Genomic DNA, 57671 nt, shown 5'->3' on the forward strand with positions numbered 1-57671 from the left:
CTGTCGAACGCGGTGGTGCCGGGCGCCGGCGGGCGGTCCGACTCGGTGAGCAGTGCGGCCAGTTCGGTGTCGTCGAGCTCGGCGGTCAGCACGCTGTGGCAGTGCTGGTCGATCAGCCGGACCTCCTCCGGGGCCCCGGCCCCGGCCGCCATCTCAGTACCGCCAGCGGGTCGCCGCGATGATCTCCTCGGGCTCCCGGCCGGCGAAGAGCTCCTGCTCGGCCCGCCGGACGGCGAGCACCGCCTCGTACAACGGCTCGCCGAGCGCCTCGCGCAGGACGGCCGACCGCTCGAAGGCGGCGATCGCCTGCGGCAGATCCGTGGGCAGGCGCGGCACGCTCCCCGGGGGGAGCGCGGCCGGATCGACGGTGGTCTCCGGGGGTAGCCGCAGCCCTTGGTCGATGCCGGCCAGGCCGGCCGCGATCACACCGCCGACGACCAGATACGGATTCGCGGTCGCGTCGAAGCACTTGATCTCGGCGTTGGCCGCGCTGCTCCGCTCGCCGGCCGAGCCGGTGACCAGGCGGAGCGCGGCCTCCCGGTTCTCCAGGCCCCAGCACTGGTAGGCACCGGCCCAGCGCGAGGGGACCAGGCGCAGGTACCCGGCCGGGCTGGGGGTGCCGAGGACGAGCAGCTCCGGCAGGGCGGCGAGCACCCCGGCGAAGAAGGCCTGCGCCTCCTCGGTGAGCCCGTGCGGACCGGGGCCGCCGTGGCCGAGGTTGCGCTCGCCGCGCCAGAGGCTGAGGTGCAGGTGGGCGCCGTTGCCGACGCCGTCGGGCTCGACGGCCGGGGCGAAGGAGGCTCGCAGGCCGTGCCGGATCGAGACGGCCCGGACGGTGTGCCGGACGAGCACGGCGGTGTCGGCGGCGGCGACCGGGCCCTCGGCCGCGACCGAGACCTCGAACTGGCCGGGCGCGTACTCGGGGTGGATCTGCAACACGGTCAGGCCCTGGTGCTCCAGCGCCCGCAGGACGTCGCGGAGATAGTCGGACAGGTCGGCCAACCGCTGGAGCCCGTACGCCGGGCCGTGGGTCGGGTAGCGCGGCGGCTCCTCCGGCGGACCGGCCAGGGCGACGACCCACTCGACCTCGACACCGGCCAGCAGGGTGAGCCCGCGCTCGCGGGCGGCGCTCTCCATCCGGCGGGCGAACCGGCGCTGGCAGCCCGGGTGCGGGGTGTCGTCCTGGGTGTGGCGGTCGGCGGGGGCCCAGGCCCAGCCGGGCTGGGCGGCGAGCGGCACCAGCCGGTCGAGGTCGGGGCGCAGCCGGAGATCCCCGACCGGTCCGCTGCCGACCCGGCTCTCGGTGATCGAGTCGTCGACCAGGAAGACGTCGAAGCAGGGTGCGGCGCCGACTCCCCGGGCGGCCGCGTGCTCCAGGCCGCCCACCGGGACGGCCTTGACCCGGGCGATACCGGCGTTGTCCACCCAGCCGAGGGCCACCACGTCCACGGCGGCGGTGCGCAGCCGGTCCGCGACGAGCCGTGCCCGGGCGGCGCGCTCGGCCATGGCGAGCTCGGCCATGGCGAGCTCGGCGACGGCCTGCTCGGGTGCGGGGCTCTCCGGTGCGGGGCGCTCGGCCGGGGGACGGCCGGGGGTGGGGGCGGCGCTCATGGCGATCATGCTTCCGTGCCCGCCCGGCGGGCGCCATTCCCCGTACGAGTGGTTTGCCGGTCCGGTGCGCTCAGGTCCCGTCCGGTGCGCTCCGGGGCGGATCGTGACCGTCCCCGGTCGGTGGTGATCGGCGTGCCCGCGCGCCCTCCCCCGGCCCGCACGCCCTGGCCGGCCCACTGCGGCCGACCGGGCGGCCGACCGTTCACCGGCCCGGAGGACGCCGGCGGATTTCTCCGTCCACCCTCTTCCTACTTGTCGGTAACTTCGCTACAGTGACCGGCACGCACCACCGCCGGGCTTCGGGAGCCGCACCGGCGGGGTCGCCGCCGGCCGCGCCAACGCGCTCTGCCGGGCGGCGGCACGGGTGCCCTTCACCCGCCCTGCGCCGCACCGGCGCACGACGGGGTTCCTCGTATCAGCGTCGCTTCCTTCTCTTGAGCGCCTGAGCAGCACGGCGTACCCGTGGCACGGCCGGAGCGGACCGGTCGCCGACGCGTACGCCGCCACCGTCATCTCCCTCCCCCCGTGCGCGACCCTCCTCCGGCGGCTGCCGGCCCCGACGACGGGGCGCAGCCGCGCCGCCGGAGCGCGCCCGGGTTCACATGACAAAGGAGTCAGGATCCAATGGAGCGTCCCTTTCCCACTGTCGCCGTGGTCGGCCTGGGCACCATGGGTGCCGGCGTGGCGGTGACGGTCGCCAGGAGCGGCCGCCGGGTGATCGGCGTCGAGGCGAACGACGACAGCGCCGCACGGGCCCTGTCCCGGATCGAGGAGAGCACCGCGCACGACGTGGAGCGCGGGCGGATCACCGCCGAGGAGCGCACCGCGCTGCTGGCGCTGATCTCGGTCGGCGCCCGGCTGGACGCGGCCGCCGCCGCCGACCTCGTGATCGAGGAGGTCCCCGAGCAGCTGGAGCTGAAGCGGGAGATCTTCGCCGAGCTGGACCGCCTCTGCCCCGCGGAAACGGTGCTGGCGACCGGTACCACCGCGCTGTCGGTGACCCGGATCGCCGCCGCCACCGCGCGGCCCGAGCGGGTGCTCGGCCTGCACTTCTTCAACCCGGTGCCGGTGATGAAGCTGGTCGAGGTGGTCCGCACGGTGCTGACCGCTCCGCAGGTGGCCGAGGCCGCCGCCGGGTTCGCCCGCGAGCTCGGCAAGGAGCCGGTCGCGGCCGGCGACCGGGCGGGCTTCGTGGTCAACGGTCTGCTCTTCGCGTACCTGAACCAGGCCGCGTCGATGTTCGAGTCCAAGTACGCGACGCGGGAGGACATCGACGCGGCGATGCGGCTCGGCTGCGGCCTGCCGATGGGGCCGCTGGCCCTGCTGGACCTGATCGGCGTGGACACCGCCCGCACCGTGCTGGAGGCGATGTACGAGCAGTCCAGGGACCGCCTGCACGCCCCGGCCCCGATCCTCGGCCAGCTGGTCTCGGCCGGGCTGCTGGGCCGCAAGTCCGGCCGCGGCTTCTACACGTACGAGGCACCGGGATCGTCCAGGACGGTGCCGGGCGCGGGCGGCGCGGAGTCGGTCCGCGCGGCCGGCCGGGAGGTGCGTACGGTCGGCGTCTGCGGCTCGGGCACGATGGCGACCGGCATCGTCGAGGTCTTCGCCAAGGCCGGGTACACGGTGCTGCTGGCCGCCCGCAGCCGCGAGAAGGCGGACCGGGCCAAGGCGCAGCTGGCGAAGTCGCTGGAGCGGTCGGTCGCCAAGGGCCGGCTGACCGGCGACCAGCGGGACACCGCGCTCGCCCTGGTCACCCCGACCGGCCTCTACACCGACCTGGCCGAGGCCGACCTGGTGGTCGAGGCGGTCGCCGAGGACCTCGCGGTCAAGCGGGAGCTGTTCGCCGCGCTGGACAAGATCTGCCGCCCCGGCGCGGTGCTGGCGACCACCACCTCCAGCCTGCCGGTGATCAGCTGCGCGACCGCGACCTCGCGGCCGCAGGACGTGGTCGGCATGCACTTCTTCAACCCGGCCCCGGCGATGAAGCTGGTCGAGGTCGTGTCGACCGTGCTGACCGCGCCGGACGTCACCGCGACCGTGCTGGAGATCTGCGCCAAGGTCCGCAAGCACCCGGTGGAGTGCGGGGACCGCGCCGGCTTCATCGTGAACGCCCTGCTCTTCCCCTACCTGAACGACGCGGTGCGGATGCTGCAGGAGCACTACGCGACGGTGGACGACATCGACACCGCGATGAAGCTCGGCTGCGGTTACCCGATGGGCCCGTTCGAACTGCTGGACGTGGTCGGCCTGGACGTCTCGCTGACCATCGAGCAGGTGCTGCACCAGGAGTTCCGCGAGCCGGGCCTGGCGGCCGCGCCGCTGCTGGAGCACCTGGTCGCGGCGGGCTGCCTGGGCCGCAAGACCGGCCGCGGGTTCCGCGACCACGCACGCCGGTGACCGGCCCCTCCGCGGGCGGGACGCCGAGAGCCGGCTGGAGCCCCGGTGCGGGCTCCTCCCGCTGGCCCCGGCCCGCGGTGAGCGGACCGGTGACCCCGGTGCGCCGGGCCAGGCCCGATACCGCGTCGCCCGGGACGTGTAGCGTTCCGGGCATGGATCGGGTTCAGGCAGTCTCCGAGCAGCAGTCCGCCGCACGGCGGTCGGCCGTACGGCACGAGCCGGCGCGTCCGGCACCGGCGGGCGGCGCCGGGGATCCCGGCCCGGGCGGTCGCCGGGCCGCGGCGCAGCGCCTGCAGATGCGGCAGGACCTCGCCACCGCGGCGATGGAGCTGTTCGCCGGGCAGGGCTACGAGGAGACGACGGTCGACCAGATCGCCGCCGCCGCCGGGGTGGCCCGCCGGACCTTCTTCCGGTACTTCCGCTCCAAGGAGGAGGCGATCTTCCCGGACCACGACGACACCCTGGTCCGGGTGGCCGACCTGCTGGCCAGCGCCGATCCCGAGGAGCATCCGCTGGACGTGGTCTGCCGGGGCATCAAGGAGGTGCTGCGGATGTACGCGTCCACGCCCTCCGTCTCGGTGGCGCGCTACCAGTTGATCCGTCAGGTGCCGGCCCTGCGCGAGCGTGAGATCGCCGTGGTGGCCCGGTACGAGCGGCTGTTCACCCGGTACCTGCTGGGCCGGTTCGACGCGGCCTCGCAGATCCCGCCCGGCTGGCAGCGCGGCGGGGACGACGACTCGATGCTGGCCGAGGTCTCGGCGGCGGCCGTGGTCGCCGCGCACAACCACGTGCTGCGGCGCTGGCTGCGGGCGGGCGGGCACGGCGACGTGGAGGCCCAGCTGGACCACTCGTTCGAGGTGATCCGCGGCACCTTCTGGGCGACCGAGCCCTCGGGGGTGCGGCGGCGTGGGGCGCAGGTGGCACCCGGTGCCAGCGGGGAGCCCGGGTCCGCCCTGGAGGCCGTGGTTTCGAGCGCACTCAGTGCCAGCCCGGGTGGTGAGGTCCTCATCACAGTGGCCCGGACCGACGCCCCGCTGGACGTCGTCCTGGACAGTATCCGGACGGCGCTGGCGGGCCCGATAGCCCAGTAGATCGACCAGTTCACGCAGGTCAGAGGCGTAACGAAGGCCCGTCCCGGTCTGCCGGGGCGGGCCTTCGCCGCGCCCGCGGACGGCCCTTCGAACGGCGATCCGATTCACCTGAATTGATGACACCCAGTGTCTTTACGAGTGGCACAGGGTGCCACTACCTTGTTACTCACCAGTCGCGGCGCCGCGGCTCCCCACCTCGGCGCGCCGTCGTCGGGCGCTCCCACACCCCGGGAGCCAGCCTCACCCAACCCACCCACCCTCAGCGAAGCCGGTGTCCGCTCCCGGCTCCCCCAGACGCCCTGTGCCCCTCACACAGGTACGCCTTCGGAGGCAGCCATGAAGGAAATCCTCGACGCGATCCTCAGCTCCGACAGCACCGCGGCGGACTTCGCCGCGATCAAGCTCCCGGAGTCCTACCGCGCGATCACGCTCCACAAGGACGAGGAGCAGATGTTCGCCGGCCTCGACAGCCGCGACAAGGACCCTCGCCAGTCCCTGCACCTGGACGACGTCGCCCTGCCCGAACTCGGTCCGGGCGAGGCCCTGGTCGCCGTCATGGCCAGCGCCGTCAACTACAACACCGTGTGGAGCTCGATCTTCGAGCCGGTCTCCACCTTCGGGTTCCTGGAGCGCTACGGGCGGCTGTCGCCGCTCACCAGGCGTCACGACCTGCCGTACCACGTGCTCGGCTCCGACCTCGCGGGCGTGGTGCTGCGCACCGGCGCCGGCGTCAACGCCTGGAAGCCGGGCGACGAGGTCGTCGCACACTGCCTCTCGGTCGAGCTGGAGTCCTCGGACGGCCACAACGACACGATGATGGACCCGGAGCAGCGCATCTGGGGCTTCGAGACCAACTTCGGCGGCCTGGCCCAGCTGGCCCTGGTGAAGACCAACCAGCTGATGCCCAAGCCGGCGCACCTGACCTGGGAGGAGGCCGCCTCCCCCGGCCTGGTCAACTCCACCGCCTACCGTCAGCTGGTCTCGCGCAACGGCGCCGGCATGAAGCAGGGCGACAACGTGCTGATCTGGGGCGCCAGCGGCGGCCTCGGCTCGTACGCCACGCAGTACGCGCTGGCCGGCGGCGCCACCCCGATCTGCGTGGTCTCCAACGACCAGAAGGCCGAGATCTGCCGGTCGATGGGCGCCGAGGCGATCATCGACCGCAGCGCCGAGGGCTACCGCTTCTGGAAGGACGAGAACACCCAGGACCCGCGCGAGTGGAAGCGGCTGGGCGGGCGGATCCGCGAGCTGACCGGTGGCGAGGACGTGGACATCGTCTTCGAGCACCCGGGCCGGGAGACCTTCGGCGCCTCGGTGTACGTCACCCGCAAGGGCGGCACCATCGTGACCTGCGCCTCGACCTCCGGCTTCATGCACCAGTATGACAACCGCTACCTGTGGATGTCCCTGAAGAAGATCGTCGGCTCGCACTTCGCCAACTACCGCGAGGCCTGGGAGGCCAACCGCCTGGTCGCGAAGGGCAAGATCCACCCGACGCTCTCCAAGGTCTACACCCTCGACCAGACCGGCCAGGCGTCGCTGGACGTCCACCGGAACAAGCACCAGGGCAAGGTCGGCGTGCTCTGCCTGGCCCCGTCCGAGGGCCTGGGCGTGCGCGACCACGAGCTGCGCGAGAAGCACCTGCCGGCCATCAACCGCTTCCGGGACATCTGATGACGGATCGGAGCGAGCGGATCGCGCGCGACCGGCCCTGGCTGATGCGCACGTACGCGGGCCACTCCACGGCGAGCGACTCCAACGCGCTGTACCGCAAGAACCTCGCCAAGGGCCAGACCGGGCTCTCGGTGGCGTTCGACCTGCCGACCCAGACGGGCTACGACTCGGACCACATCCTCGCCCGCGGCGAGGTCGGCCGGGTCGGCGTCCCGATCGGGCACGTCGGTGACATGCGCACCCTGTTCGACGGCATCCCGCTCGAACGGACCAACACCTCGATGACGATCAACGCCACCGCGATGTGGCTGCTGGCGCTCTACCAGGTGGTCGCCGAGGAGCAGGGCGCGGACGTCGCCGGGCTCACCGGCACCACCCAGAACGACATCGTCAAGGAGTACCTCTCGCGCGGGACGCACGTCTTCCCGCCCGGCCCGTCGGTACGCCTGATCACCGACATGATCGCCTACACGGTCGGCAACCTCCCCAAGTGGAACCCGATCAACATCTGCAGCTACCACCTCCAGGAGGCCGGGGCCACCCCGGTCCAGGAGATCGCGTACGCGATGTGCACCGCGATCTCCGTCCTGGACGCCGTCCGCGACTCGGGCCAGGTGCCGGCCGAGCGGATGGGCGAGGTGGTCGCCCGGATCTCCTTCTTCGTCAACGCCGGCGTGCGCTTCGTCGAGGAGATGTGCAAGATGCGGGCCTTCGCCCAGCTCTGGGAGAAGGTCACCCTGGAGCGCTACGGCATCCAGGACGCCAAGCAGCGCCGCTTCCGGTACGGCGTCCAGGTCAACTCGCTCGGGCTCACCGAGGCCCAGCCGGAGAACAACGTCCAGCGGATCGTCCTGGAGATGCTGGCCGTCACCCTCTCCAAGGACGCCCGTGCCCGCGCCGTCCAGCTGCCCGCCTGGAACGAGGCGCTCGGCCTGCCCCGCCCCTGGGACCAGCAGTGGTCGCTGCGGATCCAGCAGGTGCTGGCCTACGAGTCGGACCTCCTGGAGTACGGGGACATCTTCAACGGCTCCGAGGTCATCGAGACCAAGACGGCCGCGCTGCTGGCCGGCGCCGAGGCGGAGATCGCCAAGGTGCTGGAGATGGGCGGGGTCATCCCCGCGGTCGAGTCCGGCTACCTCAAGTCCAACCTGGTCTCCTCGCACGCCGCCCGGCGGGCCCGGATCGAGTCCGGCGAGGACAAGATCGTCGGGGTCAACTGCTTCGACACCACCGAGGAGAGCCCGCTCACGGCCGACCTCGACACCGCGATCATGGTGGTCGACCCGGCCTCCGAGCAGTCCGTACTGGCCGCGCTCGAGCAGTGGCGCGGCGAGCGGGACGACGACGCCGTCCAGCGCGCCCTGGAGCAGCTCAGGACCACCGCGACCACCAGCGACAACCTGATGCCCGCCACCCTCGCCTGCGCCCGGGCCGGCGTCACCACCGGCGAGTGGTCCTTCGCCCTGCGGGACGTCTTCGGCGAGTACCGCGCGCCCACCGGCGTCGGCGGCGCCCCGGTCGCGGTCGCGGCCGAGCCGGGCGGCGAGCTGGCCGCCGTCCGCGAGGCGGTGGCCGCCACGGCGGCCGAGCTGGGCGCCGGCAAGCTGCGCCTGCTGGTCGGCAAGCCCGGGCTGGACGGCCACTCCAACGGCGCCGAGCAGATCGCCGTCCGGGCCCGCGACGCCGGGTTCGAGGTGGTCTACCAGGGGATCCGGCTGACTCCCGAGCAGATCGTCTCCGCCGCCGTCGCGGAGGACGTGCACTGCGTGGGCCTGTCGATCCTCTCCGGGGCCCACCCCGAGCTGGTGCCCGATGTCCTGAACCGGCTGCGCCGCGCCGGGGTGGAGGATGTCCCCGTGATCGTGGGTGGCATCATCCCGGCAGCGGACGGTGAGGCCCTCAAGGCCGCCGGCATCGCCGCCGTCTTCACCCCGAAGGACTTCGGCATCACCACCATCATCGGCCGGATCGTGGACGAGATCCGGCTCGCCAACAGGCTCCAGCCCTGGACGCCGACCACCGCCGCGTCCACCAGCTGACCCCGGAAGGAACCGACCACCCTCATGACCACCGTGAACCGGCTTCGCCCCCGCCGCTCCTGCCTCGCCGTGCCGGGCAGCAACCCGCGCTTCCTGGAGAAGGCCCAGAGCCTGCCCGCCGACCAGGTCTTCCTGGACCTCGAGGACGCCTGCGCCCCGCTGGTCAAGGAGAGCGCCCGTCACAACATCGTCGACGCGCTGAACAACGGCGACTGGGGCAAGAAGACCAAGGTCGTCCGGGTCAACGACTGGACCACCCACTGGACGTACCGTGACGTGATCACGGTGGTCGAGGGCGCCGGCCCGAATCTCGACTGCATCATGCTGCCCAAGGTCCAGGACGCCACCCAGGTCAAGGCGCTCGACCTGCTGCTCACCCAGATCGAGAAGACGATGGGCTTCGAGGTCGGCAAGATCGGCATCGAGGCGCAGATCGAGAACGCCAAGGGCCTGGTCAACGTCGACGAGATCGCCGCCGCCTCGCCCCGGCTGGAGACCATCATCTTCGGCCCGGCCGACTTCATGGCCTCGATCAACATGAAGACCCTGGTGGTCGGCCAGCAGCCGCCCGGCTACCCGGCGGACGCCTACCACTACATCCTGATGCGCATCCTGATGGCCGCCCGCACGCACGACCTGCAGGCCATCGACGGCCCCTACCTGCAGATCCGCAACGCCGAGGGCTACCGCGAGGTCGCCGGCCGCGCCGCCGCCCTCGGCTTCGACGGCAAGTGGGTCCTGCACCCGGACCAGGTCGCCGCCGCGAACGAGATCTTCTCGCCCTCGCAGGAGGACTACGACCACGCCGAGCTGATCCTGGACGCCTACGACTGGTGCACCTCGGAGGCCGGCGGCGCCAAGGGCTCCGCGATGCTCGGCGACGAGATGATCGACGAGGCCAGCCGCAAGATGGCCCTGGTCATCGCGGGCAAGGGCCGGGCCGCCGGCTTCGAGCGCACCTCCAAGTTCGAGCCCCCGCAGGCCTGACCGCCGACCCCCTTCTTCTTCTAAGGACATCTCATGCAGTTCGGACGCACCTACGAGGAGTTCGAGGTCGGCGCGGTCTACAAGCACTGGCCGGGGAAGACCGTCACCGAGTACGACGACCACCTCTTCTGTCTGCTCACCATGAACCACCACCCGCTCCACATGGACGCGAACTACGCCGAGAAGACGACCGACTTCGGCAGGAACGTGGTGGTGGGCAACTACGTCTACTCGCTCCTGCTCGGTATGTCCGTCCCGGACGTCTCCGGCAAGGCGATCGCCAACCTGGAGGTCGAGTCGCTGCGGCACATCGCGCCGACCTTCCACGGAGACACCATCTACGGCGAGACCGTCGTGCTGGACAAGTGGCCGTCCAAGTCCAAGGACGACCGGGGCATCGTCCACGTCGAGACCAAGGGCTACAAGCAGGACGGCACGGTCGTGTGCGTCTTCCGCCGCAAGGTGATGGTGCCGACCGAGACGTACACCAAGGCCCGCGGCGGGGAGCAGCCCGGCCGTCCGGAGCCGCTCGCCTGACGGCCCCCGAAAGCCCCGGCAGGAGGAGCCGCCGTCATCGGCTCCTCCCCGGTCACGGGGGCTCCGCGGAAGTCACGCCCGCGGAGTCCCCGACCCCCACCCCGAGAGTCACCCGCACCACCCGCACCACCCGCAGTACCCGCAGTACGCACCCCCACCCTCACCTCTTCATCTGCATGACAGGAGCCGCACGATGGGACGCCTCGCACAGACCGACGGCCTCACCGAGATCCAGCGGGACATCCTCGCCACCGTGCGGGACTTTGTCGACAAGGAGATCATTCCGGTCGCCGGCGAGCTGGAGCACAAGGACGAGTACCCGACCGCCATCGTCGAGGGGATGAAGCAGTTGGGCCTCTTCGGCCTGACCATCCCCGAGGAGTACGGCGGCCTCGGCGAGTCCCTGCTCACCTACGCCCTGGTGGTGGAGGAGATCGCGCGGGGCTGGATGTCGGTGTCCGGCATCGTCAACACGCACTTCATCGTGGCGCACATGATCAACGCGCACGGCACCCAGGAGCAGAAGGACCACTTCCTGCCCAGGATGGCGGCCGGCGAGATCCGCGGCGCCTTCTCGATGTCCGAGCCGGGCCTCGGCTCCGACGTCGCGGCGATCTCCACCAAGGGCGTCAAGGACGGCGACTTCTACGTCCTCAACGGCCAGAAGATGTGGCTGACCAATGGCGGTACCTCCACCCTGGTCGCGGTGCTCTGCAAGACCGACGAGGGCGGTGACACGCCGTATCGCAACATGACCACCTTCCTGATCGAGAAGACGCCCGGTTTCGGCCAGAATCCGACCGTCCCCGGGCTCACCGTGCCCGGGAAGATCGAGAAGATGGGCTACAAGGGCGTCGACACCACGGAGCTGATCCTCCAGGACGTCCGGATCCCGGCGAACCGGGTCCTCGGCGGCGTCCCCGGCAAGGGCTTCTACCAGATGATGGACGGCGTCGAGGTCGGCCGCGTCAACGTGGCCGCGCGCGGCTGCGGCGTCGCCCGCCGCGCCTTCGAACTGGGCATCTCCTACGCCCAGCAGCGCTCCACCTTCGGCAAGAAGATCTCCGAGCACCAGGCCATCCAGTTCAAGCTGGCCGAGATGGCCACCAAGGTCGAGGCCGCGCACCAGATGATGGTGATGGCCGCCCGCAAGAAGGACAGCGGGGAGCGCAACGACCTGGAAGCCGGCATGGCCAAGTACCTCGCCTCCGAGTACTGCAAGGAGGTCGTCGAGGACTCCTTCCGGATCCACGGCGGCTACGGCTTCTCCAAGGAGTACGAGATCGAGCGCCTCTACCGGGAGGCCCCGATGCTGCTGATCGGTGAAGGTACGGCGGAGATCCAGAAGATGATCGTGGGACGCCGGCTGCTGGAGGAGTACCGACTCGCCGACTAGGCGACGCAATTCCGATTGACGGCCGGAGGGCGGGCGTGCGGGCCCGCCCCGGCACCGCCGTACCCCTGTACCCCGGCCTGGTCCGCCGCGGTTCGGTACGGCCTCCGGGGGCGGCCGCAAGGCGCGTATCAGCTGGTACGCGCCCTGCGGCCGCTTCCGTACGCCCTCGTGCGCCCCGCCATTGGGCTGAGACTTGAGTCACCCGACTCTCCGCACCCCTTGGGAACCGAACCGGGGCGAGCTACGGTCGTACACATAGCAGGCTCATCACGGCGCAGCCCAGGACAGACGCACGAGCAGGCGGGTTGCCCACCCACCGTGTGCTCCCGATAGCATCCACCGGGACAGCACAGCCGTCCCTTTATCACTCGATCCCCGCGGTGGCCCCCGTCCAGCGGCCATGATCCCCCGCGACAAAGGTCTTCGATGCCCATCAGCCCGTCCCCTCACACCTCCGTCACGGACAGCGATGCCCTCGCCGCTCCGACGGCCGGCCGGCGACCCCGCGTGACCATCGCGCGCGGAGCCACCCCCTGGTTCGTCCCCACCCTGGCCACGGCCGCCCTTACCACCGCCCTCACCAGGCGGAGCGGTAAGTGGGCCCTGGCGGCGGTGCCGACCTGCGCGCTCAGCGCGGGCATGCTGTGGTTCTTCCGCGACCCCGAGCGTGAGATCGGCACCGGCAGGGTCATCTCGCCCGCCGACGGCGTGGTCCAGAGCATCGACGCCTGGCCGGACGGCCGCACCCGGGTGGCGATCTTCATGAGCCCGCTGAACGTGCACGTGAACCGGGCCCCGCTGCCCGGCACGGTGACGTCCGTCGAACACGTCGCGGGCGGCTTCGTCCCGGCGTTCAACAAGGACAGCGACCAGAACGAACGTGTCGTGTGGCATTTCGACACCGAGCTCGGCGACATCGAGATGGTGCAGATCGCGGGGGCCGTGGCCCGCCGCATCGTGCCCTACGTGGATGCCGGCACCAAGGTCGAGCAGGGCGAGCGGATCGGCCTGATCCGTTTCGGCTCCCGCGTCGACACCTACCTGCCGGCCGGCGTCGAGGTCGGCGTCGAGGTCGGCCAGAAGACCACCGCCGGGGTGACACGCCTTGACCGTGACTGATCCTGAGACGATCGCGGGTCTGGACGACGAGGAGACGGAGCTGCGTCGCCGCCGCTGGGCGCGCGACCGCGAGCTGCGTGCCCCGCGTTCGCCCCAGCACCTGTCCACCGCCGACTTCCTGACCCTGGGCAACGCCGTCTGCGGCTTCCTGGCGATCTACTCGATCACCACCGGGGTCCTGGTCCCGCACATCACCAACCCGGACGCCGCGCCGGACCGGCACAGCGCCGCCACCACGGTGGTGCTGCTGCTGATCGGTTCGATGTGCGACCTGTTCGACGGCCTGGTGGCGCGTCGGCTGCGCTCCTCGGCGCTCGGCGCCGAACTCGACAACCTGGCCGACCTGATCAGCTTCGGCATCGCGCCGGCCTACTTCGTCGCGGTCTGGGGCATGGTCTCGCCCGGCTCGGACAGCCGGCTGTCGGCGCTGATCGCCCTGACGGTCCTGCTGTCGGTGGTCCTGCGGCTGGCCCGCTTCTCGGCCGTGAAGATGCGGCCGGGGGTCTTCCAGGGCATGCCGTGCCCGATGGGCGCGATGACGGTGATCGCCATCGTGCTGCTGGACCCGCCGTTCCTGCCGGGGCTGCTCGCCATCGCCGGTACCGCGTACCTGATGATGAGCCGGATCGAGTACCCCAAGCCGCAGGGCCTGCTGGCCACCGCGACGCTCTGCTGGATCGTCGTCAGCATCGGCTGCCTCGCCGCCTGGGCGACCGGCCTGCCGGGTGGCGACACCCTGCTGCACATCGGCGCGTTCGCCCAGATCGCGCTGGCCGCGATGGCCCCGCTGCTGGTCATCCGACGCAAGGTCGGCCAGAAGGTGGGCGACGTCCGCGCCCGCCGCGCGGAGTCCCGCATCGGCTGACCGAGAGCCACCGCAACGCCGAAGGGGCCCGGATCCGCCAGGATCCGGGCCCCTTCGGCGTTCGCCGGTGCCGACCGCGGGGTCGGCGTCGGCGGGCGCGGGCTACGCGCCGCCGTTGTGGACCGAGAAGGCCGAGCGGCGGGCCGCCCGGGCCACCGCCGGGTCGGGGTGCACCCCGGAGACGGCGGTGAGCACGGAGGCCGCCCGCGGGTGGCCGGACTGCCGGGCCCGCGCGAACAGCCGGACCGGATCCCCGGCCGAGGCGCCCTCCACATGGCCGACCAGCAGCCCCGTCTCGCCGTGGTCGAGCACGGCGGCGGCGGTGTCGACCCAGAGCCAGGCGGCGTCCTCGGCGCCCAGCACGTCGGCCGGGGAGACGCTCTCCTCGTCCGACTGCTCGGCCAGCCAGAGCAGTGCGTAGGGCCGCAGCACGGGCTCGTCGACGGCGGCCCGGACGGCCTGCTCGGCGGTGCCGCCGGCCACCCGCAGCGCCTCGAAGGCCAGGCCGCGCACCAGCGCGTCCTCGCCCTGCGCGGCGTCCAGCAGCTCGGCGACGGCGCGGTCCACCGGACGGGCCGCGACCCAGGCCCGGTACTCCGCGCGAGCCGGGCCCGGCGAGTAGTCGGCGCAGGCGTTGAGGAGCTCACGGGCGCTCTGCTCGATGTGCCCGGCGGCGGTCTGCGCGACGGTGCAGATCTCCTCCAGCTTGGCTCGCACGGCCCAGTGCCCGAGGCGGGAGAGTTCGGCCGCCTCGTCCCGGCGGACCACGGCGCCGACGGCGGCCAGGCCGTCGAGCATCCAGTCCAGCACGGCGGCGACGTCGGAGGGCGCGGACGGGGTGTCGACCTGCGGCTCACGGCAGGTGCCGCGCACGGCCGAGACGGCGGAGGCGGCGTGCGGCACCGGCGAGAGGGCGGTGGCGCCGCCGGCACCGAGCCGTCTCTCGTCCAGGCCCCGGCGCAGCAGCTCCATGAGCTCGCTCTCGGCCACCGGCCCGTCCACCAGGTGCAGGAAGGAGAGCAGCTGGGGGGCCTGGTCGACGGCCTGTCCCGCGAGCACGGCGAAGACCCCGCGCAGGGCGGCCGGCGGCACCGGGGCCAGCAGGGTCCAGGCGTCGAACAGCGCGGACCAGCCGCGGACGACGGCCTCGTCGTCGTGCTCCCAGGCGTGCAGGCGCCAGCCGGGCGCCGCGCCGCCGTCCCGGGGCTCGACCAGGCCGACCAGCAGGGCCTGCCCCCAGGCCTTGGCGGCGGCGCCGACGGTCATGGCCAGTGCCCGGCCCGCCGCGCGGGCGTCGTCGGGCAGCAGCTCGCCGCGCTTGTCGACCTGCTCCAGCTCGCCCGCCCAGCGGGCGATCCGGACGGCGTCGACGAGCATCCGGCGGGCCAGCGGGGCCAGCTCGGCCGGCGCCGGAAAGCCTTCGGGTACGGGGACGCGCCCGCGCCCGGGGGCCGGTGCGGGGCCACGGCGGCGGGGTGCGCCGGGAGCGCCCGGACGCGCACCGTCGGGACGGTGGGCCGTACCGGGCAGACGGGTCACCGTCGCGCCGGTACCGATCGTCGGCGGGAGCGGGGCATCACGGTCGCGCGGGTTCCGAGACGTCACGCCGTGCAGTCTTCCCCGTGCACGGGCGTTCTGTCACATCGAGTTCGGCGAGTCTGTGGGGAGCCGGGGCGCCGAAGGCCGCAAGAGCGGGCAACCACCCGCAAACCGGGCCGTCGGATGGTGAACATGGCATGTATGTGACATGACAGGAGTACGACGGCCGGGCTGCCCACCGACCGGCGCGGCCCGCCGTGGGGAGCGCCGGGCCGTGGCGAGTGCCGGGCCGTGGCAAGCGCCCGGGCCCTCGGGAGCCGTCTGCGGGGCTCGGCGGCCGGCCGCCGGGGCCGTTCAGAGCAGCGGCGTGAGAAAGCGGCGCAGGCTCTCCTCGTAGCCGGCCGGGTTCGCGTTCCACAGGGCGGCGTGTTCGGCCCCGGGCACCGGCCGCAGGGTGACCAGGTCCGCCCGCCGGTTCCCGAGGCGTTCGGCGGCGGCCCAGGGGGCGACCGCGTCCTCCGTGCCGTGCAGCAGCAGGGTGGGCACCTGGAGGTCGGTGCCCTGGGCCAGCCGGGCGAAGTCCGCGAGGTCCACCTTGGAGCGCCCTTCGGCGGCCAGCGCGCCCAGCCCGGCGAGCGGGGCGCTGACGCCCGCTCCGGTCGCCTCCCGGCGGATGGTGGCCGGCAGGTCCAGCACCGGCGAGTCCAGGATCAGCCCGCTGACCGCGGAGGCCCAGGCGGAGCGGGCCGCCGTCTGCAGGGCCATGGTGGCGCCCAGCGACCACCCGTAGAGGACGACCCGGCCCGCGCCGCTGTCGAGGGCGAGGCGGATCGCGGCCTCGACGTCGCGCCACTCCGTGTCGCCGAAGTGGCCGAGCCCGTCGGGCGAGGCCGGCGCGTCCTCGTCCCCCCGGTAGGTGACCGAGAGCACCGGCAGCGCGAGCCGGTGCAGCAGCGGTACCGCGCAGAGCGTCTGCTGCCGGTCGGCGCCCGGCCCGTGCACCAGCAGCACCCAGGTGCCCCGCCTGCCGTCCACGTACCAGGCGGGCAGCGGACCGGACTCGCCCTCGGACGCGGTCTCGATGAAGGGCAGCCCGAGCGCGCGCTCCGGGTCGCCCAGGTACACCCGGGGGGTGAGCCGGACGGCCGTGCCGATGTCCAGCGTGCCGTTGTCGGCGCGCTCCAGCCGACGGGTGACGCCCTGCCGGTCGCTCTGCAGGACCTCGCCGACGACCGCGTGCCCCCCGCCGCCCCACTCCAGGGCGTAGCGGCCGGGGCGGGTGGTCTGCGGGGTGGGGGTGAGCACGACGCGTCCGGCGGCCAGGCCCAGCACCCTCACCTGCGCCGCGCCCTTTGCGCCCTTCGCCGCGGCGGCGCGGGGATGTACCGCGCGCTCCGACACCCTGCGTCCGAGTGCCAGGACGGCGATGCCCGTCCCGGCCGCGGCGGCCGCCACGACGGCCGCGGTTCCCCAGCGCATATCCCACTCCCCGCTCTGCTGCCTGCTGCTGTGCCGCGGCGCCGGCCGAGGCCCGGATGCATACGCACACCAGTCCACGCGCCGCGCGGGCGGACGGCCACCGGTGCGGGGCCGTCCGGGGCACGCCGGGCGGCGCCCGAAGGGGGCCCGGGCCGGCCGGGCCGAGCGGGGCCGAGCCGAGCGGGCCCGCGGAGCAAGGGACCCGCGGAGCAAGGGCGCAGGGGACAGGGCGCAGGGGACAGGGGGCAGGGGCAGGGGGCAGGGGGCACGGGCAGGGGGCGGGGCGCAGGGCGCAGGGCGCGGGAGGACGGTCAGACCGGTATGTCGGTGGGGCGCAGTGCCATCAGCTCCCAGAACCGCTCGTCGAGCGGACGGCTCTGCGGGGCCGGCTCGGGCCCGCTCCGGGCACTGGAGCTCCAGCTGCCGGCGCCCCAGTGCCCGGTCACCCGGTACTCCTCCTGCAGTTGCGCCAGGACGGCGCCCAGAGTCTGCGCGGGCACCGGCACCATCCGCCCGATCGCCTTCACCTGCGCCTGCCACCGCCCGTCGACCCCGCGCCGCAGCCGCCGGTCGAGCTCCTCCCCGCGCCCGAGCACCGCCACCACGTCCCGCAGCGTCAGCCCCAGTACCTGGGCCAGGGCGTAGGTCCGGTCCTCGTCGCCGCCCCACTGGCCGCCGTCCTCGACCGCCTGGTAGGCCCGGGGCGCCACCCCGATCCGGCGGGCCGCCTCCTCCCGGCTCAGCTCGCGGGCCAGCCGGAAGTCGCGCAGACAGGCCGGGCGGGTGCCCATCAGCTGGACGGGCGGGCACCACAGCGCCCGGGCCAGGGCGATGAACTCGTCCTCCGACGGCCTGATCTCGCCGCTCTCCCAGCCCAGGACGTGGGCCGGGAGCAACCGCACGCCGTGCGCGGCCATGCCCTCGGCCACCTGAGCGGGGGTCAGGCCCAGGCCGGCCCGGTGCGCCCGGGCCGCCCTCGGCGAGAAGGGCAGCGGCGTCGCGGAGGGCTGTCTGGGTCGCATGGGAGTCGACCGTACGGGCCGTGCCCGGGCCGCCCCAGTCGCCGAACGCACGAAGCCGGGCGACCGGGCCCCCCGGCGCGACTGGTGAATCCTCCAGGGGCGCTCGGCCCGGCGGGCTCCCCGCTCGGAGGTAGTGACGGTTCCCCGGCCGAGGGGAACTACGCGGGTAGCGCCACCCCGGCCGGGGCGGCGGTGGCGCGGCCGTCGGTCCGTCAGGCGGCCGCCCGGGCGGCCGGTCCCGGCGGCGGGGCCGGTGCCGGCGACGCGCCCGGCGTGTGACCAAACCCTCCGTGGCCTCGGTTGACGCCCGGTCGAACAGCGTGATGGGATCCTTCAGCCAAACGGAGGCAAATGGAGAGGAAGCCGGTGCGAATCCGGCGCGGTCCCGCCACTGTCACCGGGGAGCACGTTCCCGCAGGCCCGCAGCCGCCCCTCGGGGCCCGCGACCGGCCCAGGGGGCGTGCCGTACCGGAAGCCAGGAGACTCTCGCCCCCGGTACGTCGATCCAGGGCGCGGACCCTGAGTGAGGACACGCACGCCATGCAGGCTGCCCGGGCCGCCCGTCGGCCGTCGTCGGACCGGACGCCCCCCGGCCGAGAGCGCCACCACACCACCACGCCCCCGCCGTGCGCGGGCTGAACCGCGGCGCGGCCTTCGCCCTCGGCGCCGTCGCCGGCTACCTCGCCGACGCCGGCTTCGCCGACCCCCGCCGCGGCCACCCGGTGGCCGCCTTCGGCACCGCGGCGGGCCGGCTGGAGCGGCTGCTCTGGCGCGACCGGCGAGCGGCCGGCGCCGCCTACACGGCGCTCTGCGTCGGCGCGGTCGCGGCCGGCGCCGCGCTGGCCCAGGGCGCGGTTCGGCACTCCCCCGCCGGGCGCGCCGCACTCACCGCCGCCGCGACCTGGACGGTGCTCGGGGGCACCTCGCTCACCCGGGAGGCCCGCACCATCGGACGCTCCCTCGACGCGGGCGATCTCGCGGCCGCCCGCGACCGGCTGCCGCACCTGTGCGGACGCGACCCGAGTTCGCTCGACGAGCGGCAGATCGCCCGCGCCGTGGTGGAGTCGGTGGCCGAGAACACCGCCGACGCGGTGGTCAACGCGCTGGTCTGGGGCTCCCTCGCGGGCGTGCCCGGCCTGCTCGCCTTCCGCGCGGTCAACACGCTGGACGCGATGGTCGGTCACCGCTCCCCGCGCCACGCCCGCTTCGGCTGGGCCTCCGCGCGGCTGGACGACCTCGCGGGCTGGCCGGGCGCCCGGCTCACCGCCCTGCTGACGGTCTGCGCCGCGCCGCGGCCGGCCACCGCCTGGCAGATCTGGCGGCGGGACGGCTCCGCCCATCCGAGCCCCAACGCCGGCCAGGCCGAGGCCGCCTTCGCGGGCGCGCTGGGCGTCCGGCTGGGCGGCACGCTGCGATACGGCGAGCGCACCGAGCACCGGCCGGTGCTGGGCGAGGGGCTGCGACCGGTCGGGGTGGACGACATCGAGCGGGCCTGCCTGCTGTCCCGCCGGGTCGGCCTGCTCGCCCTCGGCGTCACGGTGGCCGGGCACGTCCTGCTGCGCGGCGCCCGCCGCACGGCCGGCGGTCAACGAGTCGGCGGTCAACGCGTCGGCGGTCAACGAGAGGGTGGCCTGAATTGAGTGGCGCACTGCTGGTCGCCGGGACGACCTCGGACGCGGGCAAGAGCGTGGTCACCGCCGGGATCTGCCGGTGGCTGGCCCGGCAGGGTGTGAGCGTGGCGCCGTTCAAGGCGCAGAACATGTCGCTCAACTCCTTCGTCACGGCCGACGGCGCCGAGATCGGCCGCGCGCAGGCGATGCAGGCCCAGGCGGCCGGGGTCGAGCCGGAGGCGGCGATGAACCCGGTGCTGCTCAAGCCGGGCGCGGACGGCCGCAGCCAGGTGGTGCTGCTCGGACGGGCGGTCGCCGAGGTCGGCGCGCTGGACTACCGCGAGCGCAAGCCCGTCCTGCTGGAACGGTCCCTGGAGTGCCTGGCCGATCTGCGCGGCCGCTACGACGTGGTGGTCTGCGAGGGCGCGGGCTCGCCGGCCGAGATCAACCTGCGCGACCGCGACATCGCCAACATGGGCCTGGCCACCGCCGCCGGCCTGCCGGTGGTCGTGGTCGGCGACATCGACCGGGGCGGGGTGTTCGCGGCGATGTACGGCACGCTCGCGCTGCTCTCCGCCGAGGACCAGCGGCATGTGGCCGGCTGGTTCGTCAACAAGTTCCGCGGCGACGCCCGGCTGCTGCGGCCCGGCCTGGAGATGCTGCACGGCCTGACCGGCCGTCCGGTGCTCGGCACCCTGCCGATGCTCAAGGGGCTGTGGCTGGACGCCGAGGACTCGCTCGACCTCTCGACCGTGGTGGACCGCGAGGACGCCCGCGGCCCGTACGGCGCGGACGTGCTGCGGGTGGCCGTGGTGCGCTTTCCCCGGCTGTCCAACTTCACCGACCTGGACGCGCTGGCCCAGGAGCCCGGGGTGCTGGTCCGCTGGGCCACCCGGCCCGAGGAGCTGGCCGACGCGGATCTGGTGATCCTGCCCGGCACCCGGGCGACGGTCGCGGACCTGGCCTGGCTGCGCGAGCGCGGCCTGGAGCCGGCGCTGCGGGCCCGGGCCGGCGCCGGCCTGCCGGTGCTCGGCGTCTGCGGCGGCTACCAGATGCTGGCCGGCGAGATCGTGGACGAGGTCGAGTCGGGGGCCGGCGCCGTCCAGGGCCTCGGGCTGCTGCCCGCCCGGGTGCGCTTCGGAGCCGAGAAGGTGCTCGCCCGCCCCGTCGGCGAGGCGTACGGGCAGCCGGTCGCGGGGTACGAGATCCACCACGGCGTGGTCGCCGTCGAGGGCGGCGAGCCGTTCGTCTCGGACGGCCGCGGCGGGGCCCTGGACGGCTGCCGGCACGGCGCGGTCTGGGGCACCACCTGGCACGGCGTGCTGGAGAACGACGGCTTCCGCCGCGAACTCCTGCGGGAGGTCGCGAAGCTGGCCGGCCGTGCGTTCGTGCCGGCGCCGGACACCTCGTTCGCCCTGGCGCGCGAGCAGCGCCTGGACCGGCTCGGCGACCTGATCGCGGAGCATGCCGACACCGACGCGCTGTGGCGGCTGATCGAGGGCGGCGTCCCGGCCGACGGGCTGCCGTTCGTGCCGCCGGGTGCGCCGTGAAGAGCTTGACGGGTACGGATGTTGAAGGACCGGCCGAGGAGAGGGACACCGATGAGTGACGTCCGATACCCGTTCACCGCGATCGTCGGCATGGCCGACCTGCGGCTCGGACTGCTGCTCAACGCGGTCTCCCCCGCGGTCGGCGGGGTGCTGGTGCGCGGCGAGAAGGGCACCGCCAAGTCGACCATGGTGCGGGCGCTGGCCGGCCTGCTGCCGTCGATCGCCACCGTGGCCGGCTGCCGTTTCGCCTGCGACCCGGCCGACCCCGACCCGCAGTGCCCGGACGGCCCGCACGACGGCGCCGCCGAGGCCGCCCGCGCCGCCCACCTGGTCGAACTGCCGGTCGGCGTCACCGAGGACCGGATCGTCGGCTCGCTCGACCTGGAACGCGCGCTGGCCGAGGGGGTGAAGGCCTACGAGCCCGGGCTGCTGGCCAGGGCCCACCGGGGCGTGCTCTACATCGACGAGGTCAACCTGCTCCAGGACCACGTCGTCGACCTGCTGCTGGACGCCGCCGCGATGGGCCGCTCGTACGTCGAGCGCGAGGGTGTCTCGGTGCGGCACGCCGCCCGCTTCCTGCTGGTCGGCACCATGAACCCGGAGGAGGGCGAGCTGCGCCCGCAGCTGCTCGACCGCTTCGGTCTGACGGTCGAGATCGCGGCCACCCGCGATCCGCGCGAGCGGGCCGAGGTGGTCCGCCGCCGCCTGGCCTACGACGCCGACCCGGCGGCCTTCGCCGACCGGTTCGCCGAGGACGAGCGCGACCTCGCCGCACGGATCGGCACGGCCCGCGCGCTGCTGCCCGAGGTGGTGCTGACCGATGCGGCGCTGCGCCAGATCACCGCCGTCTGCGCGGCGTTCGAGGTGGACGGGCTGCGCGCCGACATCGTGATGGCCCGCACCGCCGTCGCCCTGGCCGCCTGGGCCGGCCGGACCGCCGTACTGGAGGAGGACGTCCGCCGGGCCGCCAGGCTCGCCCTGCCGCACCGCCGCCGACGCAACCCCTTCGACGCGCCGGGGCTGGACGAGGAGAAGCTGGACCGGACGTTGGAGGAGCACGCCGAGCCGGAGCCCGAACCCGAGCCCGACGACCGTCCCGAGCCGCCCGAGGGCGGGCTGCCGGAGGGCGAAGGTCCCGAGGACGACCCGGACGGCGGCGGTGAGGGCCCCGGCGGCGGCGCCCCCGACCCCGCCGACCCGCCCGCACCGACCGACGCCCCCGCCCAGGACGGACCCGACCGGGAGACCCCGGCCGGCGACGTCCCGGCACCGGAGCTCCCCGCGCAGAGCCCCGCTCCCGCTCCCGCGCCCGGTCGTGAGAAGGCGCCGGTCGCGGCCGACGAGCCCTACCGCACCCGGCTGTTCAAGGTGCCCGGCACCGGCAAGGGCGCCCAGGGCCGCCGCTCCCCCGCCGAGACGGACGGCGGCCACACCGTCCGTGCCCGCCGTCCGGCCGGCGTGCTGAGCCGGCTGCACCTTTCCGCCACCCTGCAGGCCGCCGCCCCGCACCAGCACGCCCGCGGGCGGGCGGGCGTGGCGCTGGAGCTGCGCCGGGACGACTTCCGCGAGCAGGTGCGCCAGGGCCGGGAGTCCAACCTGGTGCTCTTCCTGGTCGACGCGTCCGGCTCGATGGCCGCCCGGCAGCGGATGACCGCCGTCAAGGGCGCCGTGCTGTCCCTCCTGATGGACGCCTACCAGCGGCGGGACAAGGTCGGCCTGATCACCTTCCGGGGCACCACCGCCGAGCTGGCGCTGCCGCCGACCTCCTCCGTGGAGGTCGGCGCCGCCCGGCTGGAGTCGCTGCCGACGGGTGGCCGTACGCCGCTGGCGGCCGGGCTGCTGCGGGCCCACGAGACGCTGCGGGTGGAGCGGATGCGCGACCCGCACCGCCGTCCGCTGCTGGTGGTCGTCACCGACGGCCGGGCCACCGGCGGGCCGGGCGCGCTGGCCGAGGCCGGCCGGGCCGCCGCGCTGCTGGCCGCCCGGGGGCCGGCGAGTGTCGTGTTGGACTGCGAGGCCGGCCCGGTGCGGCTGGGCCTGGCCCGCAGGCTGGCCGGGCAGCTCGGCGCGGACGCCGTCACCCTGGACGAACTGCGGGCCGAGGGCGTGGCCGCCCTCGTGCACGCCCACCGCCCCTCCCACTCCAACCGAAAGGCGGCCTGACCATGCCGCAGGGCAAGCCGGAGACCGTCCCCGACGACGGTCTGACCACACGTCAGCGCCGGACGCTGCCGATCACCGCCGTGCACACCGGCCCCGGCAAGGGCAAGTCCACGGCCGCGTTCGGCATGGCGCTGCGGGCCTGGAACCAGGGCTGGCCGATCGGGGTGTTCCAGTTCGTGAAGTCCGCCAAGTGGAAGGTCGGGGAGGAGAACGCGCTGCGCGTGCTCGGCGCCTCCGGCGAGGGCGGCACGGTGGCCTGGCACAAGATGGGGGAGGGCTGGTCCTGGGTCCAGCGCAACGCCGACATGGTCGAGTCCAGCGAGGAGGCGGCCAGGGAGGGCTGGGAGCAGGTCAAGCGCGATCTGGCCGCCGAGACCTACCGCTTCTACGTGCTGGACGAGTTCACCTACCCGATGTACTGGGGGTGGGTCGACGTGGACGAGGTGGTCGCGGTGCTCAGGGACCGCCCGGGCAGCCAGCACGTGGTGATCACCGGCCGCTACGCCAAGGAGCCGCTGACCGCTCTCGCGGACCTGGTCACCGAGATGACCAAGGTCAAGCACCCCATGGACGCGGGCCGCAAGGGCCAGCGCGGCATCGAGTGGTAGAGCGGCGACCCCTGTGAACATCCCCCGCCTCGTCGTCGCCGCACCGGCCTCCGGCACGGGCAAGACCACCGTCGCCACCGGGCTGATGGCCGCGCTCGCCGCCCGGGGCCTGGCGGTCTCCCCGCACAAGGTCGGCCCGGACTACATCGACCCCGGCTACCACTCGCTGGCCGCCGGGCGGCCGGGCCGCAACCTGGACGCCTACATGTGCGGCCCCGGGCGGGTGGCACCGCTGTTCCTGCACGGCGCGGCCGGGGCGGACGTCGCGGTGGTCGAGGGTGTCATGGGGCTGTTCGACGGCGCCTCCGGCCAGGGCGAGCTGGCCTCCACCGCGCACGTGGCCAAGCTCCTGCGCGCGCCGGTGGTGCTGGTGGTGGACGCCTCCTCGCAGTCCCGCTCGGTGGCCGCGCTGGTGCACGGCTTCGCCTCCTGGGACCCGGAGGTCCGGCTCGCCGGGGTGATCCTCAACCGGGTCGCCTCCGACCGGCACGAACACCTGCTGCGCGAGGCCCTGGAGGAGGGTTCGGGCGTGCCCGTCCTCGGCTCGGTGCGCCGCTCCGCCGCGGTGGCCACGCCCTCCCGGCACCTGGGCCTGATCCCGGCCGCGGAGCGCTCCGCCGAAGCCCTGCGCGCGGTACGGGACATGGGCGCCCTGATCGCCGCCTCGGTCGACCTGGACGCCGTGCTGGCCCTCGCCCGGACGGCTCCCCCGCTCGCCGAGACCCCTTGGGATCCGGCCGCCGAGGTCACCCCGGTGGCGGGCCCGCGCCCCCGGATCGCCCTCGCCTCGGGCGCGGCGTTCTCCTTCTCGTACGCCGAGAACGCCGAACTGCTCGCGGCCGCCGGCGCCGAGGTGCTGCCCTTCGACCCGTTGCACGCCGACGGCCTGCCCGAGGGCACGGCCGCACTGGTGATCGGCGGCGGATTCCCCGAGATGTACGTCTCGGAGCTGAGTGCCAACACCGCGTTGCGCGGGGCGATCCGCGCACTCGCCGACGCGGGGGCGCCGGTGGCCGCCGAGTGCGCCGGACTGCTCTACCTGGGCGAGGAGTTGGACGGCCTGCCGATGTGCGGCGTGCTGGACACCCGGGCCCGGATGACCGAACGGCTCACCCTCGGCTACCGCGAGGCGGTCGCCCTGAACGACTCCCCGCTGGCCCGGGTCGGTACCCGGGTACGCGGCCACGAGTTCCACCGCACGGTCTGCGAGCCCGGCGCGGGCGAGCTGCCGGCCTGGGGCTGGCGCACCCCCGCCGGTCCCCGGACCGAGGGCTTCGCGGGCGCCACCGTGCACGCCTCCTACCTGCACCTGCACTGGGCCGGGGCGCCGCAGCTCGCGGAGCACCTGGTCGCCGGGGCGGCGCTGTTCGCGGCGGGCGGGCGCTCCGGGGGATGACGCTCCGGGAGCGTGGGGCCCCGCCGCACGGCCCGCACCGGAGCCCCGAGCAGTGCTGCCGGCGCCGGCCCGTGGGGCGGATCGCGGAGCCGGCCGGCCGGGCGCCGGACGTCAGCCCAGGTACGCCGGGGCCACCGCCGCGCTCAGCAGCCTGGTCGCCGCCCCGCTGCCGTCGGCCGGCACCGTCCACAGGTCGGAGCCGAAGTCACCGGGCAGCGAGTAGACCAGCGTGGAGGCGTCCGACCACAGCGCCTGGTCGTCGATGTTGCGCTGCTCCGCGGTCGCCCTCTCGGTCATGGTCGCCAGATCCAGCACGTACAGCCGCCAGGGCGCGTCGGGCGAGGCCCCGGGAACGCGCTTCTTGTACGCGATCCTGGTGCCGTCCGGCGACAGGGAGGGGCACTCCACGTTCTGGTGCAGCGTGGTGAGGGTGCGGGCGCCGAGATCGCCGTGGACCAGGTACGTCTGACCGCCGCTCGCCAGGGTGGCGTAGAAGGTGCTGTCGTCGGCGAAGGTGACGCCCCAGATGTTGACGTCGTGCGCCTGGTAGGGGCGGCCGTCCTTGACGACGGCGAAGGTTTCGAGGTTCTCCTGCAGGCTCCAGTCCCGGGTGTCGACGACGGAGGTGCGGGTGGAGAAGTCGGTTCCGGCGTAGGAGTCCCCGCTGACGAAGACCGTCCAGGCGGCGAGGTGGCCCGAGGGCGATACCCGGGCCCGGGTGGGGATGCCGTCCACCGGGAAGTGCCGCAGCTCGTGCAGCTGGTCGTCCAGGATCACGGCCCGGTAGGTGTCCTGCAGGGCGCCGCGCTCGGCCTGCAGGCAGACGCCGGTGCCCGCCGCCGCGTGGAAGCGCAGGCACTGCACGCCGGAGGCGGTCCGGGCGCCGTCGGGCCGGTCGGCCGGGACGGTGGCGAGCTCGTCGTGGTGCGGGCCCCAGGCCATGTTGCGGAACACCAGCTCCCGTCCCCCGGTGGGCGTCCGCAGCGAGACGGCGCCCGCCTCGACGACCGGGCCGCCCGGCTGCGCCTGCTCGTGGCGGGCCGAGCGGTCGGCCGCGTACAGCACCGCGCCGGCGCCGACGGAGCCCAGCAACAGGACGGCCACCAGCAGGGTCAGCAGCCGGGCACGGAAACTCACAGGGCCATCTCCGAGGGGTCGGGTGCGCGGTCCCCGGCGGGCTCGCGCAGGACGAGAAAGGCGCCCGCCACACAGAGGGCGAGGGCGCCGGCGAACCAGCCGAGCGCGCTCGGGCCGCCGACCGCGCTCCAGAGCGCGCCGAAGACGAGCGAGCAGGCGAACCGGGCCAGTGCCTGCCCGGTGCCGACCAGCGCGAGGCCGGCGCCGCGCTGCTCCGCGGGTGCCGCGTCGGCGGCGGCCGCCGCCAGCACACCGTCGGTGCAGGCGTAGAACGCGCCGTGCAGCAGCAGGACGCAGAGCGCCACCGCGCCACCGGAGGCCGGGCCGAGCAGCAGCCCGTACGCCAGCAGCAGGACGCCGTGGCCGGCCAGGAACAGCAGGCGGCGGCCGATCCGGTCCGCCAGGGCGCCGAGCGGCACGGCCAGCAGCAGGAAGGCGGCGGCGGTACCGAGCGCAAGCAGCGGGAACAGGTGGGTGGACAGTCCCAGCCGGCGCTGCAGCAGCAGGTAGAGGAACGAGTCGCTGACGGTGGTGAGCCCGAGCAGCACCGCGCAGAGCGTGAGCCGGCGCAGCCTGGGCAGCCGCAGCAGCGCGAAGGCGTCCCGCAGGGACACCGCCGCGGTGGCCGGGGCGGTCGCGCGCGCCCGGCCCGGCACGAAGAGCAGCAGCACCAGCACGCCGAGCGCCGCGACGCAGCCGCTGACCGCGAACACCGCGTCGTAGCCGTCCACCGCCAGGCGCAGCACCCCGAACGCGACCAGCGGCCCGATCAGGGCGCCGGCGGTGTCCATCGCACGGTGCACGCCGAACGCCCGGCCCCGGTGCTCGGGCTCGGTGGCGAGCGAGATCATCGCGTCCCGGGGGGCGGTGCGCAGGCCCTTGCCGGTACGGTCGACGGCCAGCACGGCGCCGATCACCGGCACCGTGTGGGCGAGCAGGAGCAGCGGCTTGCAGAGGGCGGAGAGCCCGTAGCCGACGGCGGCGACCGTCTTGTGCCCGCCGCGGCCCCGGTCGGCGAGGTGGCCGCCGACCAGCCGGACGAGGGCGCCGACGCCGTTGTTGATGCCGTCCAGCACCCCGAAGCCGAGCGGTGAGAGACCGAGCCCGGTGAGCAGGTAGAGCGGCAGCACGGCGCTGACCATCTCGGACGACACGTCGGTGATCAGGCTGACGGCGCCCAGGGCGAGCACGGTGGCGGGCACGGCGGCCGCCCGCCGCCCCGGGCCGGTGCCCGGGGCGGAGGCGGCGGAGGCCGGCGCGGTGGTGCCGCGGCGATCCGCGAGGTACACGGCCGTCAGTTCCAGATGCCGGTGATGTCGGCGGCGGTGGCGGCGTTGCCCGCGTGGCTGGTGAGCCCGGCGAGGTCCTCCAGGGTGCGCAGCACGTTGTAGTGGTTGTAGGTGGTGCCCGAGCTGCTGCCCGCCGTCACGTGCTGGCCGTACAGCACGGTCGGGATCTTGTTGCCGGAGAGCTTGTTGTCCTCGTCGAAGGTGACGACCAGGAGGCTGTTGTGGGTCTGCGCCCAGGTCGCGTACGCGCCGAGGTTGTTCTTGATCCAGGTGTCGCCGGTCGAGACCGAGCAGTCGTGCATGTCGCTGCACAGGTTCGGCACCACGAAGGAGACCTTCGGCAGCTTGGTGTAGTCGGTCGGGAACTGCGCGAAGGTGTACGCGGTGTTGGTCGGCACGTTGCCGAAACCGAACCAGGGGTTGTGCTTCTGCGCGTAGTTGCCGCTGGAGCAGACCGTCGAGCCCTGGCTCGGCAGGGTCTCGTTGTAGCTGCCCCAGGTCTTGCCGGCCGCGATCAGCTCGGAGCCGAGGTTGGGCGCGGAGATCGAGCCGACGCCGACACAGCTGTCGTCGGTGCGGCCCTGGGCGCTGCCGGAGAACAGCATGTAGTAGTTGGGCTCGCTGGGGTGGGTGAGCCCGTAGGAGGCGGTGAGGTTGGCGCCGCCAGCCTTCAGGGTGTTGTTGATGTACGGCGCGCTGGAGCTGCCGATGACCTGCGAGTAGGCGTGGTTCTCCATCACCACGACGATCACGTGGTCGGGCGTGGGCAGGCCGGTCACGGCCTGGGCGGTGCTGCCGGTGGCAGCCCAGATGCCGAGCGAGCCGGCGACCAGGCCGAAGCCTGCCGCGAGTGCGGTGAGGGGACGACGGGGGCGCTTGCTGGAACGGGCGAAGGGCATGCGGTCCTCCGAGCACGGGGGCGGATGGGGAGCGGAGCGCCGTAACACTAGGGTCGGCACGGTGTCGTGTACCGCGCAAGCGAAGTGAAGAACAGACGAACAACGACCGCGCGACGCCGAGCCCCCGGCGTCACACGTCACAGGCGCCACGATTGACCCGCCCGGCCGCGCCGTGGTGGGATTTCGGGGCCGCCGAGCGGCGATCGGGCGGCGGGAGCGGGGAGCAGCGTGGACGGGCCGGGCTCTTCGCGCACCCTGGTCATCGGGATCGGCGCCCGCAGCGGCGTCCGGGCTGAGGAGTTGCTCCGGCTGATCGGTGAGAGCCTCGCGCAGGCCGGGCTGGAGCCGTCCGCGATCCTGCGTCTGGCCACCCTGGACGAGCGGGCCCGGGAGCCGGGCCTGCGGCAGGCCGCCGAGACGCTCGGGGTGCCGCTGGCCGCGCATCCGGCCGCGGCGCTGGCCGCCGTCGCCGTGCCCCACCCGTCCGACGCGGTCCTCGCCCGGGTCGGTACGCCCAGCGTCGCCGAGGCGGCCGCGCTGATCGGCCTGCCGGGCGGCGAACTCCTCGTCCCCAAGCGGCGGTCGGCGACGGCCACGGTCGCCGTGGCGGCGGGCCGCCGCGCAGAGCCGTCCGTCCGTCCGAACCCCGCAGGAGCAGCGCCGTGACCAGCACCGAAGCCGCCGTCGAACCCGATCTGCGCCATCACGGCGACGCGGAGGTCCGCACGCCGGGGCTGGTCGATCTGGCGGTGAACGTCCGCACCGGCACGCCGCCGGCCTGGCTGCGGGACCACCTCGCCGCGACGATCACCGGCCTCGCCGCCTACCCCGACCAGGCGGCGGCCCACGCCGCCGTGGCCGCCCGGCACGGCCGGCCGACGGACGAGGTGCTGCTCACGGCCGGCGCCGCGGAGGCCTTCGTCCTGCTGGCGCGCGTCCTGGCCACCCGTCGTGTGGTGGTCGTCCACCCGCAGTTCACCGAGCCCGAGGCGGCCCTGCGGGACGCCGGGCACGCGGTCGAACGGGTCCTGCTGACGCCCGGGGACGGCTTCCGGCTGGACCCGGACGCGGTGCCCGAGGAGGCCGATCTGGTCGTGGTCGGCAATCCCACCAACCCCACCTCCGTCCTGCACCCCGCCGCCGCGCTGGCCGCGCTGGCCCGGCCGGGCCGCACCCTGGTGGTGGACGAGGCGTTCATCGACACCGTCCCCGGCGAGCGGCACTCGCTGGCCTCCGTCCGGGATCTTCCGGGACGGCTGGTGGTGCTGCGCAGCCTCACCAAGACCTGGGGGCTCGCCGGTCTGCGGATCGGGTACGTGCTCGGCCCCGCTCCGCTGATCGCCGCGCTCGGCGCCGCGCAGCCGCTCTGGCCGGTCTCCACCCCCGCGCTGGCGGCGGCCGAGGCGTGCAGCGCCCCTGCCGCCCTGGCCGAGGCCGAGCGCGCGGCGGACGAACTGGCCGGCCGACGCGCCCACCTGCTCGCCGGCCTGGCCGCCGTCCCGGGTGTCCGGGTGCACGGTGAGTCGGCCGCGTCGTTCGTCCTGGTGGAGCTGCCCGGCGCGGCGCAGGTCCGGCTGCGGCTGCGGGAGGCGGGCTACGCGGTGCGGCGCGGCGACACCTTCCCGGGCCTCGGCCCGGACTGGCTGCGGATCGCCGTCCGCGACGAGGAGACCACCGACGCCTTCCTGGCTGCGCTGGCCGGCGTCCTGGCCTGAGCCGCGTCACACCGGCCGGACGGCGGCCCCGGCCTGCGCAGCCCTCCCGCGGCCGCGGGAGGGCTGCGTCCTCGCGTTCCCGGCCCGGGCTGGGCCGACTGCCTCCCGGTGGGCGGGCAGCGCGTCGCCGCACGCCACGAAGACGCCCGCCGGCCCCCTGTGCGGGGCCGGCGGGCGTCGAGGCATTTCAGGGAGCCGTCAGGCTCAGACCTGGCCGGCCTTCTCCAGCGCGGAGCAGCAGGTGTTGACCATGAGGCGGGTCACCACGTACGGGTCGACGTTGGCGTTCGGGCGACGGTCCTCGATGTAGCCCTTCTGCTCCACCTCGACCTGCCACGGGATGCGGACCGAGGCGCCGCGGTTGGAGACGCCGTAGCTGTAGACGTTCCACGGGGCGGTCTCGTGCAGGCCGGTCAGGCGCGACTCGATGCCGAAGCCGTACTGCTTGACGTGCTCCAGGACCTTCTCCTGGGAGGCGCCGAGCGACTCGCAGGCGGTGATGATGGCGTCGTAGCCCTCACGCATGGCCTTGGTGGAGAAGTTGGTGTGCGCGCCGGCGCCGTTCCAGTCGCCGCGCACGGGCTTGGCGTCCAGGGTGGCGTCGATGCCGAACTCCTCCGCGGTGCGGTAGAGCAGGTAGCGGGCGACCCAGAGGTCGTCGGAGACGGTCAGCGCGTCGACCGGGCCGATCTGGAACTCCCACTGGCCGGGCATGACCTCGGCGTTGATGCCGCAGATCGCGAGACCGGCGGCGAGGCAGCGGTCGAGGTGCAGCTCGACGATCTCGCGACCGAAGACCTCCTCGGCGCCGATGCCGCAGTAGTAGCCGCCCTGCGGGGCCGGGAAGCCGCCCTCGGGGAAGCCGAGCGGGCGCGAGCCCTTGAAGAAGGTGTACTCCTGCTCGATGCCGAAGATCGCCTCCTGAGCGGCGAACTGCTCGGCGATCGGGCGCAGCAGGGCGCGGGTGTTCGAGACGTGCGGGGTGCCGTCGATCTCGTTGACCTCGCACAGGACGAGGATGTTGTCGCCGCCGCGGATCGGGTCCGGGAGGGTCCGGACCGGAGCCAGAACGCGGTCCGACGCGTGACCCTCGGCCTGGTTGGTCGACGAACCGTCGAAGCCCCAGGTCGGAATCTTGTCCGCGTTGGCCAGGATCCGAGTCTTGGAGCGGAGCTTGGCGGTCGGCTGCGTGCCGTCGATCCAGATGTACTCGGCCTTGATTGCCACGGCGGTGAACCTCGCAAACTGAGTGGTGGGTGCCCGCGTAGCGTCGCAAGTCACCGTTTCCCGGTTGTTCCTCCTATGTGTCGCCCATGTAAACCAACTGTCCGCAGCGGCCCCGTCACGCTTCGGGAGTGCCTCCGGTGTCACTCCGGGATGCGCGCAGGCGCACCCCGGAGCGGCTCGCGCGCCCGGCTCGCTCAGTGCCTGCGTACGTGCGCCCTGCGCCGGCGGGTCGCCCGGAGCGCGCCGGCGCCGGCGGCCAGCAGGACGGCGGCGCCCGCGGCCAGCGGGAGGCTGCCACCGGCGCCGGTGGCGGCGAGGTGCTCACCGGCGGCGGTGCTCGGAGCGGCGCTCGCCGGCCTGCCGGCGACGTCCACGACGGGACGGGCGGCCGGGGTGCCGCTCGCGGCCGCCGGGGCGGCGGGGGTCGCGGTGGCGACCGGCTTCTCGCAGCTGACCGAGGCGATCGTGATCCGCCCGGTCACCTTGGCGACGTTCAGATTGAGCGGGTTCACCTCCACCTGCACCTCCAGGGCCGAGGCGGCGGCGGTGGCGGAGGTGGTCGTGCGCTTGGCGAACTCGACCGAGACGCTGCCGACCGCCGGTACGTCCACCTTGGTCGGCGCGTACAGGCCGACGGCGACCGGCCTCCCGAGCAGGGTCAGCTTGAGCGGGGAGGTGACGTCGGCGGTGGGCGGGCCGTCGACCGGGCAGGTGACCGAGGCGCTGAGCGCCTCCAGGCCGAGCAGACTGGTGAACGGCAGCCCGGGCGCGTGGACGTCGGCGTTGGCCAGGGTGACGCCGGCGGAGGCGCCCTTGGCGTCGACCGTGGTGGTGGACCGGCCGACGTCGGCCTTGACCAGGGTGACCGGCCCCTGCTGGTCCACGCCGTCGACCTTGGCCGTGAGCACCGAGCCGTCCCGGCGCGCCGGGCTCTCCACCTTGTTCAACGAGATGTTCACGGGGACGTCCACGGCGTTGTTCAACAGGCGGACGTCCAGGTCGACCTCGGCCGTGACGGCGCGGGCCGAGCCCCCGGCCGGGGCCCCGGCCGGGGAAGCAGGCGGGGAAGCAGGCGGGGAGGCGCCGTCGGCGTGGGCGACCGAGGCGGGCAGAGCGGCGGCCGCGACGACCAGGGCGGCGGCGACACGCAGGAAAGAGGACGACAACGGAGGAACCCCCACACGGATGGCGATCGGGAGAGAGCGCGCCACCGATGTCACCCCGCGCGCGGGAATGCTCCGCGCCGAACCGGGGGAAGGCTGCCGCTCTCGACTGCTGCCATCCTCTTCGAACAATCCGTCACATGAGCAACACGGAGCGTCAGTTCACCCATTCGAGTGAGGTTGACGCCGATCATTGCCGGAGGTGCTCTCGGGCGGGGCCGCCGATCCGGGCCGGGGAGTCCGATCCTGGCGGCCACCCCGGGCCGGGGAGGCCGACCCGGGCTAGGGAAGCCGCCAGTCGACCGGCTGGGCGCCCTGTTCGACCAGCAGCTGGTTGGCCCGGCTGAACGGACGCGAGCCGAAGAAGCCGCCGCTCGCCGACATCGGGCTCGGGTGCGCCGACTCCACCGCCGGCACCGGCCCCAACAACGGGCGCAGGTTACGGGCGTCGCGTCCCCAGAGGATCGCCACCAGCGGGCCCCCGCGCGCCACCAGCGCCGTGATCGCCTGCTCGGTGACCTCCTCCCACCCCTTGCCGCGGTGCGCGGCCGGCTTGCCGGGGGCGGTGGTCAGCGCGCGGTTCAGCAGCAGCACCCCCTGCTGCGTCCAGGGTGTGAGGTCGCCGTTGGCGGGCCGGGGCAGGCCGAGATCCTGGCCGTACTCCTGGAAGATGTTGATCAGACTGCCCGGGATCGGCCGGACCTCCGGCGCCACCGAGAAGCTCAGCCCCACCGCGTGGCCGGGGGTCGGGTACGGGTCCTGCCCGACGATCAGCACCCGTACCGAGGCGAACGGCTGTTGGAAGGCCCGCAGTACGTTGGCCCCGGAGGGCAGGTAGGTGCGGCCCGCGGTGATCTCTGCGCGCAGGAAGTCGCCCATGGCGGCCACCCGCCCCGCGACCGGCTCCAGCGCGGTGGCCCAGCCGGGCTCGACGATCTCGTTCAGTGGACGGGGTGCCATGCCGTCACCCTATCGGCCCAGCTCCGGCGGACCGGACGGGCCCTCAGCCGACGGGACGGCCCCTCAGCACGACCAACCGCGGGTCAGCCAGCACCCGGACGTCCGCGCGCGGGTCGTGCGCGTAGACCACCAGATCGGCGGCGGCCCCCTCGGTCAGGCCCTCCCGTCCCAGCCAGGCGCGGGCGCCCCAGCTGGCCGCCGAGAGTGCCTCGGCCGGGGAGAGACCGGCCTTCACCAGCTCCGCGACCTCGTCGGCGACCAGGCCGTGGGCGAGCGAGCCGCCCGCGTCCGTCCCGACGAAGACCGGGATGCCCGCGTCGTGCGCCGCCCCGACCGTGTCGTACCGGCGCTCGTGCAGCCGCCGCATGTGCGCGGCCCAGGCCGGGAACCTCGCCTCGCCGCCCCGGGCCAGCGTGGGGAAGGTCGCGATGTTGACCAGGGTCGGGACGATCGCCACGCCGCGCTCCGCGAACCGCGGGATCAGCTCCTCGGTCAGCCCGGTGGCGTGCTCCACGCAGTCGATGCCGGCGGCCAGCAGATCCGGCAGCGAGGCGGCCGCGAAGCAGTGCGCGGTGACCCGCGCACCCTCCTCGTGCGCCGCGGCGATCGCCTCGGCCAGCGCGTCCCCGGGCCAGCAGGCCGTGAGGTCGCCGTGCTCGCGGTCGATCCAGTCCCCGACCAGCTTCACCCAGCCGTCCCCGCGCCGTGCCTCGGCCCGGACGTACGCGGGCAGGTCGCCCGGCTCGATCTCGTGGGCGTAGTTGCGGATGTAGCGGCGGGTGCGGGCGATGTGACGGCCGGCCCGGATGATCCGGGGCAGATCCTCGCGGTCGTCGATCCAACGGGTGTCGGCGGCCGACCCGGCGTCGCGGATCAGCAGGGTGCCGGCGTCCCGGTCGGTGAGCGCCTGCTTCTCGCTGGTCTCCGCGTCGACGGCGCCGTGCGCGTCCAGGCCGACGTGGCAGTGGGCGTCCACCAGCCCCGGCAGCACCCAGCCGGAGATCGTCCGGACGTCCGTCGCGCCGGCCGGCCGCTCGAAGGTCACCCGGCCGTCGAGCACCCAGAGTTCGTCCCGGACGTCCTGCGGGCCGACCAGCACCCGGCCCCTGATGTGCAGCACCGCACTGTCGCTCATGCCCGCACTCTACCGACGGGCCCGACCGGGCCGCCGGGCCGGATGAGGCAGACTGGCCGAAGCCGTCCGTACACCGTGCACTGCGGTCCGCGGACGGCGGAACCCGTCGTGATCAGCGCCCAGCGAAAGGCCCGGCCCCGTGAGCCCCTTCCTCGACCTCCCCCCGCTCGGTGCCGCGCGGTTCGCCGCCATCGAGGACCGGGTCGCCGCGCTGCTGCACACCACCGCCGACGTGATCATCACCCAGGGCGAGGCGCTGCTGCCGCTGGAGGCGGCCATCCGCGGCGCCGCGCACCCGGGCGGCACCGCGCTGAACATCGTCACCGGCCCGTACGGGCAGACCTTCGGCAACTGGCTGCGCGACTGCGGCGCCGAGGTCGTCGACCTCGCCGTGCCGTTCGACTCCGCCGTCACCGCCGAACAGGTCGCGGACGCGCTGCGGGCCCACCCCGGGATCGGCTTCGTCTCCCTGGTGCACGCCGAGGCCGCCACCGGCAACACCAACCCGGTCGCGGCGATCGGCGCCGTGGTCCGCGAGCACGGCGCCCTGCTGATGCTGGACGCCGTCGCCTCGGTGGCCGCCGAACCGCTGCTCACCGACGCCTGGGGCGTCGACCTGTGCGTGATCGGCGGGCAGAAGGCGATGGGCGGCCCCGCCGGGGTCTCCGCCGTGTCGGTCAGCGACCGCGCCTGGGAGCGGATCGCCGCCAACCCGGCCGCGCCCCGCCGCTCCTACCTCTCCCTGCTGGACTGGAAGGAGCGCTGGACGGACGCCGGGCGCACCGTCCTGCCGCACGCCCCCGCCCAGTTGGAGATGCTCGCCCTGGAGGCCTGCCTGGACCGGATCGCGGCCGACGGCCTCGACGCGACCGTCGCCCGCCACCGCGCCGCGTCCGACGCCACCCGCGCCGGCGTGCGCGCCCTGGGCACACTGAGCCCGTTCGTGCACGCGGACGCCCACGCGGCCCCCGTCGCCACCACGCTGCGCACCCCGGCCGGCCTCGACGCCGCCGCACTGGTGGCGTCGCTCGACCCGGCCCTGCCCGTCCAGGCCGGTGGTGGCGCGCTGGCCGCCGAGATGCTGAGGGTCAACCACTACGGCCGGGCCGCGTCGCTGGAGGTCGTCCAGGACTGCCTGACCGCGCTGGGCACGGCGCTGGGCACGGCCCCGGCCGCGGTGGACGGCGCACGCGCCGCGGCGGCCGGCGCCTGGGAGGCCGCCGCCGCCCCGGCGAACTGACGGCCGGCCCCCGGGGCCGGGCAGGCCGGGGCAGAGCACCGGGCAGACCGGGCGCCGGGCACCGGGCCGCCCGTGCGCGGCCGAATCGATGGTGGACCGTCAGTACCGCGGCCTGCTGTCCGGGGTGACGCATCGGAAAGCGGCACCGGCCGAGGCTCCCTGACCGTCCGGTGGCCGCGGGGCCGCCGGGCTGCGAACCGGCCGGGCCTGTGCGAACCTACGAAGGTGTCAGACAAAACGGAGCAAACCGTACCCGACGAAGCAGCCGGACGCCCGGCGGGTGCGGCCCTGTTGGCCGCCACCTGCGTCTCGACCCTGGTCGTCAACGCCAACACCTCGGCGGTGAGCATCCTGCTGCCCGCGATCAGCGAGGACACCGGCACGTCGCTGGACACGCTGCAGTGGGCCATCACCGGCTATTCGCTGGTCGGCGCGGCCGTGATCGTCACCTCGGGCGCCCTCGGCGACGTCTTCGGGCGACGGCTGGTCTTCCTCTCCGGGCTGGCCCTGTTCATCGTCTCGTGCGCCCTGATCGCACTGTCCGGCAGCGGCGCCGGGGTGATCGCGGGCCGGGCGGTCCAGGGGGCGGCGGGGGCCACGATCCTGGCGTGCGGGATGAGCCTGCTGTCGGTCGCGACGTCAGGGCAGGGGCGGGTGCGCGCCGTGACCCTCTGGGGCGCCGCGTCGGCGGTGGGCGCGGCGGTCGGACCACTGATCGGCGGCGTGCTGGTGGACGGCGTCGGATGGCAGGGCCTGTTCTGGATCGACGCGGCGATCGCGGTGGCGTGCGTCCCGGTCACCCTGGCCGGCATCGCCGAGTCCCGTGACCCCGGCCGCAGCCGGTCGATCGACTTCGCGGGGACGGTGCTGATCGCCGCCGTGCTGGCCCCGGCGCTGCTCGCGCTGAGCGAGGGCGCGGACTGGGGCTGGGCCTCGGCGGCGGTACTGGGCTGCCTCGCCCTGGCGGTGCTCGCGGCGGTGGCCTTCGTGATGGTGGAGCGGCGGGTCCAGGAGCCGCTGGTGGACCTGCGGCTGCTGCGCGACCGGGTGCTGATCGGCAGCACGGTGGCGATCCTGCTGAGCGCGGGCGTGATCAACGGTCTGATGTACCTGGTCAGCCTCTACTTCCAGAACCCCGCCACGCTCGCACTGAGCCCGTTCCAGGCCGGCCTGGCGACGCTGCCGGCGACCGTGGGCCTGATCGCCGTCACCCCGCTGGTGCCCAGGGCCGTCAAGCGCCTCGGCGTCGGGCCGGTGATCGGGGCGGGGTTCGCGGCGGCCACGGCCGGCTGCGCACTGCTGGTCCTGGTCCAGGGCGACTGGCGGTACGGCGCGTTCGCGCTGCCGCTGGTGCTGATGGCCGCCGGGCTGGGGCTCGTCAACGGTCCGGCGAGTTCGGCCTCCACCTCCTCGGTGTCCGCCGAGGACGTCGGTGCGGCGTCCGGGATCTCGAACATGGCCCGGTACATCGGCGCCGCCGCCTTCACCGCGGCCGTGGCCACGGTGAACACGTCCGTCGGCGAGTCGCACCTCTCCAGTGGCGCCGGGGCGGCGGACGCGCTGGCGGCCGGCCTCTCCCGGTCCTGCCTGCTGCTCGCGATCACGTGCGGGGTGGGCGTCCTGCTCTCCGTCCTGGCGGCCCGCAGCCGTCGCCGCCGGATCAGGCCCGGGGCGTACGGTGCCGCCGCGGCCTCGCACGCCCACACCGTCCGGACCGAGGGCGCCGCCTGACGCGAGGGGCCGCCGCCGACCGGCCCGATCCGGTCCGCCCGCCCGCCCGCCCGCCGGTGACACGCCGCCACCGGGGGGCGGGCCCACTGTTCCCGCGCCGTTCACCTGGTCGGCATCCGGGGCTCACCCGCAACCGGGAAGGTCGTCGGAACGGCAAAGTTGGCTATACAACTTTGCCGGCCGGAGAACCGTCGAACCGTACCGGGAAGTCCCGGACTAGGAGAGCCCCATGTCGCTCCCGCCGTACTGGCTGCGTGACAACTGCCCCTGCGCCGAGTGCCGCGACCCGCGCAACGGGCAGAAGCTGTTCCAGATCACCGACCTGCCCGACGATCTCACGATCACCCGGGAGGAGGAGGCCGACGGCCTGCTCCACGTGCTCTGGTCCGACGGACACCGCTCACGCTACCCGCTCGACTGGCCGGCGCAGGAGCACGTCGGCGACGGCCGCAGCGAGGCCGGCAAGCGGCTCTGGACGGCCGCCGACTTCGCCGCCGGGATCCCCGAGGCCGACTGGGCGGCCTATCTGGCGGACCCGGTCGAGCGGGCCGCGGTGCTCGGCGCGGTGCTGCGCTCCGGATTCGCCGTGCTGCGCGAGGTCCCGGTCGTCGAACGCCAGGTGCTCGCGGTGGCGCGGACCTTCGGGTACGTCCGGGAGACCAACTACGGCGAGCTGTTCGACGTCCGGGTGGAGGCCGACCCCAACAACCTGGCGTTCACCAGCGCGGCCATCGCACCGCACTCCGACAACCCGTACCGCGACCCGGTGCCGACCCTCCAACTGCTGCACTGCCTGGACAACTCGGCCGTCGGCGGCGACTCCGGGCTGGTCGACGGCTTCCGGGCGGCGGCGATCCTGCGCGAGGAGGCGCCCGCCGACTTCGCGGTACTGACCCGCACGCCCGTCCCGTTCGTCTTCCGCGACCGGGCCACCGAACTGCGCGCCGACCGCCCGTTGATCGAACTGGACCCGCTCGGGCGGATCCGGGAGGTGCGGTTCAACAACCGCTCGATCGGCACGCTGCGGCTGCCCGCCCCCGAGCTGGAAGCCTTCTACGCGGCGTACCGCCGGTTCGCGGCCGTCACCCTGCGCCCGGAGCTGCGGCTGGAGTTCCGGCTCGGGCCGGGCGACTGCCTGATCTTCGACAACGTCCGGCTGCTGCACGCGAGGACGGCCTTCGAGCGGAACGGCGGCCGCCACCTCCAGGGCTGCTACGCCGACCTGGACTCGCTCTCCTCCACCGTGGCGGTGCTGCACCGCCGCACCGCCGCGCTCGACGCCGTCGCCGACCACTTCGAGGGCGAGGGGGCCGCCGAGTACCTGGGCGAGGCCGTCACGCTGGCCGAGCACATGCTGCAGGCCGGCGCGCTGGCCGAGGCCGCCGGGGCACCCGCCCACCTGGTGGCGGCCGCGCTGCTGCACGACGTCGGCCACTTCGACGGCGCCGGGCTGGAGCTGATGCAGGGCCGGGACAACCGGCACAGCGACGCCGGGGCCGACTGGCTGGCCCAGTGGTTCGGCCCCGAGGTCACCGAGCCCGTCCGACTGCACGTCGCGGCCAAGCGCTACCTGTGCACCGTCGAACCCGGCTACCGGGCCCGGCTCTCCGACGCCTCCGAGTACACGCTGCAGGTACAGGGCGGCCCGATGTCCGAGGAGCAGGCCGCCGCCTTCGCCGCCCACCCGGGCGCCGCCGACGCGGTGGCGGTCCGGCGCTGGGACGAGGAGGCCAAGTACACCGACACCGCCACCCCGGGCTTCGACCACTTCCGCCCGCTGCTGGCCGCCCTGATGCGCTGACCCGGCGCGCCGTCCCGGGACGGACGGCAGGCCCGGGACGGACGGCCTACTTCCCGGACGCCCGCCCGGCCGGGGCTGCCGGGGCTGCCGGGGCTGCCGGGGCTGCCGGGCCTGCCGGGCCTGCCGCATCGCGCTCCGCCGTCAGCCGGGCCGCCTGACCACGCCCTACCTCGGCGACGCGGCGGAAGTACTCCATGATGACGTGCAGTTCGGCGTCGTCGAAGCCGGCGATCGCCGCCCCGAACGCCTCCCCGGGCTCGTCCCAGGCCTCACCCAGCGACTCCAGCGCGCCCGGCACCAGCGCCACCAGGGCGCGGCGGCGGTCGGCCGGATCGGCACGCCGCTCGACCAGGCCGGACCTGGCCAGCCGGTCGACCAGCCGGGTGGCGGACCCCGGGGTGAGCCCGGTGAGACGGGCGATCTCGCCGGAGCCCAGCGGGCCGCGCTCCATGTCCAGCAGCGCCAGCGCCTGGACGTCGGTCGGGTGCAGGCCGAGCCGGTCCGCCATGGTCTGGTTGAACAGCGACCAGGCGGCGTAGTGCCGCCGGCTCTCGTCCGCGACCTGCTGGAGCAGGTCCGCGCGCTCTGTCATCCGCTTGCCTCTCCGGATCACCGGCGTACCGGCCCCGGGCGGGCCGGGCCGGGAATTAACTTGCGCCGCACAATCATTGCGTCGCACAATATGTGAGTCGCGAGGCCCATTCTACGGGCCGCCTCCGGCGCGCCGCCCCGCGGCAGACCCTGCCACCGGCCCGTCACAGCCCCGGGCGACCGGCCCGACGGCGCCCGGAGCACCGGGCCGGCCCCGTGACCCCGGCGCCGGACCGGACCGCCTCCCGAACGCCCGAACGCCCGTCGCGACGGCACCAGCCACCTCTTCGAACGGAAACCCCGTGACCATCCTCGTCACCGGCGGCCGCGGCCGCATCGCCCGTACCCTCACCCGACTCCTGCACGCCCGCGGAGTCCCGGTCCGGGTCGGCACCGCCGCCGACCCGGCCGCCCTCGACGTTGCCGAGGGCGTCGGAGCCGTCCACTGCGACCTCGGCGACCCGGCCGGGTTCCCCGCCGCCCTGGACGGCTGCTCGGCGGTCTTCCTCTACGCCGCGCGCTCCCACGCCGAGGCCTTCGCCGACCGCGCCGCCGAGGCAGGCGTGCGGCACATCGTGCTGCTCTCCTCCTCCTCGGTGCTCGCCCCCGACGCCGAACAGGACGCACTGGGCGGACACCACGTACGGGCCGAGCGGGCCCTGCGGGCCTCCCCGGTCCTCTCGACGTTCCTGCGCCCCGGCGCCTTCGCCGCCAACGCCCTGCAGTGGGCCCGGCCGATCAGGTCCACGGGCGCCGTCGGCCTGCCCTACCCGGGCGCGCACTGCGATCCGATCCACGAGTCGGACGTCGCCGAGGCCGCCCTCGCCGCCCTCACCGATCCCGACCGCCTCGGCGGGCGTGCCCACCATCTCACCGGCCCGCAGTCACTGACGTTCCGCGGGCAGATCGAACAGATCGCGGACGTGCTCGGACGGCCGCTGGGCGTCGACACGGTCGGCCGTCAGGAGTGGGAGCGGCAGAACGCCGGGCACATGCCCGCCCACTTCGCGCAGGCGCTGCTCGACCTCTGGAAGTCGGCCGACGGCGTGCCCGTCCCCCTCACCCGGACGGTGGAGGAGCTCACCGGCCACCCTGCCCGCCCGTTCGCGCTCTGGGCGAAGGAGCACGCGGCCGACTTCAGCGCCTGACGACGCGCCGGACGGAGCCCGGGCGACCACCGGCGCAGGGAGCGGCCCAGGGAGCGGCCCAGGGAGCGGTCGTCCGGCCGGCCGGACGGAGCGCCGGCTCCCTCAGTCGCTCTCCCGCGCGTGCCGCGAAAGCGCGGACGCGGCCATCGAGTTGTGCACGCTGAAGGCCACCGTCCCCGGCAGGTAGCGGTCCTGGGACCACTCCACCGGTGTGCCGGTCGGGTCGGTGGTGCGGCGGCGCTCACGCAGCAGCGGGCTGCCGCGCCGGCAACCCAGCAGGCGGGCGTCCTCGGCGTTCGCGGCGACCACGTCGATGGTGTGATCAGCGTCCGTGAACAGGATGCCGTGCTCCCGCAGGTGCTCGGTGTGCGACACCACGTCGGCCGGCAATTGGGCCACCAACTCGCCCACCACCGGCGGGTAGACCGTCCGCTCGACCATCACCGGCACACCCGAGAGGGTGCGCAGTCGCACCGTCACGTACACCTCGGCGCCCGGTTCGAGGCGCAGCTGGTCGAGTTCGGCCGGGTCGGCCGGCCGGCGGACCAGTGAATCCAGGATGCCCCCGGGCTCCTCGCCCATCGAGCGGGCCCAGTGGGTGAAGCTGAGCAACTCCGAGAAGCTCTGCACCCGGGCGTTGCCGAGCACCACCCGGCGGGTGCCGCGGCGGGACGTGACCAGGCCGTCCGAACGCAGCACCGCCAGCGCCTGGCGCACCGTGCCCCGCGAGACGCCGTACTGCTCCGCGAGGGTGCCCTCGGCGGGCAGCCGACCGGCTTCGCCGTACGCACCGGTGGTGATGGCCTCGCGCAGGTCGGCGGCGACCTTGCGGTACAGCGCTGGGCCGCGCTCGGTCCCGGCCGGGCCGGGTGCGGGCTGGTCCGGCTGCAGTGCCACGTCAGTCAAAGTCCCTCCTGGGGCGGTGTCCTGCGCGGCCGTACCGGCGCGGACAGGCTGACCCTATCCGCTGCGCCCTGGAAGCATCGCACCGTCCTGATCCGTGGCAGACGACCGGATTCGACCGTTCCCGCAGCCGCCCCCCGTTCTCGGGCATCCGTTCACCTTCCCGTCACCGGGTTCCGGCGTACTTACCCACGTCGGCGAAGTTGGCTAGTCAACTCGGCGGCCCCAAGAGACGAAATCACACCCGCGCACCTTCCCCTTTCTCGCAGTACGCCCCTGATCAGGAGACTGACTCGTGACCGTGCACCGTGCCCGTGCCGCCGCTTTCGCGGCCGTACTGACCGCAGCCGCGCTCTCCCTCTCCGCCTGCGGCTCCGCGGGCTCGACCGCCGCGAAGTCCGGCGACGCCGCCCAGGCCGGCGCCAAGGCCGCCAAGGACGCGACCTCCGCCGCCGACCTCGGCGGGATGGACGCGCTGGTCGCCGCCGCCAAGAAGGAGGGCAAGCTGCACGTCATCACGCTGCCCCGGGACTGGGCGAACTACGGCAAGATCATGGACTCGTTCAAGGCCAAGTACGGCATCGAGATCGAGGACGAGAACCCGGACGGCTCCAGCCAGGACGAGATCAACGCGATCACCTCCCGCAAGGGCCAGGACCGCGCCCCCGACGTGGTGGACCTCGGCAGCGCCTTCGCCCAGTCCGGCATCAAGGACGGCCTGCTCGCGCCGTACAAGGTGGCCGGCTTCGACAAGGTCGCCGACACCATGAAGGACGCGAACGGCCAGGCCGTCAACGACTACGGCGGCTACGTCTCGATCGGCTGCGACGCCAAGAAGATCGCCACCTGCCCGAAGACCTTCGCGGACCTGCTCAAGCCCGAGTACAAGGGCCAGGTCGCGATGAACGGCAACCCGACCAAGTCGGGCTCGGCCTTCGGCGGCGTCTACGCGGCGGCGCTGGCCAACGGCGGTTCGCTGGACGACATCCAGCCCGGCATCGACTTCTTCGGCAAGCTGAAGCAGTCCGGCAACTTCAACCCGGTCGAGTCGACCCCGGCGACCGTCGAGAAGGGCGAGACCCCGATCAGCATCGACTGGTCGTACCTCAACGCCGGTTACACCGACGAGTTCAAGACCAAGGGCGTCGACTGGCAGGTCGCCGTCCCGGTCGACGGCAGCTACGCCCAGTACTACAACCAGGCGATCAACAAGTGGGCCCCGCACCCGGCGGCCGCCCGCCTGTGGCAGGAGTACCTCTTCAGTGCCGAGGGCCAGAACCTCTTCCTCGGCGGCTACGCCACCCCCGCCCTCTTCGACAGCATGAAGAAGGACGGCACCCTCGACGCCGCGGCCGCCGCCAAGCTGCCGACCGTCGAGAAGCCCTTCACCAGCTTCCCGACCCAGGACCAGATCGCCGCGGCCAAGAAGGTCGTGACCGAGAACTGGGCCAAGGCGATCGCGGGCTGATCGACACCATGACCACGGCTCCCACCCCGGTGCCGACCCCCGCCGCCACTGACCCCAGTGGCGGCGCGGGGGCCCCCGGCACCGCCCCAGCGTCCACCCCCACCGTCCCCGCTCAGCGCTGCACCGGCGCCCATGCCCCGGCCGGCCGCCGACGGCGACCGCGTGGCGGCTCCTGGCTCGCCGCCCTCCCGCTGCTGGTGTTCTTCGCGATCAGCTTCGGCCTGCCCGCCGTCGCCATCGCCACCGGCGCCTTCACCGCCTCCAGCGACTCGGAGACCGGCGCCGGCCAGCTGACCACCGACAACCTCACCGCCTCGGTGCAGGGCGCCTACTGGACGGCCCTGCTCAGCAGCGTCAAGCTGTCCGCCCTCACCGCACTGCTCGGCACCGTGATCGGCCTGCCCATCGCGCAGGCCGTGGTGACCTCCCGCTACAAGGCGGTGCGCGAGGCCGTGCTCTCCGCCTCCGGCGTGCTCGCCAACTTCGGCGGCCTGCCGCTCGCCTTCGCCTTCGTCGCCACCCTCGGCAACGCCGGCGAGCTCACCAAGCTGCTGCACCTGACCGAGCACGGCTGGAGCCTGTACTCCTTCACCGGGCTGACGGTCGTCTACCTGTACTTCCTCGTCCCGCTGATGGTGCTCAGCATCACCCCGGCGCTGGACGGCCTGCGGGTGCAGTGGCGGGAGGCGGCCCACAACAACCGGGCCACCACGCTGCAGTACTGGCGCCACGTCGCACTGCCGATCCTCTTCCCGTCCCTGCTCGGCGGCTTCGTGCTGCTGTTCGGCAGCGCCTTCGCCGCGTACGCCACCGCCGCCGCGATGGTGGGCGCCACGGTGCCGCTGATCAGCCGCTCGATCGCGGACGCGCTCTCCGGCAACGTACTGGTCGGCCAGGGCAATCTCGCGCTCGCCCTCAGCCTCGACATGATCGTGGTGGCCGCCCTCGTGATGGCCGTCTACCTGCCCCTCCAGCGCCGGAGTGCCCGATGGCTCAGCTGATCTCAAGGCTGCGCCTGTGGCGCGGCGCGGTGCTGCTGGTGGCCGGCCTCTACTTCGTGCTGCCGATGGCCGCCTCGGTGTACTTCAGCATCGACGACCCGAAGGGCTTCACCTTCGAGGCCTACACCGGTCTGCTCGGCGCGCCCGGGTTCACCGACAGTCTCTGGCTGACGCTCCGGCTGGCCCTGGTGACCGTCCTGGTGGTGCTGGTCCTGCTGGTCCCGGCACTGATCGCGGCCAGGCTGGGCACGCCCCGGCTGCGCGCGGTGCTCGAGGTGATCTGCACGCTCCCGCTGGTGGTCCCGCCGGTGGCGCTCACGGCCGGCCTGATCGGCGTGCTGCGCTGGGGCCCGGACCATCTGATGGACACCCCGTTGTTCCAGACCTTCGTGTTCGTCCAGGACCCGAAGTTCCCGATCGTGCTGGTCGTCGCGTACGTGCTGATGTCACTGCCGCTGGCCTACCGGGCGCTGGACTCCGGGCTGCGCGCGGTGGACGTGCGCACCCTGGTCGAGGCGGCCCGCAACTGCGGTGCGAGCTGGCCGCGCGCGGTGGTGACCGTGGTGCTCCCCAACCTGCGCGGCGCGCTGCTGAACGCCTCCTTCCTGACCCTGGCGCTGGTGCTCGGCGAGTTCACCGCCGCCTCGATCCTCGGCTACCAGCCGTTCGCGGTCTGGATCTACTCGGTCGGCAACAGCCAGGCCCAGATGTCCGTCGCCGTCTCGGTCCTCAGCCTGCTGATCACCTGGGTGCTGCTGCTCCTGCTGGCCGCGGCCGGCCGCGAGCGCCGCCACCGCACGCCCGCCCGCCCCTGACTTCGTTAGCGAGAACCCCTCATGACCACGGTTACCGCCCCCGTAGCCGGCGCCGCCACCGCGCCCGGCAGCGCGGCCGTCGAATTCCGTTCGCTGCGCCGTGCGTTCGGCGCCACCACCGCGCTGGACGGCCTCGATCTCACCGTCCGGCCGGGCGAACTGCTCGCCCTGCTCGGCCCCTCCGGCTGCGGCAAGACCACCGCACTGCGCATCCTGGCCGGGTTCGAGCAGCACGACGGCGGCCAGGTGCTGGTCGACGGCGAGGACATCACCCGGATCCCCGCGCACCGGCGCGACGCGGGCATGGTGTTCCAGTCCTACAGCCTCTTCCCGCACCTGACGGCCGCCGACAACGTGGCCTTCGGGATGCGGATGCGCGGCGCCGCCAAGGCCGCGCGGCGCAAGCGCGCGCTGGAACTGCTGGAGCTGGTCGGCCTTCCGCAGCACGCCGACCGCTACCCGCACCAGCTCTCCGGCGGACAGCAGCAGCGCATCGCGCTGGCCCGCGCGCTGGCCCTGGAGCCGAGGGTGCTGCTGCTGGACGAGCCGCTCTCCGCGCTCGACGCCAAGGTGCGGCTGAGCCTGCGCGAGGAGATCCGCCGGCTCCAGCAGGAGCTGGGCATCACCACCCTGTTCGTCACCCACGACCAGGAGGAGGCGCTGTCGATGGCCGACCGGGTCGCCGTACTGCGCGCGGGCCGCCTGGAGCAGTGCGCGACGCCGTCCGAGCTGTACGCCCGACCGGCCACCGCCTTCGTCGCCGAGTTCGTCGGCACCATGAGCCGCATCCCCTGCGAGCGCGCCGGTGAGGGGGTCGAGGTGCTCGGCCGCCGCCACCCGGTGGACGGCGCCGTGCCCGCCGACGGTGAACTGCACGTGCTGGTCAGGCCGGAGAAGGTCGCTCTGACGCCGGCCGAGGGCGGCCCGGCGCTGGTCGTGGCCGCGTCCTTCCTGGGCGCCGTCACCCGGCTGACCGTCCGGCTCGCCGACGGCACCGAGGTGAAGGCCGACCTGCCGACCGAGGCCGCCGCCGTCCTCCCGATCGGCAGCACGGCCGACATCACCCTGCCCGAGCGGCCGGTCCTGGTGGACCGGCGTCCGGCCTGAGACCGTCGGGTACGGCCCCGCAGCGCCCTCGGCACTCCCAGCGCCCTCGGTGCCACCTCGCCACCTCGCCGGGGTTCCGGAGACCGGGATGCCGGAGCGCCGGTGCACCGGGATGCCGGGGCACCGCGGCGCCGCACGACCCGCTCGACTCCCGCAGGACCCGCACCACTCGAAGCGCCCGAAAAGGTACCGCCATGCCTGACACCGCCATGTCCGACTCCGCCCCGCCCTGGGCCCCGCCCGCCGCCGTCCTGTTCGACATGGACGGCACCCTGGTGGACACCGAGCACCTCTGGTGGCAGGCCGCCGCCGAACTCGCCACCGAACTGGACCTCACCCTCACCGAACGGGACGTCCCCGAGGTGCTCGGCCGGGCCGTCGAACACACGGCGGCGCACCTGCACCGCAGTAGCGGCACCGCCCGGAGCGAGGCCGACCTCGTCGAGCGGCTCGGCGACAGCTTCGCCGGAAAGGTCGCCACCGAGATCGTCCCCCGCCCGGGTGCGCTCGCCCTGCTGGCGGCCCTGCACGACGCGCGGGTGCCGACCGCCCTGGTGTCGGCCTCCCCGCGCCGGGTCGTCGACCTGGTGCTCGGCAGCATCGGCAGCGAGTGGTTCACCGTCACCCTGGCGGCCGAGGACACCGAGCGGACCAAGCCCGCCCCCGACCCCTACCTCGCCGCCGCCGGCCTGCTCGGTCTCGACCCGGCCACCTGCGTCGCCGTCGAGGACACCCCCACCGGCGTGGCCTCGGCCCACGCGGCGGGATGCGCGGTGCTCGCCGTACCGTCCGCCGTCCCGATCGGGGCGGCCCCCCGGGTCACTCTGCTCGACAGTCTGGAGCAGGCGGACCTGGCCCTGCTCGGGAAGCTCGCCGCCGCCCCGGCGGTTTGACGGGCCGTGCCCTATCTGCTGCTGAGCCTCGCCATCGTCAGTGAAGTCTGCGCGACCAGTTGCCTGAAGCTCACCGAGGGCTTCAGCCGGCTCTGGCCGAGCCTGGGCGTGGGCGTGGGCTACGTGCTCTCCTTCGCCCTGCTCGGACAGGCTCTGAAGCACATACCGGTCTCCGTCGCGTACGCGGTCTGGTCCGGGGCCGGGACAGCCGCCGTGGCCGGCATCGGCGTCCTCGCCTTCGGCGAGAGCCTCGGCCGAGCCCAGTGGCTGGGCCTCGCCCTGATCATCGCCGGCGTGGTGGCGCTGAACCTGCGCGGCGGTCACTGACGCCGGGCGGGTCGCGTCGATCGGATTCCGCGACGGCCACGGGGCCGCCACGGGGCCGCCGGCCGCCTTCCACCGGGGCGGTAACGGCGGGCTGAGGGGCGCGGAGCCGGGCGGACCGTGGCCGCCTCTGGTCACGGCCGAATGTCCCACCATGCCGACTGCGACGCGCGGTGTGAGCGGATGGACAGAATATGTAGGCCGGTCTATTCTTTCGGCATGGGAGCAAAAGGCGAGGAGACACGCGCCCGACTGATCGCCGCCACCCGGGCGCTCATCGAGGCGCAGGGCTACTTCGGCACCGGGCTCAACCAGGTACTGGCCGAGAGCGGGGCACCACGAGGCTCGCTGTACTTCCACTTCCCCTCCGGGAAGGACCAACTGGTCACCGCCGCCCTGACCGAAGCAGGCCAGGAGATCAGCGGACTCATCGACTCCTTTGCCTACGAGAAGCTCAGCGCGGCGGTCATCGTCCGACGACTGCTGGACGCGTTCAGCGACCGGATGGAAGGGTCCGCCTACAGCAAGGGCTGCCCGATCGCCACCGTGGCCCTGGAGGTGGCGGGCGGGAACGAGGAGCTGCGGCGGGTCTGCGCCGAGGTCTACGACACCTGGCAACAGGCGCTGGCCGCACAGCTGGTGACCGAGGGGCGGGCACCGGGGGCGGCCGACGCCACCGCCGGCGCGGTGCTGGCCCAGTTCGAAGGCGCACTGCTGCTCGCCCGTGTACGACACAGCCATACGCCGCTGGACCAGGCCGCGCTCACGATCCAGCTGCTGCTCGCCATGTCCTGAGTCGGGCAGGGCAGGGGTGGTCGGGGCCGGCATGGGACCAGAAATATGTAGACCGGTCCAGCCAGGAGCACTCTCCGCCCCACCGCCAGCCAGCACCGCCGCGTCGGGCGCCCGCACCGATGCACACCGCGACGGGGCCGGCGCGGCCTGTCGCGCACGAACGACGAGCCCTCTCGCACACCACCGGCACCGCGCCTCACACCCGCCCCACACCCTCCACTCCTCGCCGGCCCTCCCACTCTCGACTGCGCTCAAATTATGTAGATCGGTCTACCGATAGGAGCTCTCATGCCCTCCCCCCTCCCCGACCCCAGCCCCGAACCCGCCCCGCAAGCCCCCACCACCCTGCAAGCCCCGCAAGCCCCCACCACCCCGCAAGCCCCACAAGCCCCACAAGCCCCACAAGCCTCCACCCTGCAAGCCCCACAAGCCCCCGGCACTCTCGTGCTCGGCGCCTCCGGTTTCATCGGCCGCTGGCTCGTCCTCGAACTCCTGACCTCCGGCCGCACGGTCGCCGCCGCCGTCCGGGGTGGCGCGCGGCGCGACAGCGAGTTCCGCGAGTGGCTCCGCGGGCACGGCGCGGACGACCGCGGGCTGATCACGGTCGAAGCCGACATCACCCGCCCCGGGCTGGGCCTGGGCCCGCTCGACGACGCACGCCTCGCGACCGTCCGCGACGTCTTCAACACCGCGGCCCTCTACCGCTTCGGGCTGCCCAGAGCAGACGCCTACGAGGCCAACGTGGGCGGCGCGCTGCACGCCCTGCGCTGGGCGTCCACCCGACCGCGGCTCCGCCGCCTCGTGCACATCTCGGGCTATCGCGTCGGGGGTGGCCCCGCCGTCTTTCCGCTCCCGGCCCACGAGGCCGATGCGCGATACGCCCGACTCGGTGCCTACGAGGCGTCGAAGCTGGAGGGCGACGCGGCGGTCCGCAGCGAGGCGGTCAGGCTGGGTGTGCCGCTGACCGTGGTCAACCCGAGCAGCGTGATCGGACACTCCGTCACAGGCGAGGCAGGCCAGTACCTCGGACTGGCCACCGTCGTCGAGCAGTTGTGGCACGGCCGCCTCCCCGCGCTTCCCGGCAGCCGGCGTACCTTCCTCCCCGTGGTGGCGATCGACCATCTGGCCCGGTTCCTGGCGGCTGTGCCCGGGCACGAGAGCGACCCGGTCAGTCTTCACACGGTGCTCGACCCGGCGACGCCCGATCTCCCCGAGCTGGTCAACATCGTGGCCGAACACCTCGGCGTTCGCGCACCGCGCCGGCACGTCCCGACGGCCGTCCTTCGCCGGCTGCCCCGCGCGCTCACCCGCACGGATCCCGACACGCTCTCCTTCCTCTCCGAGGACCGCTACGACACCTCCTCCGCCGACCGGTTGGCCGAGGCCGCCGGTCTCCGGCATCCACCCGTCGAGGAGTTGCTGCGACGCTGGGCCGGCCGACTGGTCGCCGATCGGTTCGGCGCCGCACCGGGACCGGTGCTCGGCGGAGCCTGCGGCCGGCCGCCCGGCTCCTTCATCGGGCTCGCCGGGAGCCGCAGTTACGTCGCGGGTGAGCGGGAGGCACCCGGCTACGTCCTGCTGCACGGCCTTCCGCTGGACTCGGACAGCTGGCACGAGCTCGCGGACCGCCTCCCGGCGCCCTCGCTGCTCGCCGACCTGCCCGGGCTCGGGCGATCGTCACCCGCCACCGGCAGCACCGCACAGTGGGTCGCGGAGCTGCTGGCGCCGGTCCGTTCACGGCCCGTGATCGTCGCGCACTCGGCGGCCGCCGGTCCCGCGCTGCTCCACGCGGCGGCGCACCCCGAACAGGTGGCCGGTGTGGTCCTGTTGGCGCCGTACTTCCTGCAGCCGCGCCCACCCCGGGCGGTCCGGACCGTCCGGATCACCGCGACGGTCCTGCGCCGGGCTCCCTCCCGCCTCCTGGCCGGTGCTCTGCTCGGCCAGGCCCCCCGCAGTGCGGAGGTCGACGCCACGGTGGCCGCAGCAGCGCTCGGCCTGCGCCGGCCGGGTGTCGCCGGACGAACCGCTCGCCATCTTCGGAGCATCCAACTGCGCTCGCACAGAGCGGCCTTGATGGATCTGCTCCGATCCAGCCCGGTGCCCGTACAGCTGGTGACCGGCGAGTTCGACCCGCTGACGGTACCGGTTCCCGCCAACCCCGCGATCGCACTCCCGGTCGTCACCGTGTCGGGCGCGGGCCATTACCCGCAGCTGAGTCACTCCACCCGACTCGCCGATGTCCTGGCCGAGACGATCGCCGCCCCGCCCCTGGAGCCGACCGGCGCAGGGCAGACCAGCACCGGGCGGATGAGCACCCGGCAGACCAGCACCCGGCCGAACTCGGGCCCGACCGACACCGTTCGCACCGACGGGCGATGATCCTCGATCGGCCGAACCACCGGGCCACCGGACCGCCAGACCGACCCGCAGCGAGCTCGACCCGGCGCAGGCCCACACTCAGGCCCACACCCAGGCCCCCGCCCAGGCCCCCGCCCAGGCGCCCCCGACCGGCCCCGGCCGGCAGCCCCACCGAGACCATCAGCCCCGAGCCCACCCGAAACCACCCGAGCCCACCCGGCGGGGTCACCCGCCGAATCCGCCCACCCCGCCTGTGCCGCAGTGGAGTTACCGCGTACCCCGGCGGCCGGCCACTCGCCGTTCACGCGCAGGACGCCGCCCTTCGGGTCAATAGGTGCAGTTGTACAACCAACTTGACCTGAAGGATCCCCGTGGCCACAGGCAGCACCCTCACCCTCAGCTCAACCGGCAGTCCCACCGAAGGTGACAAGCTCACCTTCCACTGGACCACCGGCGCACCCGACGCCAAGAACTGGGTGGGCGTCTACGACGGCACCCGCCAGCCCGGCACCGGTTCCTCGCTGCTCTGGAAGTACACGCCCGGAGGCTCGGGCGACGTCCAGTTGGACACCTCCGCGCTCACCGGCGGCCCCTACACGGCCTATCTGCTCGCCAAGGACGGCTACGGCATCCTGGCGCAGAGCGCGCCGTTCACCTTCCGGCCGAAGCCCGCCGTACCGCGCCCGCACGCGGCGGTCGACGCGCTGACCGCGACCGCCGTGACGCCGGGTGCGGCCGTCACCGTGAAGCTCGGCAAGCTCTGGGCCCGGCCCGCCGGCAACCCGGCCGGCACGGCGACCTTCCGCCGGATCGGCGGCGACGGCTGGCTGTCCGTCGCCGCCGACGGAACGGTGACCGGCACCGCGCCCACGACCGCCCCCGCGCACCCGGCCGTGCTCACCGTCGCGGTCAAGGACAGCGCCGGCGCCACGGACACGATGACCGTCCTGGTGCCGGTGCGCCCCGCCGCCGGGCCGCTGCGGCTCAAGACCGCCGCCTGGAACCTGTGGGACGCGGGAACCCACGTCACCGACGCGCTGGAGAAGCAGCTGCGGGTGATCCTCACCCAGGGGCTGGACGTGCTGGCGCTCCAGGAGACCGCCGGCACCGCGGCCCAGGCCCTGGCCGACGCGCTCGGCTGGTACGCCTACCAGAGCGCCGGCAGCGTCGGCGTGCTCAGCCGTTACCCGCTCACCGCCGTCACCGCGGTGACCTCCGCCCTGCCCGCCGCCGGCGTCACCCTGCAGCTGCCCGGCGGCCGCACCGCCCGGTTCTGGGCCGCCCACCTGAGCGAGGCCGGCTACGGCCCGTACGCCGTGCAGGACGGCCAGAGCGCGGCCCAGGTGGAGGCGGCTGAGAACGCCTCCGTCCGTCTGCAGCAGGCCAGGGCACTGGCGACGGCGGTCAAGGCGGACGTCCTCACCGGCGCTCCGGTACTGCTGGCGGCGGGCCTCGCCTCACCCTCCCACCTGGACTGGACGGCGGCCACCGGCCGGCCGCTCAACTGGCCGGTCACCGTGGCACTCCAGGCCGCCGGCCTGACCGACGCGTTCCGCAGCGCGCATCCCGACCCGGTGGCTCTTCCCGGCAACACGTGGTCCCCGACCCGCAAGGTACGGGGCAGCAAGCCGGAGCCGCAGGACCGGATCGACCAGGTGCAGTTCGCCGGCCCGCTCACCCTGGTCGAGGCCCACACCCTGGCCACCGGCTGGCCCCAGGCCGACCCCGCGACGGCCGCCAACGAGTGGCCCTCGGACACCGCCGCCGCCGTCGCCACCTTCACCCTCTGAGAGGCCGGTCCACCATGCCCGAGCTTTCCCGCCGTAGCTTCGTCGGCGCCACCGCGGCGGCGACCGCCACCGCCCTCGTCGGTCTCGACGCCGCTCCCGCCACCGCGGCGACGCCGGCCGCCGGCAGTGTCGCGGATGTGAAGCACGTGGTGATCCTGATGCAGGAGAACCGCAGCTTCGACCACTACTTCGGCACCCTGAACGGCGTCCGCGGCTTCAACGACAAGCAGGCGCTGCAGTTCCCCGACGGTACCGACGTGTACCGCCAGCCCGACGCCGGGCGCAGCGACGGCGGCGTGATGCTGCCCTACCGGATGGACACCTCGAAGTACAACTCCCAGAACGCCGGCGGCCTCGCCCACGACTGGGCGACGGGCCACCAGGCCATCAACAACGGCGCGATGAACAAGTGGGTGGCCGCCAAGGGCGAGCGCACCATGGGGTACTTCACCCGCGCCGACATCCCCTACCAGTACGCGCTCGCCGACGCGTTCACCCTCTGCGACGCGTACTTCTGCTCACTGGCCGGCCCCACCGACCCGAACCGGCTCTACCTGTGGACCGGCACCTCGGGCCCCGGGCGCGACGGCACCACCGGCCCGTGGATCGACAACACCCCCGTCACGGACAACCCGGTCGCCGACTGGACGACGTACGCCGAGCGGCTGCAGGCCGCCGGGGTGAGCTGGCGGGTCTACCACAACCCGAGCAAGGACGACCGCACCGGCGACTACGACGACAACGCCCTCTCGTACTTCAAGCAGTTCCACAACTTCCCCACCACCGACCCGCGGTACGTGAACGCGATGACGAAGTCCGACCCCGCCGCCTTCGACGCGCACTGCAAGGACGGCAGCCTGCCCACCGTCTCCTGGCTGGTCGCGCCCTACCTGTTCTCCGAACACCCCAACGCCGGCCCCGCCTACGGCGCGCACTGGGTGGACCAGGCCCTGCAGTCGCTGATGTCCAATCCCGAGGTGTGGAAGCACACCGCCTTCCTGGTGATGTACGACGAGAACGACGGCTACTTCGACCACGTGATCCCGCCCACCCCCGAGGCCGGCACGGCCGAGGAGTTCACCCAGGGTCGCGCGATCGGCCTCGGAAACCGCGTCCCGCTCTGGGTCGCCTCGCCCTGGTCCCGCGGTGGCTACGTCAACTCCCAGGTCTTCGACCACACTTCGGTCCTGCGGTTCCTGGAGACCGTCACCGGCGTCGCCGAGCCCAACATCTCCGCCTGGCGCCGCGCCGTCTGCGGCGACCTCACCAGTTGCTTCGACTTCACGGCCCCCGACTACTCGATACCCGCCCTGCCCGACACCACCGCCCTGATGGCCCGCGCCGACGCCGGCTCGTCGCTCCCCACCGTGGCGCTGCCCGCCACCGGCACCCAGGCGATGCCCGCGACCGAGCCGGGTGAGCGCCCGCACCGCCAACTGCCGTACCGGCCGTGGGCGGACGTCGCGACGGACCGGGCCACCGGCCTGGTCACCTGCACGATGACCAACGGCGGTTCGGTGGCGTTCCCGTTCACCGTCTACCCCAACACGGTGTTCGCGTTCGCGGGGACGCCGTACACGGTCGCCCCCGGAGCGAGCCGCACGTACACCTGGGACGCCACCGGCACCGACGGGCGCTACGACTTCACCGTCCACGGGCCCGACGGCTTCGTCCGCCGCTTCGCCGGCACGGTCGTCCGCACCGGCCAGGAGGACGTGGCGGTGCCGTCCGTCACCGCCGGCGCCCCCGGGGCGGGCGCCGCGACCGTCGCCGTGCTGCTCGCCAACGGCGGCCGGAGCGAGACCTCCTTCACGCTGACCCCGAACGACTTCGCCGGGGTCGCGCAGACCGCGTGGGTCGCGCCCGGCGCCGGCGTCACCGTCAACTGGCCACTGGATCAGGGACGTTACGACCTCACCGTGACGGCCGGCACCGGCACCCGGTTCGCCCAGCGGTACGCGGGCCGCCTGCACTGAGACCGGAACCGGCCGGGCGCCACCCCGCGCGGGGTGGCGGCCGGCCGGTGCGATGGGTCGCGCCCACCCGCCCGATCGCAGGCCGCTCAGCGGGCGAGCCGGCCCATCAGCCCCGATGCGGCGCCGATGCCGACGAGCGCCGCGAGGCAGAGCACGCCGAAATCCGCCCAGAGGTGGGAGGGGGTGCCCAGGAGCAGACCGCGCAGGGCGTCGACCTCGTAACTGAGCGGGTTGACCAGGCTGACGGCCTGGAGCCAGCCGGGCATCAGGGCGACCGGGTAGAGCGCGTTCGAGGCGAAGAACAGCGGCATGGTGATGGCCTGGCCGATGCCCATCAGGCGGTCCCGGGTGAGCACGATGCCGGCGATGGACATGGAGAGGCAGGAGAAGAACGCCGACCCGAGCACCACCACCACGACCACACCGAGCAGCCGCAGCGGGTTCCAGGTCATCGCGACGCCGAGCAGCGCGGCGATGACGATCACCACCACCGCCTGGATCACCGACTTCACCCCGGCGGCGAAGGCCTTGCCCGCCACCAGCGCGGAGTGCGGGGTGGGGGTGACCAGGAGTTTGGAGAGCACCCCCGAGTCGCGTTCCCAGATGATCATGATTCCGTAGAAGATCGCGATGAACATCGCGGACTGCGCGATGATCCCCGGAGCCAGGTAGTCCAGGTACGGGATGCCCCCGGTCGGAATCACCCGCAGCCGGGTGAAGGTCTCGCCGAAGATCAGCAGCCAGAGCGCCGGCTGAACGGCCCGGGTGTACAGCTCCGTACGGTCGTGCCGCAGCTTCTGGAGTTCGACCACGCACATGGCGCCGACCCGGGCGGGGAACACCTGCCAGCCGGAGCGGACCCTCGGCGGGGTGCCGAGCAGACCGATGGACGCGGCTCCCGGGGCGTCAGCCGACCCGGGACGCGGTGCGACGGGTGTTGCGGACATCGCGGAACTCCCCTCCTGCCTGGTCGTCGGTGAGGCCGCTGCCGGCGAAGTGCCGGAAGACGTCCTCCAGGGTGGGGGCCGGACCGCCCGCCTCGCCGGACCGCGCCCGCAGGTCGGCCAGTTCGGCCTTGAGCCGGGCGGGGGTGCCGAGCGCGCGGATCCGGCCCCGGTGCATCAGGGCGAGGCGGTCGCAGTACTGGTCCGCCTCGTCCATGTAGTGGGTGGTGACCAGGACGGTCATCCCGGTGGCCTCGCGGATTTCGGTGAGGCGGTCCCAGACGCTGGTACGCGCGATCGGGTCCAGCCCGATGGTCGGCTCGTCCAGGATCAGCAGCCGGGGTGCGCTGACCAGCGCCTGCGCCAGCTCCAACCGGCGGACCATGCCGCCGGAGTACGTCCCCGCCATCCGTCCGGCGGCCTCGCCGAGCCCGACCGCGTCCAGCGCCTGGGTGATCCTCGGCGCCCGCTCGCGGCGCGGCACGTCGTAGACCCGGGCGAACAGTTCGACGTTCTCGCGCCCGGTCAGGTTGGAGTCGGCGGAGAGCTGCTGCGGGACGTACCCCAGCAACCGCCGGACCGCCATCCGCTCCCGGGCCACGTCGTGGCCGAAGACCCGGACCATCCCGGGGGGCACGGGCAGCAGCGTGGTGATCGCCCTGATCGCGGTGGTCTTGCCCGCTCCGTTGGGGCCGAGCAGGCCGAACACCTCACCCGGCGCCACCGCGAGGTCCACGCCGTCCACGGCTCTGGTGCCGCCGAAACTGTGGACCAGGCCGGTGCAGCTCACCGCGTCCGCGGTACCGGCACCGGTACCGGTGTGGTCGGTCATCGCGTCGCCTCCTCCTCGTGCAGGTTCGCGGCCAGCCTGCGCAGTGCGGGCAGGGCCGCCGCGAGATGGGCCCGGTCCTCCTCCGTGAGCCGGTCCAGCTGCTCGCGCAACAGCGCGGCCCGGCGCTCCTCCCAGGCCCTCAGTCGCGCGGCCGCCGCCGGGGTGACCCTCAGCAGGGCCGCCCGCCCGTCCTGCGGGTCGGGCTCCCGGGCGAGCAGACCCAGCCCGACCAGCTGTCGGACCAGCGTCGACACCGAGTTGCCGGCCAGCCGCAGCTCCTCCGCCGCCTCCGAGACCCGCAACCCCGGCCGCGACCCGACCAGGCGCAGCAGTTCGACCTGCGCCCCCCTCAGCCGGGGGTCGGGCGCGCCGCGGCGAAGTCGGCGCCGCACCAGGCGGTTGATGCCGACCAGGAGTCCCTCGAAGTCGGCGGGGAGTGCCGGATCGTCCATGTCCCGATTTTAGCTCTCACTGAGAGCAAAAAGCTCGGGAATCCCACAACCGGCCGGGGAGCGCAGCCGGATGGGGCGCGGCCCCTCCCGGCGGACGGGCCGCCGGGGGCACGGGCGACGCCGTCGAGCACGACCCGGTCGCCGTGGGGCTCGCCCGACACGTTCGCCGCGACGGCCGGGCCGGGCGCTCCTCAGACGCTGCGGGCGACGATGTCGCCGTGGCCGGTGGTCGCGTGGATGTCCAGGTCGGCGACGCCGTCGGTGTTCCTGAGCGCGTTGTGGATCCGGCCGTGGGTGGTTCCGGCGTCCAGGGAGGCGCAGACGCCGCGGGCGACGCCGACCGAGACATCACCGGCCAGGGTGCGCAGCGTGACCGTTCCGCGCACGGCCTCGGCGATCCGGATGTCGCCCTTCTCGGTGCTGATCTCCGCGGGGCCGGCCAGCCGGCCGACCGAGACGTCGCCGGAGAGGAGGGTGAGGCGGGCACTCGCGGCCTCGTCGAGCTCGACCGAGCCCCGCGCACCCTCGAAGGCGACGTCGCCGAGCCTTCCGACGCCCCGGAACCCGGCGGCGGCCGCCTTCCCCTCGACCCGGGAGCCGGCCGGCAGCTGGACGGTCACCTCGACGGATCCGGAGTTGCCGAGGATCCGGTTCTTCGCCGGCGAGGCCCCGATCCGCAGCACGCCGTCGCCGAACTCGACCGTGACCTGCTCCGCCGCCTTCACGTCGTGCCCCTTCGCGGCGTCCGCGGGCCGGACCTCGACCGTGGTGTCGACCCGGTCGGCGGCGATGAACCGGATGTTCCCGGCGGGGATGTCGAAGATGGCGGAGATCGGGGCGGTGGTGTCGAACTTCTGCATCGTACTCTCCTGTGCTCGCTGTTTCTGACTT

At 73.9% G+C, this 57671-nt stretch carries 48 protein-coding genes and 1 riboswitch (1 of these 49 cut by a window edge); of the genes, 30 read left to right on the forward strand and 18 right to left on the reverse strand.

The features are described 5' to 3' along the window. Together OG823_RS09555 and OG823_RS09560 are read right to left on the reverse strand one after the other, a co-directional pair. Positions 1–152 carry the 5' end (the start) of an amidohydrolase family protein gene (locus tag OG823_RS09555; protein ID WP_371479030.1) on the reverse strand. 982 nt of this gene lie to the left of the window's left edge, so only the first 152 of its 1134 coding nucleotides appear in the window; it begins with the start codon at positions 150–152; its stop codon lies beyond the left edge, outside the window. Between the two features lies 1 nt (position 153). Next, complete coding sequence (locus OG823_RS09560) at positions 154–1506, reverse strand: glutamine synthetase (protein ID WP_371484380.1); 1353 nt, start codon at positions 1504–1506, stop codon at positions 154–156. 729 nt (positions 1507–2235) lie between these two features. On the opposite strand from OG823_RS09560, the gene OG823_RS09565 reads away from it, so the two are divergent. The 9 genes from OG823_RS09565 to OG823_RS09605 all read left to right on the forward strand — a co-directional run bounded on the left by OG823_RS09565 (position 2236) and on the right by OG823_RS09605 (position 13719). Beyond that, positions 2236–4011 (forward strand): 3-hydroxyacyl-CoA dehydrogenase family protein, encoded by a 1776-nt coding sequence (locus OG823_RS09565; RefSeq protein WP_371479031.1) that lies wholly within the window; start codon positions 2236–2238, stop codon positions 4009–4011. Between the two features lie 152 nt (positions 4012–4163). Continuing rightward, positions 4164–5102, forward strand: a complete 939-nt coding sequence (locus OG823_RS09570; protein WP_371479032.1) for a TetR family transcriptional regulator — start codon at positions 4164–4166, stop codon at positions 5100–5102. A gap of 336 nt (positions 5103–5438) precedes the next feature. Beyond that, the gene (gene ccrA / locus OG823_RS09575; RefSeq protein WP_371479033.1) at positions 5439–6776 is read left to right on the forward strand and encodes a crotonyl-CoA carboxylase/reductase; all 1338 of its coding nucleotides are present in this window, start codon (positions 5439–5441) and stop codon (positions 6774–6776) included. After that, on the forward strand, positions 6776–8815 hold the full coding sequence (locus OG823_RS09580; protein ID WP_371479034.1) for a protein meaA: 2040 nt from the start codon (positions 6776–6778) through the stop codon (positions 8813–8815). Before ccrA ends, OG823_RS09580 begins: the two co-directional genes overlap by 1 nt. A gap of 24 nt (positions 8816–8839) precedes the next feature. Next, a complete protein-coding gene (locus OG823_RS09585) occupies positions 8840–9802 on the forward strand; it encodes a CoA ester lyase (protein ID WP_371479035.1) in 963 nt (320 codons plus the stop codon). A 33-nt stretch (positions 9803–9835) separates the two neighbouring features. Next, on the forward strand, positions 9836–10339 hold the full coding sequence (locus tag OG823_RS09590) for a MaoC family dehydratase (RefSeq protein WP_371479036.1): 504 nt from the start codon (positions 9836–9838) through the stop codon (positions 10337–10339). A 193-nt stretch (positions 10340–10532) separates the two neighbouring features. Beyond that, positions 10533–11735, forward strand: coding sequence for an acyl-CoA dehydrogenase family protein (locus OG823_RS09595; RefSeq protein WP_371479037.1), 1203 nt, complete (start codon positions 10533–10535; stop codon positions 11733–11735). A gap of 426 nt (positions 11736–12161) precedes the next feature. Next, positions 12162–12854 carry a phosphatidylserine decarboxylase gene (locus OG823_RS09600; RefSeq protein ID WP_371479038.1) on the forward strand — a complete coding sequence of 231 codons (693 nt, stop codon included), beginning with the start codon at positions 12162–12164 and terminating at the stop codon, positions 12852–12854. Then, positions 12841–13719, forward strand: coding sequence for a phosphatidylcholine/phosphatidylserine synthase (locus OG823_RS09605; protein ID WP_371479039.1), 879 nt, complete (start codon positions 12841–12843; stop codon positions 13717–13719). Before OG823_RS09600 ends, OG823_RS09605 begins: the two co-directional genes overlap by 14 nt. Positions 13720–13821: 102 nt before the next feature. Here OG823_RS09605 and OG823_RS09610 read toward each other — a convergent pair whose 3' ends face one another. The 3 genes from OG823_RS09610 to OG823_RS09620 all read right to left on the reverse strand — a co-directional run bounded on the left by OG823_RS09610 (position 13822) and on the right by OG823_RS09620 (position 17759). Continuing rightward, positions 13822–15324, reverse strand: coding sequence for a hypothetical protein (locus OG823_RS09610; RefSeq protein ID WP_371479040.1), 1503 nt, complete (start codon positions 15322–15324; stop codon positions 13822–13824). 288 nt (positions 15325–15612) lie between these two features. After that, on the reverse strand, positions 15613–16737 hold the full coding sequence (locus tag OG823_RS09615) for an alpha/beta hydrolase family protein (RefSeq protein ID WP_371479041.1): 1125 nt from the start codon (positions 16735–16737) through the stop codon (positions 15613–15615). Between the two features lie 311 nt (positions 16738–17048). Next, positions 17049–17759 carry a transcriptional regulator gene (locus tag OG823_RS09620; protein ID WP_371479042.1) on the reverse strand — a complete coding sequence of 237 codons (711 nt, stop codon included), beginning with the start codon at positions 17757–17759 and terminating at the stop codon, positions 17049–17051. Between the two features lie 310 nt (positions 17760–18069). Then, a riboswitch (cobalamin riboswitch) is annotated at positions 18070–18266 on the forward strand. Between the two features lie 128 nt (positions 18267–18394). Between OG823_RS09620 and OG823_RS09625 the strand changes: the two genes are divergently transcribed. From OG823_RS09625 to OG823_RS09645, 5 genes are read left to right on the forward strand one after another with little or no spacing between them, the layout of a single operon-like run. Continuing rightward, the gene (locus OG823_RS09625; RefSeq protein ID WP_371484382.1) at positions 18395–19399 is read left to right on the forward strand and encodes a cobalamin biosynthesis protein; all 1005 of its coding nucleotides are present in this window, start codon (positions 18395–18397) and stop codon (positions 19397–19399) included. Then, positions 19396–20919, forward strand: coding sequence for a cobyric acid synthase (locus tag OG823_RS09630; protein ID WP_371479043.1), 1524 nt, complete (start codon positions 19396–19398; stop codon positions 20917–20919). Before OG823_RS09625 ends, OG823_RS09630 begins: the two co-directional genes overlap by 4 nt. Positions 20920–20970: 51 nt before the next feature. Next, complete coding sequence (locus OG823_RS09635) at positions 20971–23082, forward strand: putative cobaltochelatase (protein ID WP_371479044.1); 2112 nt, start codon at positions 20971–20973, stop codon at positions 23080–23082. Positions 23083–23084: 2 nt separating this feature from the next. Further along, positions 23085–23690, forward strand: coding sequence for a cob(I)yrinic acid a,c-diamide adenosyltransferase (cobO, locus tag OG823_RS09640; protein WP_371479045.1), 606 nt, complete (start codon positions 23085–23087; stop codon positions 23688–23690). Positions 23691–23703: 13 nt separating this feature from the next. Further along, complete coding sequence (locus OG823_RS09645) at positions 23704–25086, forward strand: cobyrinate a,c-diamide synthase (protein WP_371479046.1); 1383 nt, start codon at positions 23704–23706, stop codon at positions 25084–25086. Positions 25087–25197: 111 nt separating this feature from the next. On the opposite strand, the gene OG823_RS09650 is transcribed toward OG823_RS09645, so the two are convergent. The 3 genes from OG823_RS09650 to OG823_RS09660 are packed head-to-tail and all read right to left on the reverse strand — an operon-like array spanning position 25198 to position 28411. Continuing rightward, positions 25198–26223, reverse strand: coding sequence for a TolB family protein (locus OG823_RS09650; RefSeq protein WP_371479047.1), 1026 nt, complete (start codon positions 26221–26223; stop codon positions 25198–25200). After that, entirely contained in the window at positions 26220–27512 is a 1293-nt protein-coding gene (locus OG823_RS09655) for an MFS transporter (RefSeq protein ID WP_371479048.1), read from the reverse strand. The genes OG823_RS09650 and OG823_RS09655 overlap by 4 nt, the downstream gene beginning before the upstream one ends. A gap of 5 nt (positions 27513–27517) precedes the next feature. Then, complete coding sequence (locus OG823_RS09660) at positions 27518–28411, reverse strand: alkaline phosphatase family protein (protein ID WP_371479049.1); 894 nt, start codon at positions 28409–28411, stop codon at positions 27518–27520. Positions 28412–28639: 228 nt separating this feature from the next. Here OG823_RS09660 and OG823_RS09665 point away from each other — a divergent pair, with 228 nt between their 5' ends. Both OG823_RS09665 and cobC read left to right on the forward strand, forming a co-directional pair. Next, complete coding sequence (locus tag OG823_RS09665) at positions 28640–29077, forward strand: cobalamin biosynthesis protein (protein ID WP_371479050.1); 438 nt, start codon at positions 28640–28642, stop codon at positions 29075–29077. After that, positions 29074–30126: an Rv2231c family pyridoxal phosphate-dependent protein CobC gene (gene cobC / locus OG823_RS09670; RefSeq protein ID WP_371479051.1), complete on the forward strand. Its 1053-nt coding sequence runs from the start codon at positions 29074–29076 to the stop codon at positions 30124–30126. Before OG823_RS09665 ends, cobC begins: the two co-directional genes overlap by 4 nt. A gap of 204 nt (positions 30127–30330) precedes the next feature. Here the strand turns inward: cobC and glnII are convergent, their stop codons facing one another. The 4 genes from glnII to OG823_RS09690 all read right to left on the reverse strand — a co-directional run bounded on the left by glnII (position 30331) and on the right by OG823_RS09690 (position 34611). Then, a complete protein-coding gene (gene glnII / locus OG823_RS09675; protein ID WP_371479052.1) occupies positions 30331–31353 on the reverse strand; it encodes a glutamine synthetase in 1023 nt (340 codons plus the stop codon). 194 nt (positions 31354–31547) lie between these two features. Next, complete coding sequence (locus tag OG823_RS09680; RefSeq protein ID WP_371479053.1) at positions 31548–32519, reverse strand: SCO1860 family LAETG-anchored protein; 972 nt, start codon at positions 32517–32519, stop codon at positions 31548–31550. 279 nt (positions 32520–32798) lie between these two features. Next, a complete protein-coding gene (locus tag OG823_RS09685) occupies positions 32799–33476 on the reverse strand; it encodes a uracil-DNA glycosylase (RefSeq protein ID WP_371479054.1) in 678 nt (225 codons plus the stop codon). 43 nt (positions 33477–33519) lie between these two features. Continuing rightward, the gene (locus tag OG823_RS09690) at positions 33520–34611 is read right to left on the reverse strand and encodes an amidohydrolase family protein (RefSeq protein ID WP_371479055.1); all 1092 of its coding nucleotides are present in this window, start codon (positions 34609–34611) and stop codon (positions 33520–33522) included. Positions 34612–34750: 139 nt separating this feature from the next. Here OG823_RS09690 and OG823_RS09695 point away from each other — a divergent pair, with 139 nt between their 5' ends. From OG823_RS09695 to OG823_RS09705, 3 genes are all read left to right on the forward strand, one after another. Next, positions 34751–35851 carry an alanine--glyoxylate aminotransferase family protein gene (locus tag OG823_RS09695; protein ID WP_371479056.1) on the forward strand — a complete coding sequence of 367 codons (1101 nt, stop codon included), beginning with the start codon at positions 34751–34753 and terminating at the stop codon, positions 35849–35851. Positions 35852–36076: 225 nt separating this feature from the next. Further along, complete coding sequence (locus tag OG823_RS09700) at positions 36077–37582, forward strand: MFS transporter (RefSeq protein WP_371479057.1); 1506 nt, start codon at positions 36077–36079, stop codon at positions 37580–37582. Between the two features lie 229 nt (positions 37583–37811). Continuing rightward, positions 37812–39383, forward strand: coding sequence for a TauD/TfdA family dioxygenase (locus OG823_RS09705; RefSeq protein ID WP_371479058.1), 1572 nt, complete (start codon positions 37812–37814; stop codon positions 39381–39383). 46 nt (positions 39384–39429) lie between these two features. On the opposite strand, the gene OG823_RS09710 is transcribed toward OG823_RS09705, so the two are convergent. Then, positions 39430–39975 carry a MarR family winged helix-turn-helix transcriptional regulator gene (locus tag OG823_RS09710; protein WP_371479059.1) on the reverse strand — a complete coding sequence of 182 codons (546 nt, stop codon included), beginning with the start codon at positions 39973–39975 and terminating at the stop codon, positions 39430–39432. 301 nt (positions 39976–40276) lie between these two features. Here OG823_RS09710 and OG823_RS09715 point away from each other — a divergent pair, with 301 nt between their 5' ends. Next, the gene (locus OG823_RS09715; RefSeq protein ID WP_371479060.1) at positions 40277–41122 is read left to right on the forward strand and encodes an SDR family oxidoreductase; all 846 of its coding nucleotides are present in this window, start codon (positions 40277–40279) and stop codon (positions 41120–41122) included. A gap of 102 nt (positions 41123–41224) precedes the next feature. Here OG823_RS09715 and OG823_RS09720 read toward each other — a convergent pair whose 3' ends face one another. Then, a complete protein-coding gene (locus tag OG823_RS09720; RefSeq protein ID WP_371484383.1) occupies positions 41225–42019 on the reverse strand; it encodes a GntR family transcriptional regulator in 795 nt (264 codons plus the stop codon). A gap of 301 nt (positions 42020–42320) precedes the next feature. On the opposite strand from OG823_RS09720, the gene OG823_RS09725 reads away from it, so the two are divergent. The 10 genes from OG823_RS09725 (at position 42321) to OG823_RS09770 (ending at position 54552) form a co-directional block, all read left to right on the forward strand. After that, complete coding sequence (locus OG823_RS09725) at positions 42321–43493, forward strand: ABC transporter substrate-binding protein (protein WP_371479061.1); 1173 nt, start codon at positions 42321–42323, stop codon at positions 43491–43493. 8 nt (positions 43494–43501) lie between these two features. Then, a complete protein-coding gene (locus OG823_RS09730; protein ID WP_371479062.1) occupies positions 43502–44494 on the forward strand; it encodes an ABC transporter permease in 993 nt (330 codons plus the stop codon). Next, a complete protein-coding gene (locus OG823_RS09735; RefSeq protein WP_371479063.1) occupies positions 44482–45309 on the forward strand; it encodes an ABC transporter permease in 828 nt (275 codons plus the stop codon). Before OG823_RS09730 ends, OG823_RS09735 begins: the two co-directional genes overlap by 13 nt. Positions 45310–45330: 21 nt before the next feature. Beyond that, positions 45331–46416: an ABC transporter ATP-binding protein gene (locus tag OG823_RS09740; protein ID WP_371479064.1), complete on the forward strand. Its 1086-nt coding sequence runs from the start codon at positions 45331–45333 to the stop codon at positions 46414–46416. A 194-nt stretch (positions 46417–46610) separates the two neighbouring features. Then, the gene (locus tag OG823_RS09745) at positions 46611–47309 is read left to right on the forward strand and encodes an HAD family hydrolase (protein WP_371479065.1); all 699 of its coding nucleotides are present in this window, start codon (positions 46611–46613) and stop codon (positions 47307–47309) included. Positions 47310–47315: 6 nt separating this feature from the next. Next, positions 47316–47636, forward strand: coding sequence for a multidrug efflux SMR transporter (locus OG823_RS09750; RefSeq protein ID WP_371479066.1), 321 nt, complete (start codon positions 47316–47318; stop codon positions 47634–47636). A gap of 216 nt (positions 47637–47852) precedes the next feature. Then, entirely contained in the window at positions 47853–48428 is a 576-nt protein-coding gene (locus OG823_RS09755; RefSeq protein ID WP_371479067.1) for a TetR/AcrR family transcriptional regulator, read from the forward strand. A gap of 288 nt (positions 48429–48716) precedes the next feature. After that, on the forward strand, positions 48717–50807 hold the full coding sequence (locus OG823_RS09760; RefSeq protein ID WP_371479068.1) for an alpha/beta fold hydrolase: 2091 nt from the start codon (positions 48717–48719) through the stop codon (positions 50805–50807). Positions 50808–51157: 350 nt separating this feature from the next. Continuing rightward, complete coding sequence (locus OG823_RS09765) at positions 51158–52576, forward strand: endonuclease/exonuclease/phosphatase family protein (protein ID WP_371479069.1); 1419 nt, start codon at positions 51158–51160, stop codon at positions 52574–52576. 14 nt (positions 52577–52590) lie between these two features. Beyond that, a complete protein-coding gene (locus tag OG823_RS09770; RefSeq protein WP_371479070.1) occupies positions 52591–54552 on the forward strand; it encodes a phosphocholine-specific phospholipase C in 1962 nt (653 codons plus the stop codon). Positions 54553–54638: 86 nt separating this feature from the next. Here the strand turns inward: OG823_RS09770 and OG823_RS09775 are convergent, their stop codons facing one another. The 4 genes from OG823_RS09775 to OG823_RS09790 all read right to left on the reverse strand — a co-directional run bounded on the left by OG823_RS09775 (position 54639) and on the right by OG823_RS09790 (position 57640). Next, entirely contained in the window at positions 54639–55499 is an 861-nt protein-coding gene (locus tag OG823_RS09775) for an ABC transporter permease (RefSeq protein ID WP_371479071.1), read from the reverse strand. Next, complete coding sequence (locus OG823_RS09780) at positions 55459–56328, reverse strand: ABC transporter ATP-binding protein (protein WP_371479072.1); 870 nt, start codon at positions 56326–56328, stop codon at positions 55459–55461. Before OG823_RS09780 ends, OG823_RS09775 begins: the two co-directional genes overlap by 41 nt. Further along, positions 56325–56780 (reverse strand): MarR family winged helix-turn-helix transcriptional regulator, encoded by a 456-nt coding sequence (locus OG823_RS09785; protein ID WP_371479073.1) that lies wholly within the window; start codon positions 56778–56780, stop codon positions 56325–56327. The genes OG823_RS09780 and OG823_RS09785 overlap by 4 nt, the downstream gene beginning before the upstream one ends. 191 nt (positions 56781–56971) lie before the next feature. Further along, positions 56972–57640, reverse strand: coding sequence for a DUF4097 family beta strand repeat-containing protein (locus OG823_RS09790; protein ID WP_371479074.1), 669 nt, complete (start codon positions 57638–57640; stop codon positions 56972–56974). Positions 57641–57671 lie beyond the last annotated feature (31 nt).

The organism is Kitasatospora sp. NBC_00315 (assembly GCF_041435095.1).
Taxonomy (GTDB): Bacteria; Actinomycetota; Actinomycetes; order Streptomycetales; family Streptomycetaceae; genus Kitasatospora.

Bases quoted from the DNA above. Each gene is read 5' to 3' on its own strand.
- OG823_RS09560 (WP_371484380.1), bottom strand. From the start codon at position 1,506: ATGGCCGAGCGCGCCGCCCGGGCACGGCTCGTCGCGGACCGGCTGCGC.
- OG823_RS09565 (WP_371479031.1), top strand. From the start codon at position 2,236: ATGGAGCGTCCCTTTCCCACTGTCGCCGTGGTCGGCCTGGGCACCATG.
- OG823_RS09570 (WP_371479032.1), top strand. From the start codon at position 4,164: ATGGATCGGGTTCAGGCAGTCTCCGAGCAGCAGTCCGCCGCACGGCGG.
- ccrA (WP_371479033.1), top strand. From the start codon at position 5,439: ATGAAGGAAATCCTCGACGCGATCCTCAGCTCCGACAGCACCGCGGCG.
- OG823_RS09580 (WP_371479034.1), top strand. From the start codon at position 6,776: ATGACGGATCGGAGCGAGCGGATCGCGCGCGACCGGCCCTGGCTGATG.
- OG823_RS09585 (WP_371479035.1), top strand. From the start codon at position 8,840: ATGACCACCGTGAACCGGCTTCGCCCCCGCCGCTCCTGCCTCGCCGTG.
- OG823_RS09590 (WP_371479036.1), top strand. From the start codon at position 9,836: ATGCAGTTCGGACGCACCTACGAGGAGTTCGAGGTCGGCGCGGTCTAC.
- OG823_RS09595 (WP_371479037.1), top strand. From the start codon at position 10,533: ATGGGACGCCTCGCACAGACCGACGGCCTCACCGAGATCCAGCGGGAC.
- OG823_RS09600 (WP_371479038.1), top strand. From the start codon at position 12,162: ATGCCCATCAGCCCGTCCCCTCACACCTCCGTCACGGACAGCGATGCC.
- OG823_RS09615 (WP_371479041.1), bottom strand. From the start codon at position 16,737: ATGCGCTGGGGAACCGCGGCCGTCGTGGCGGCCGCCGCGGCCGGGACG.
- OG823_RS09620 (WP_371479042.1), bottom strand. From the start codon at position 17,759: ATGCGACCCAGACAGCCCTCCGCGACGCCGCTGCCCTTCTCGCCGAGG.
- OG823_RS09635 (WP_371479044.1), top strand. From the start codon at position 20,971: ATGAGTGACGTCCGATACCCGTTCACCGCGATCGTCGGCATGGCCGAC.
- cobO (WP_371479045.1), top strand. From the start codon at position 23,085: ATGCCGCAGGGCAAGCCGGAGACCGTCCCCGACGACGGTCTGACCACA.
- OG823_RS09660 (WP_371479049.1), bottom strand. From the start codon at position 28,411: ATGCCCTTCGCCCGTTCCAGCAAGCGCCCCCGTCGTCCCCTCACCGCA.
- OG823_RS09685 (WP_371479054.1), bottom strand. From the start codon at position 33,476: ATGGCACCCCGTCCACTGAACGAGATCGTCGAGCCCGGCTGGGCCACC.
- OG823_RS09690 (WP_371479055.1), bottom strand. From the start codon at position 34,611: ATGAGCGACAGTGCGGTGCTGCACATCAGGGGCCGGGTGCTGGTCGGC.
- OG823_RS09705 (WP_371479058.1), top strand. From the start codon at position 37,812: ATGTCGCTCCCGCCGTACTGGCTGCGTGACAACTGCCCCTGCGCCGAG.
- OG823_RS09710 (WP_371479059.1), bottom strand. From the start codon at position 39,975: ATGACAGAGCGCGCGGACCTGCTCCAGCAGGTCGCGGACGAGAGCCGG.
- OG823_RS09730 (WP_371479062.1), top strand. From the start codon at position 43,502: ATGACCACGGCTCCCACCCCGGTGCCGACCCCCGCCGCCACTGACCCC.
- OG823_RS09735 (WP_371479063.1), top strand. From the start codon at position 44,482: ATGGCTCAGCTGATCTCAAGGCTGCGCCTGTGGCGCGGCGCGGTGCTG.
- OG823_RS09740 (WP_371479064.1), top strand. From the start codon at position 45,331: ATGACCACGGTTACCGCCCCCGTAGCCGGCGCCGCCACCGCGCCCGGC.
- OG823_RS09745 (WP_371479065.1), top strand. From the start codon at position 46,611: ATGCCTGACACCGCCATGTCCGACTCCGCCCCGCCCTGGGCCCCGCCC.
- OG823_RS09755 (WP_371479067.1), top strand. From the start codon at position 47,853: ATGGGAGCAAAAGGCGAGGAGACACGCGCCCGACTGATCGCCGCCACC.
- OG823_RS09760 (WP_371479068.1), top strand. From the start codon at position 48,717: ATGCCCTCCCCCCTCCCCGACCCCAGCCCCGAACCCGCCCCGCAAGCC.
- OG823_RS09770 (WP_371479070.1), top strand. From the start codon at position 52,591: ATGCCCGAGCTTTCCCGCCGTAGCTTCGTCGGCGCCACCGCGGCGGCG.
- OG823_RS09775 (WP_371479071.1), bottom strand. From the start codon at position 55,499: ATGTCCGCAACACCCGTCGCACCGCGTCCCGGGTCGGCTGACGCCCCG.
- OG823_RS09780 (WP_371479072.1), bottom strand. From the start codon at position 56,328: ATGACCGACCACACCGGTACCGGTGCCGGTACCGCGGACGCGGTGAGC.
- OG823_RS09785 (WP_371479073.1), bottom strand. From the start codon at position 56,780: ATGGACGATCCGGCACTCCCCGCCGACTTCGAGGGACTCCTGGTCGGC.
- OG823_RS09790 (WP_371479074.1), bottom strand. From the start codon at position 57,640: ATGCAGAAGTTCGACACCACCGCCCCGATCTCCGCCATCTTCGACATC.